The following is a 57,671-nucleotide window of genomic DNA, read 5'->3' on the forward strand; positions in this document are numbered from 1 at the left end:
TCTCGACCGCACGGATGAGGCCGAGGTTGCCCTCCTGGATGAGGTCGAGGAAGAGCATCCCGCGACCGGTGTAGCGCTTGGCGAGCGAGACGACGAGTCGCAGGTTGGCCTCGAGAAGGTGGTTCTTCGCCTTCTTGCCGTCCTGGGCGATCCACCACAGCTCGCGCTTGAGCTTCATGTCGATCTTGTCACCGGAGTTGAGCTTCTCCTCAGCGAACAGACCGGCCTCGATGCGCTTGGCGAGCTCGACCTCCTGCTCGGCGTTGAGGAGGGCGACCTTGCCGATCTGCTTGAGGTAGTCCTTGACCGGGTCGGCCGTCGCACCCGCGGTGACGACCTGCTGGGCCGGGGCGTCGTCCTCGTCGTCGTCACGGATGACGAAGCCGGACTCCTCGGTCTCCTCGGTCTCGGCCGCAGCAGCCGGAGTGGCGCCCTCCTCGGAGTCCTCAAACGCGTCGTCGACCTCCTTAAACGCGTCGTCGGCGACCTCAGAGTCCTCCGCCTCGTAGGTGTCCTCCATCGCCCCAAGTTCGCCGATGGGAAGCTTCTCAAGCACGACCGGGCCGTCGTAGGCGACCCCCCGGTCACGAGCATCCGGGGCCACGCCGCGCACAACCGTCGCGCCCTCACGGCCCTTGGACACCTCAACTCTGTTGGTCTCGGTGTCCGGCTTCGAGACATGTGCGTGCTTGATCATCAGCCGACCTGTCCTGGGGTCGCCCCAAGCCTCCTGGATGGGAGCGGAGCTAAACCACCGCCGGAGGTAGTCGACCACCGTCGGCTTGAGCACATCGAGAATCTCAGCTCGCCCAACTTCAGGCTGTTCGCTCAAGCGCTTGTACGCGTTCCGCAACTCTGGCGAGTCTCGTAGGAGCTGACCGACTTCGAGGGGCACGCTGTCGGGACCGAGGATTAACAGCAGCAAGAAGTTCCAAGCGATGGCAAAGTCCGCCATGAACGACTCTGGCACGCTCGCCATCCACAGGCCCAGTTCCGGGGAGCGCCGAGTCGTAGTCGTACCCCTTTGACCATCCGCGCCAAACATGGCGACGCGGACTCCGGGTGTGGGCACCACTAGGTCGCGGGTCAATTTCACCGTTACGCCAACGACGCGCCCATCTACACGGTTCCCCAGCCAAAAGTCAGCCTTCTCGGCGCCCTGAAGTCGGCTGTGAAGCGTTCTCTCTTGTGACAAGTAGAAGGCGCTTCTAAACCCTGCTAGTTGGCGATACAAGTCGAGCGGGCGACCCACTTTGTTGTCCAGGTACTGAAGCTTCGTGGGACACCAACCATCGCGACGCAACGCTTCACTCAGCCCGTCAGCATCGACACGTTCGAAAGCCGTGTGAACAGCATTTAACGGTTCACGAATGCGCGCGTCCCGGGCGACTGCCCTGAGGGACGAGATGACGCGCTCGTCTTGGCGGTTGATCGCTCCAACGAGGACCTCTTCGAACACCTTTCCCCGGACGCCGATGTTTCGCAGGTTGATAATCCGCCTCAGCGCGCCGATAGTCGGGCTGGCCTCCTTTTCGCGCCGAGATACCGCCTGGTTGCTGTACAGACTGACGAACACGTCACCGACCATGTCACGCCATAAGGCATCCGCCAGCCTGCGCGGCTCTCTCACAAAGACGGCATTTGCCACACCGCGAGTCAAGCACTCTTCAGAACCCTCGGCGGTGCCTTCTGACTTTTTCGTCGCGCCCGACCTCGGGACTCCGGTCCCGCGCCAGGAACTCAAAGAAGGCGTCCACAAACGAGCGTTTCTGAACACCCAGACGCCCCCGCCTCCAACGAGGCGGGGGCGTCCGTCCATTTCTCATGTCCACAAACAACGTCTCAGAAGGAGGCACACCCATGAGTAGTGAGACACCTACCGCCGGCTACCTCGTCGGGTACGCCCGCGTGTCCACCCTTGAGCAAGACTCGGCACTGCAGCGCGATGCCCTCCAGGCCGTCGGGTGCCAACGCATCTTCACCGACAAAGCCTCCGGCAAGCTCGAGCACCGGCCGGCGCTGGACGCGATGCTCGACCAACTCCGACCGGGCGACACGGTCGTGGTGTGGAGGCTCGACAGGCTTGGCCGCACGCTGCACCACCTCATCGACACGGTGCAGGCACTCGATAGCCGGGGCGTCGCATTCCGGAGCCTCACCGAGAGCATCGACACCTGCACCCCGGGCGGGAAGCTCATCTTCCACGTCTTCGGCGCCTTGGCCGAGTTCGAGCGTGACCTGATCCGCGAACGGACCGTGGCCGGCCTGGCAGCGGCCCGCGCTCGTGGCCGGAGTGGTGGGCGACCGACCGTCTGGACGCCGGAGAAGCTGAAGGTAGCCCGGAGCATGTACGACAGCCGTGAGCACGACGTCGCCTCCATCGCTCGGGTGGTGGGCGTCAGTCGCGCGTCGGTGTACCGGGCCCTGACAAGGATGAGCGCAGAAGAACCCACCCTGTAACAGACCTTGGCCGGCTCCTCTCGTCCTCGGGCGGATGGGGCCGGCCAAGCGGCCCTTTCGCGCTTTCAGGTCGGTTGTAGAAGACTGGGGAGCTTTCACCAGCTCAAGCCCGGAGTCCGTATGAAGCCAAGGGCCGCTTCTGTGCCCGATGACCGCTGTTAGAGACGTTCGTGAACCGCACGGCTCATCCTGAGTGGGGTGCCATCGCTGGAAGCCCGCTGCCCAGGCCCTCAGAGACAACGCTGTTATCGATGCCCGGAAGCAGGCCTTCCCTGGGCCGAGGACGGGCTACAGCGGCGGCGGCGAGTGGATCATTCGCAGACGGGCGATACCGCCTTGATTGACGGCGTCGAGAGCCAGATTGTGAACGGCGTGATGGTATAGCTCGGAACTCGCCTGCGTTGATACGGTCGCGGGCACCTTCGAATAGCGCGCGAGGGGCACCGACGTTCCACTGAACGTGTAGTTCATGCTGTCGACGGTCTCCAAGAGCAACTGTTTCCCGCTCGCCCACTCGATCCCCAGCTGCACATCGAACTCGTCGAGTTGATGGTGCTGGCCCGAGGCCTTCACCAGAGCCATGAATTCCGCCACGAAGGCTTCGACGTTGACCGCCCGCACACGTTCGTATGCGATGTCCACCCCGTCGTCGCCCTGGACCGGACGATCGGTCACGACGCCGGCGAGTGTTACCGCTCCGCTGTCATGCAGCGCCAGCCACGCTTCCGTCCATGGTTGCTGAGGCGCGTTCGGTCGGAAGATCAGCCGGCGCAACCCCGCTCGGGGGTTGAACGTGTCAATCCCAGCCGTCGGCGTCGGAAAACGCGGATCCGCGTAAGCGAGCACAGAGTTGGCCACTGACCACATGCCCTCGACCTGCTCACCGATGAGCCGACGACGCAATTGCGCAGCCATGCGGGGACGTGCAACACAGACCATCCATGGGAAGCTCGCAGCAGCGACCCCCCGACTATCCAAGACCTCTTGATACAGCTCATCGAGTTGCCCACCTGCCCGGCCACGTTCCTCGAGCCGAGCGCTGTATGCCGCCTCAAGTTCGCGTTCGCGCATCCAGTGGGTGTCAGCGTCAACGCGTATCGGCGCGCCGAAGTAGTCATTCCGGTAGATCAGGTGCGGGCCGTCGACGCCGGCAGGGACGATGACGGCAACAGCGCGCGGATCTATCCCGAGCCTCACGATGTCGAGACCGAAGACGGGAGGCGAGATGGCCGAGACCGCCACGGCCCGAAGCGTCTTCTCGTGGCGCTCGCTGAGCTCGCCCACATCGTGGCGGCCCTCTGCCTTCTTGCTCGATTCCGTGACGCCGAAGACGATCACCCCGCCGCCCGAGTTGGCCATGGCCGCCACATCCTTCGGGAAGTCCGTCTGATGCAGATTCTGTTCCGGGGGCAGCTGTTTCTTCCAGTCGAGGTCTTGCGTCTCGGCGACGCCTGCTGCGACGGCGGCCTCGACGATCTCGTCAGTCAACGGACTGGGCGCCAGACCCAGTGCCCGATGGATCGGGGTAAAGAGCACGAGTGAACGGTATGGCCTGTGGCGCGGCAGCGCGACGTCGCGCCCATTGGAGCTGGACGGCGTCGAACCGTTAGGGCCACATTCGTCTCGACATATCAGAGAGCCTTTGTCCGACTATGCCGTTGGTAAGCCAAGGCGTCGGCCCGCAAGATCGGCATGATGAGTTCAGCCGCGCAGGCGCCGCTACGCGGTCTACTCCCAGCACCGCTCAACGACCCTTCGGCTGCGGCGGCCGACACTACGCGCACGTATGGTCGCGCCTCATGGATCCGTCCATCGGGGAGCCGTATCCCACCTGATGGACTTCTGCCGGGTCGATGTCTGGCCTGGTGCGGTGCAGGCCCACAGCGTGACGGAGCACACCTGCGGCGGCCGAGGCGTCGGCCTCGACCTCCACGATGAACGCCGCCACGACGGTCACCTGGGTGGGGGCGGCCGAGCCCCAGGCGAAGGTGCGCTCGAACGTCTCGCCGGTGGGGTGTAACAACCGAGACAGCGACCGACTGACAGCATTCGAGAGCGAGGTCGTCGAGCCGGCCGTGACTGGGTGGCCGTCCTCATCGAACTCGCCGGGGAAAGCCAGCACGAGCGAGCTGGGCGCGGCCCGGTCGCCGGTGAACCCGATCGCGAGCATGTCCAGCGTCCGCTTTGCCTTGACCTTCCACCACACCCGTTGGCCCGGCAGGGTCGGGTAGGTGCCGCCGGCGTACTTGATCACCAGACCCTCGATGCCACCGGCCGTGAGGGTGTCGAACCACTCGCGAGCGAGGGCCGCGTCGTCGGTCTGCTGGCACAGCACGATGGGCGACGCCATCCCCGCCAAGGCCTGCTCGAGGACGGCCCGACGTTCTCGCAGCGGGAGTCCACGCAGGTCCTCGTTGCCCGAAGCGAGCACGTCGAAGACCACGAGCTGGGCGGGCCGTCGTGCGGCGACGGAGCGGATGCGCCGGCCGGCGGTCACCCGTGCCTGCAGGCCCTCGAAGTCGAGCCGTCCGGCAGTCGGGTCCCACGCGATGACCTCGCCGTCCAGCACGAGGTCGTTCGGCAGCCGCGAGCTCAGGGCGGGCGTGAGGTCCGGGAACAGAGGCGTGAGGTTGGTGCCGTTGCGGGAGAAGATCTTCCCGCCACCGACGAGCGCTCGGTACCCGTCCCACTTCGGCTCCCAGACCAGGTCCTTGACGCCGGAGGGCGTGAGGTCATCGACGGACCGCGCCAGGGCGACCGGCGCCTGAAGCGACACGACAGCCATGCCGCCCACCCTGCCCTACTCGCCCCCGCCGGCATGTCGCCGAGGCAGGACGAATGTGAACCGGCGGGGGCGACCGCGCTCGTGCATTAAGACGTTGTGGCTTGGTCTCGGCAAGGCGACAACGATCAGGTCCACCGGCGAGGCTCGGGCACAGTCCCTCAGGACGGCTTCGACGGCACGCCACTCCAGGCCGCCGATGCCAGCACCGAGCCTCGGCACCCCGAGCTCGCCGATGCCCCGCTGAGCCACGTCGTACAGGGCCGCTGCCACCGCCGACCTGATCGCCTCGAGACTCGCATCGGGGCCCGGGTTGCGTTGTGTGGCGAGGTTGTAGACCAGGATGTCTCCCACGTCGACAACCTGGAATGAACCGAGGCGAAACTGCCCGGTCCGGCACAGTTGCGCGTACTCGGCGTACAGGTCCGGCCAACGGTCCCTGACCTGGCGTGCGATGCCGCCGGACATTGATCCTGCCGTGTTGCAGCCGTGCCCGATCGCGGGCAAACCGGCGGTGAACAGATTCCCACTCATCTCTCGATAGGTCATCTGCTACCTGCCGTGTGTCTGATCACGCAGGGTCGTACGCCTGGTCTCGGACGTCCCGCTCGTGAAGACCCTTCACCCGGAAGGAGCCCTTGGCAACGTCGAGGTGGGCGAATGCCACGTGTACCCCGCGCAGCGAGACGATCCGCTGCTCCACGTCCTGCGTCTGTCGTGAGGGCTTGCGGGAGAAGTGCACGAGGTAGCCGCGTTCGACGGAGTTAACCCGCAGTTTCTCGATGTCTCCGTCCAGGTGCTTGAGGCTGTAGTCCAGGCCGAGCTCGACGGCCACATGCGCGGGGATCCGTCCAGCCGAGAAGTCGTTCAAGGTGGAGTTCTCGACCGACTTGGGGTCAAGGACGGCGATGTCGTAGCTCTGACGCCGCGGCCTAGAGTCGCGCAGACTCACGGCCTCGACACTGGGCCACTCCTTATGGACCAGACGGGTCACGTGCGGCGAGTTCCCTATCCGCACCATTTGATCGAATGCCGGCATCTGCAGGAGCGAATGGTAGAGGTCGACGTGCAGGGAGTGCTCCACCCGGTGCGCGAAAGGATGCCTGATGAACTCCTCGAGGAGTTTGGTGATGCACCGCTCGACGGCATCAACCGATTGATCGCTTGCCGCTGCTTCGACAGGGTGCGCCCGATTCATGTCCGCAAACTACTGCGGGCTGCCGCACCGAGGGCGTTTTCGGCTGTGCGACTTGATACGTCGTCAGAGCCTCGCGCGTTCGGTGGCCTTGCGAACGCACTCTTCCGGGACGGCGCACTCGGCCCGTTCCCTGGAGAGACCCGAGTTCTGAGCCTTGGAGGAAGCTCGAAGCCGGTCCGTCTACGCTTGCGGCGTGAAGCAGACCATCACCACGCTCGTTGATGACATCGACGGAAATGACGCCGACGAAACGATCACATTCGCCCTCGACGGGACGACCTACGAGATTGACTTGTCGCACCAGAACGCTGCGGCGCTTCGTGAAGCGATCAGACCCTACACTCGAGTCGCTCGCAAGGCCGGTGATGGAAGGCAGGCAAGCCGAAGCCGCATCACCCTTCCCTCCACGGGGCAATCCCGGAACGCCGAGATCAGAGCGTGGGCGCACAGCAACGGGCACGACGTGCCGGCGCGAGGTCGGATCCCGCAGCGCGTTGTGGCGGCGTACCAAGCAGCGAAGAACTAGTCGCCCGGTTGAGCCCGGGGACGTCGCTATGGCTGGGCGCTCGCAGGCGAGCCAGCCGCGCGAGGGCCCGACCTGGACCTGTTGCTGAACAGTCCATGAAACCCTCTCCGGATCCGAGCACCCCCGGTAGGCGGACTAGCCCGCCGAGGTGCTCCACTCCCTCGCCGTCACTCATCCGTGGCATCAGCATCAATGCCGAGATCCTCGGTTGGCACGATGTCTAGCACCTCCTCCGTTCGGGAGTCCACGAGCGCCGTCATCTCACCAATTAGGCGGCGCTTCACCACTGAGCCCTCCTTCCCCGACAGCTGCGTAAGAAAGGCGCGGCGTTCGCGGCTGTGCTTGGCCGCCGTGGGCCCGGAAGTGTCCGGGATCTGGTCCCGGTCTGCGATCTGGTCGGGGTCGAAGCGCAATCGCCACCAACGCCTCTTTCCGTCGGAGGTGCGCTGCTCGAACACCAAGCCCCGGTCCTTCAGCTGCTTGAGGTGACGGGAGATCGTGGAGCGGTTCTTGCCGGTTATTTCGGCCAATTCCTGCACTGTGCGGCCGCCTCCTCGTGCCGGCCGAGGAATTTGACGTGGCCCTTGCCATGGGTCCATGAGCAGCTCGCTTGGCTGGCTGCCAGGAGTCACCTGCAGCAACCGGAGCCGCAGCCCGTCTGATCGCCTTCGGAGTTTGGGCCCTGTTCGCTCGGCCAGCGCGGCGAGCGTCTCGGCAGAACCGGCGCTCAGACCTTGGGGCCCGAATAGGTGGTGGACGCGTCCGTGCATTGAGATGCCATCCGCAAGGCTCGCCGGTGTAGCAACGCCAGCGATCTTCTCGGTTGGCATCTCCGCGCGCACCTCGGGTACCAGGAGACGGATCCGGTCCGGGGCCAAGAAGTTGCGGTTTGGGGTCCGCCGTATCCAATTTAGGTCTTCGAGTCGGATCAGCGCTCGCGCTACGACCGGGCGGCTAGTGAAGGCACCCTCCGCGATCTGTCGTTGCGACTCGCAGATCACCCGGGACCGAGTCTTGCGGGCAGCCAGGTGAAGGTAGGAGAGCACCTTGCGCTCCGTGACGCCCCGACTCCCCCGGTTGAAGAGACGCGGGTCTCCGGCTGCTGTCGCGACCGACTCAAGGAAGCAGTCGCAGGCGACGTCACGCCGGAACCCCTGCCTCTCACCCAAGACCCGAGACAATGCACCCATCAGTGAACGTTGGAACTCCGACCGCGCCTCTGCCTGCCCACCTGCCCGGTCGTCGGCCACGCGGGACACGTAGTCGTGCTCCACCAGCGCGCACGCCCGACGTAACCCTTGGTGCCCGATCTCGGCCAGCCCGACCAGCCGAAGGAGGGGGCCCGTGATGGCGTCGTGTCGGCCACCGTTGGCCAAGCCCTTTGCGATGACATCAACTTGCTTCAGCATGGCCGAACACGGAGGCTCATCTTCCGAGAGGGCTGCGAACGCAGCGGATCCGGCCGCGTCCCCTTTCCCGCCTGATCGATGGCTCCGACCCCTTGTGCGCGTCGGATTGCCGACGAGCTGGACAATCTGTGCCCCGCTCCCGTCGTTGGCTGGCATGGCATCGGCCGGAGGCCGCAGCCACCGGTAGGGCTGGATCCGCCCAGTTACCTTCGATGCCCTCAGCGTCGGCGCTATGAACGCGAACCCGTGTCCGGCTCCGTCGTTGCCGGCTTTGACATCCAGACCGGGCCGCACGTCGTTCTTGGAGTGGATGCCGAGCGCGCTCACGAACTCGTGCGTTCCACCGGAGGGTGTCGAGGCCGTGAACCACACCGTCGGCCAGACTCCTTCGGCGACTAGCTCTGCTCGGCTGGAGTCCCCATCATTGCGCGGGTCCACGTCGAGGACGTCGATGCCGTGCCCCATGACAGCGCACAGCGCCATGCCGGGACGCCACCTTTCCAGGACCGCCGAGTCCGGACGCGTGTTCTGCCATCCCCGCGGCATCCAGTAGCCCGTTTCGCGGTGGCCCCCATGTGGGTCCCACTGACCCCGCGAGTCTCTCGCGGGCTTGGCCAAGAAGACGGGGATACCCCATGCGATGAGGCTGCGCGCCGCAGCCATGGCGCCCTCGACTTCAGATTCGCTGGGAGCCGGCGCACTGTCTGGCCCGGGGCGCGGATGTGGGCGTAGCGGTTTCACGACAGGGTCCCGCGCCAACACCTTGGGCACCTGCCGCCGGACCGGTCTCTTAGCCGTCCCTTTAGACGAGAGAGGGCCAGCCCTTCGATCTGACGAATGCGCTCGGCCGTGACTCCGAACCTTCGCCCTACATCGCTGCCGCTCAACGGGCCGTCCTCGTCGAACCCATACCGGAGCCGAACGACGTCTGCCTGCCGGGGTGACAGGGTCGAGATCGCCTCGCGAATACACTTCCCGGCAGGAGCGATTGCCTGATCCGCGACCGTTGGGGGGCCAACGAGCACGTCGTATCGCGGCGCGAACCACTCGGCGTTCCACTCGTCGTCGTTGATCCATCGCCGTCCCGGCTGCCAATGAACCGGCCGTAGCGCGTCCAGGGACACCACGACGGTGGGCAGCGCGAGCAAGTTGTCGAGCTCGGCACGGGACATGCCAGCCCGCTGGGCGAGGGCGAGGCGTGAGCGCGTCCGGGGGATCTCGGCTTTCAGCGACTCGCGCGCCAGCTGTATCGCGCGAAGTTTGGCCCCCACGCGGTGCGGCAGCTGGATAGGTCGCCCCTGGTGGGCACCCCGCTGCAGCGCCTGACGAATCCAATGCGTCGCGTAGGTCGAGAACCTGACCCCTTTGGTGAAGTCGAACTTCTCGACAGCATGGATGAGGCCCACATTGCCCTCTTGGATGAGGTCCAGGAGGTCGAGGCCGCCGCGCGGGTACCGCTTGGCTACGTAAACGACCAACCGCAGGTTCGCTTGTATGAGGGTGGACTTGGCAGTGCGGCCCTCCTCGGCGATCCGCGCGAGGTCTCGCCTGCGCTGGGGATCCATCCGGCCGCCCTCACCGATCTTGTGCTCAGCGAACAGCCCTGCCTCGATCCGCTTCGCAAGCTCAAGCTCCCGCTCGGCATCGAGCAGTTCGACCTTCCCGATCTGCCTCAGATAGATGTCGACCGGATCCAGGCCCGGACCGCCAAGGAAGGCGGTGTTAGCGGTTCGCACGGACGACGCAAGCGTGGGGCCAGCAGGCGAACTGCCTTGCGCCGGGTGCCCGCCCATGCCAGACGGTCGCTCTACGCTCCAAGAACGCATGAGGTCTGCAGCCGGATCGCTCTGCGCCACCTGCCGATTCGGCTCGGTGCCGCCTGTCTTACTCATGAGTTGAATCCACATCCGACGAGATGAGGCCCCGAAACATCAGCCGTTCGACGCGGGATGAGACAGCGCCCCGCGATCTACCGAAGTGCGCGGCGAGGTCCGCGGTGGTCCAGCCCTCGGCCACCTTGTCTGCAAGCTCCTGATCCTTTTCATCAGTCCACGGCGTGTACGCCTTCGAGGGCCGGGGCCGGGTCGGCGCTGGCGCGGCCGGCGGCCTGCCTGTGAGGAGCGACATAGTGTCCCGGAGCTGGTTCAGTCCAAGCATGAGACGGTGTGGGGGCTCTCGCTCCTCGTCACGGGCCTGCCGTGTCAGGTCGAACGTGATGACCTCGCCGTCGACGTGAACGGCCAAGTTCCAGATGAGGGGCTCAGGCCTTGCTGCTGTCGTGGCCGGATCGTTGGGCGATCGTCCATCCTTGGGCCCGTGGTTGGTGCTCATCTCGCACCCCCACTGAGCAGAGAGGCGATCCGAGCCCGTTGGTCATCACTGAGGGGTGGAGCTGCGGCGACGACGCGCTCGACGTGGGTGAGGCGCTGGTCTACGCCCGAAGGCTGATTGGTGCGGGCTACGAGCGGCGAATCGGCGGACTCACTCAGGGGAGACTGACTGTTCGCTTGGCGCGCAGAGCGCGACGGCGATTTGTTCGATGACATCTTTCCTCCGGCATGACAACCACAGCGATGGCTGCCGTCGGGCCAGATGTCGTCGGCGTACTGCGAGGGCTCTTCCCGTACCGCGCTTAGGCGGTCTCCGAGCCCGTCCTCTCCTCAGATGAACTTCAGCGCTCGCGCGGCGGGCGGGACACCTTCTCGATGTCCAGTTTCAAGACACCACGGTGCGGCTTCGCGAGTTCAGCACGGATTTTCCGTACGTCGAGCACTTGGCGCCCCGTCGAAGGCGCGCACCGGTGGCATCGCACCGAGATGTCGTACGAGCAGTTCAGGTCGTGGGCACTGCCGTCAGCCACCACAACGTCGTCCCGCACCTCGGCCAGAGTCCCCCACGGTGCCTCGTGCCTGCACTGGATGACGGCGCGTCGAGGCCCCAAGCCCCGCAGCACCTTCTTGGGGTCCCTCGCGGCCTCGATCAACTGCTTGAGCCCTGGCTTCCTCATGGGTCCCACGACCTCCTTCTACCAACGCCATGGCGTTCGGCGAACACGTGAACAGTTCGGGTATCGGGTGCTGCACCGCGAAGTTGCGGGTCACCCAACCGCCCGTGGCGCGTCATCAATGCGGTGGGGCGGAGCCAGCAAACCCTCGAAGCGGCGAATCGTCAACTGTCACAAATGAATCCGTGACATTGCCATCCGCCCTGCACCGAAGGCAAACGCGGGCCCCCGAAGGCAGCGCGACGAAATTTCGGGGCGCCTGTGGCTGCTGTTGCGAAAGTGACCCGTCACGAAGCGCAAGGGCGGGTGGCGTGCTGCGCGCGGCGGAGAGGCACGAACGCCGATGGCGACCTACGACAGCGCCCCTATGGCCGCCGCTCGTCGTGGTTTTGAGCTGTCTTCCAAGCCGACTGGGCTCGCGAAACCTGCCTCCTGGTGAGTGCGCGTCTGGGAGACTCCAGCGCAGCGGACCGGACCTCGTTCAGCTGGGATGGTCAGCTCAAAGCTGCCGAGGTGTGGCACCGGGGCCTCGTGTCATCAGGGACTGTGCCCGGGGCTCGCCGTGCTGGCGAAACCTGACGCAGACACTGCCGCTTGGTTCGGGCGATGGGTCGGGAAGGCGGCGCCGCCACCCGTCCGCACGAGTCCGGGGATCTCGCCGTCAGTCGATTCCCAGCCGGTGGGCGACCTGAGTGCCGCCGATCTCGCGGATGAAGTCGGGGTCGCCGACGACGACGAGCTCGTCGGTGGCGCGGGACATCCCGACGTGGAGCATCTCGCGGGCCCGGTCCGGGTTCGTCGTGTTGACGCAGAGCACCACGGCGCGGCGTTCGAGGCCCTTGCAGCCCAGGACGTGCCCGTAGAAGACGTCCTCGTCGTCCCAGAAGGAGCGCCAGTAGCCGACGTGCCCGTCGGCCTGCTGCCGTTCCACCTGGGCCGGATGGCGCGAGCCCAGGGTCAGCAGGGCGACGTGCTGCGGCTGCCAGCCCTCGTTCAGGAGCTGGTCGACGTGGTCGTCGGCGGTGCTGATCGCCTCATCGGTGCGGCACGGGACGAAGCGGACCTCGGTGCCGGGGCCGCCGCGCAGCTGCATCCGCATCGGGGCCAGCGGCCCGAAGGCGCGTGCGATCTGCTGGGTGTTGCGCAGGTTGTGGTCGAGCACGAGCGGGACCAACGGCACCGGGGGCTGGCCGAACCGGGCGAAGATGCGCTGGTTCTCGTCGGAGTAGACGAACAGGCCGCCCTCGTCCTCGTCGCGCAGCGCCTTCATGAGCGGGTGCCACCAGTGGTCGGCGAAGTCCTGGGCCTCGTCGACGATCACGGCGTCGAACTTCTTCCCGTCCGGCAGGCCCGCGGCGACCTCGGTCATCCGGGCGGCGAGGTCGCGCTCCCAGAAGTCGGCGTCGTTGCGGTCGTGCGAGGCGGTGTCGATGCCCCACTCGTTGGCCAGGTCCTCGAAGGAGCCGGCGAACGCGGGCCGGTGGTTGCGCGGCACCCCGGCGAGCTGGCGCTTGAAGTACTGGGAGAGCCCGATCGAGTAGCACACCAGCGCGACGCGTTGCGCCTTCCTGTCGCCCTGTCCGCGGGTGAGGTCCTTGGCTTGGGTCAGGGCCAGGATCGTCTTGCCGCTGCCGGCGCCGCCGCGGATCTCCATCCGCCTGATCAGCCGCGTGACGGACAGCAGGGCCGCCTGCTCCTGGGTGAGCCGGTCGGCGGCCGCCTCCCGCTCGTCGGCCTCACCGGTGCGGTCGAAGACGGGGAACCTGCGGCCGGTGAGGATCTCGAGGATGAGCTCGACGTCGTCGGCGTTCGGCACGCGCTGGGTGTTCTCCTGTAGCGCGCACACCTCCCGGAGCCGGCCGGCGAGGTCGTCCAGGTCGCCGCGTCCGCTCACCATCCACCGGGGGCACTCCCGTGTGGCGAAGTCGTCCGGCACGTCGGTGTAGGGCAGCACGATGGCGTGACCCCACCGGACCCGGCTGTGTCGGGCCTTCCAGCGCGGGTCCTCCTCGACGAACTCGCGCAGGACGTACTTGCCGACCCGGCACTGCTCTACCGGGCGGATCCGGTCGCGGCGGGTGCCGCCCCCGGTCCACCACTGGCCCTGTGCGTCGACCGTGACGCTGCCGCCCTTGACCTCGACGACGACGATGCCGACGCCGGGCATGAGGACGACGACGTCGAGCTCGTGGTCCTTCAGCGCGGACGTCAGTCGCAGGTTGGGGATGAGCACGGTGTCGTCCGCCGCCGTCCGGCACAGCTGCTCCCAGACGACCCGCTCCGACTCGTGCGCGAACCGCGGCGTTCCGCCTACCACCCTGACCATGCGCGAGACGCTAGTGCCACAAAGAGCTCGCGCCGAGCGCCACGCGGAAGGGCGCTGACCTATGGGTCGGCACGGGCGCTTAGAAGGTATCTGGACTCGGCATACGAAGCGGCCATCGGCGGCGAGTAGCTGCGGACTTGCTGTGGCGAGTGCCGCCCGGAAGCACAGCTTCGCGAGCGCACTGACTCGCGGCCAGCGAAAAGTCTCTCGTGGCACTGACGTATTAGGCACCCTCGCCATGGATGAGCGCCACAGCAGGGAGGGGCAATCGGGCATAGCCGTTCACGCTCGCAGGCGCATGGCCCCGGATATCTTGGCCCGGTGAACGCGATGGCTGTTTGCCAACCTGAGGAGTGCCCGCGGGATTGGGTCTTGGAGCATGGGCGCGCAGTTGTAAGGGGCGTCATGTTGGCGGGCACGGACAGCCAACACGCTCGCATGGTGAAATCCCTGACGGAAAAAACGACTCAGGAGTACCACGGGAGATTCCTCTTCGAGCTCGTGCAGAACGCATATGATGCACACCCCGCAGACGCCCGCGACGGCCAGATTGCCATCCGACTCGTCGACACTGAGGGGCTGTTCGGCACCCTGTACGTGGCAAACGGGGGCAGGCCCCTGACCCCGAGCAACGCCCGCGCCATCTCCGGGCTTGGCATCAGTGACAAACCCGTCGGTGAAGGCATCGGCAACAAAGGGCTCGGCTTCAAGAGCGTGTTGGAGATCAGTGACGAGCCGGAGGTCTACAGCTGCTCGGGCCCGGACGACCCTGGCTTCAATGGGTACACGTTCCGGTTCGCTCGACCTGGCGAACTTGAGCAGGTCGCCGAGGCCCTCCACCTCCCGTCACACCTCGAGGGGGTCGGCGCCGTACCGCTGCAACCGGGCGATGTCGAGGAGAACCTCTCCAGGTTCGACGTCATCGTGCCTTGCGAAGCGTCCGGGAAGCCGCTTGATTCGCTTCGGGAGGCCGGCTACGTAACCGTCATCCGCCTCCCGCTACGCTCCCCCGAGGCCCTCACGAGCGTCCGCGCTCGCATTGAAGAACTCGTCAATCAGGCAGCACCCCCGCTCCTCTTCCTCGACCGAATCGCACGACTAACCATCCAAACCGAGGACCGTCCCGAGCCTTACACGCTGAGCCGTGAAGAGCGCGAGCTCGGCGGGGGCCAGAGTGTTGTCACGTTGGACCAAACCAAGCAATTCCTGCGCCTTCGCAGGCGTGTCCCCGCGCGCCAGGCACGAGCCGTCATTGCAGAGGCGGTGGGGGCAGGCGTCATGGACCGCGCATGGTCACGGTGGGAGGGCGTCGCCTACGTGGACATCGCACTCCCCGACGAGCCCGAGGCCAAGCCCCAGCTCTACACCTTCCTGCCCTTGCAGGAGACAGCCGCGTCGGTGATGGGCGGCCATGTCAATGCCCCCTTCCTCACCGACTACTCCCGGCGTGGCGTGGATGCGTCGCACGCCTGGAACGCCTGCCTGCTCGACGAAGTCGGCAACCTCGCCCGTGAAGGCATGACGACAGTTGCGGGGGGCCAGAAGGACCCGGGGTGGGAGGGGCGGCTGGCCGACCTCCTAGCCTGGCGCCCCGAGTACCTGAGGCACCTCCTTGCCGACATGACTCGAGAGGAAGCGGCATCCAAGTTCCAAGTGGCCGTGATGCGCGGGACCAACCGAAGCCCAGAGACCGCCCCGCTAGCCAGCGCTAGGTTGTGGTACGACGACCACTCACTCGAGGTCTTCACGGCCAGCAACGTTGCCCGCAGCTCCGACGCGATGCTATTGGATGCGCATGCCATCGGCCCGATCCGGTGCGCCAGGCTGGACTTGACCGCCACGGCACTCGGGCACGCCCTCAAGCCCGGCCCGGAGCAACTCGCAGCGTGGGCGGAAAGCGTGGCCAAAGCACAGAGGTCCGCACCGACTAACGACTGGGACTTGTTCTACGCCGACCTGGTACGCGTCTTCGGCAACCAACCGGACGCCCTCAGGGGGCGGAAAGTGCTGCTGGGCCAGGGCCGGGAGCTGCTCCCGTGTGACGCCGGCGCCACCAACCGCGAGGAGGCAAACGCCCCCGCCGTCGTCTTCCCGCCGACGAGGACCCAGAACGAGGACGAGGACGAGGTCGACTTCGACACCAGCGCAACACCGTCCCGCATCAGGCGCCACCTCCGCTACCTTCACCCTGACCTCACGTGGCACGAGGGACAGCCCCGACGCCGCTCGGCCAGCCGCCGCTTCCTGGGCGACAACAATCTCGTGCGGCGGTTCGACAGGCGCAGCCTGCTCGAGGTCGTCCGGCGCGTCCTGCAGACGGACCCCAGCGCCGACGCTTCCCGCGACTGCCTCTACTTCGCCTTCGATATCTGGAACGCCAGCAGCACCACCCAAATCAAGCTCCCACCCAACTTGAGCCTGCGCGTCCCCTCAAAGGGCGGTGCCTGGGTAGACGCGGCCGACGCACTCTTCACCGGAGCATGGGGTTCAGCCCGGGGGCGCGACCTGGAACTGCTCGCTGGCGTAGGCGAAGACGAAGCTCCCGAGCTCGCCGGCCTTGCCACGCGACTGCTGGCACCACCCAAGCAGGTCCTGAGGACTGGCGACTCCAAGGACGCGTGGTCGCGCTTCTTAGGTGAAGCTGGCGCCGGGGACACTCTGCCGGCGCTGTCTGTCCCGGACAACCGCACGCTCTACGGCAGCCATCTCCGAGCCGGCCACCTCGAGGCCGCCGATGGCATCCCGGAGAAGGTAAGGGCTCAATGGCTGCCCTCGCTCCCCGAAACAGGTCACACCCCGCACCCCGATACCCTTATGCGAGCGGACTCGCATATCTGGTGGCTACCCGGCCAGGGCGAGATCGAGGACATGCCCGACCGGGTGCGGGAGGCCTACGCCCGTCTGCTCGTCCACCTCCTCGGGGCCAGCGACGAGGACCTGTTGGCGACGACCTGGCGCCGGGTGACGAACCCGCGGACGCGCGTGGAAGCGCACCGCGCCACCCCGGCGGCCGCCTTCCTCAGCAGTCGGGCGTGGCTCCCGACGCAGATGCCCGATGGGACGGTCTCGTACCAGCCGTGCGAGGGCGCCTGGATGCCCGACCCGGCCGGCACAGACCACGCCCCCGCCTATGCCCGCCTCGCCGGCCAATCGCTCAAGTCGTTGGTCGCCCCTGAAGCTGGCAAGAGGCTCGCTGAGCTGGGGGTCGGGTACTGGGGCACAGAGCCCCACGCGGCACGGCAGCTGCAACACATGCCACGTCTGCTTACCTCCGTCGAGTCCCTAACGGAGGCCCGGCAGCTGCGCAACGACTACCAAACCGCTTGGAAGCACCAAGGCCGCCGCGGTGCTACACCGCGGCTCACGTCGTTCGTCGTTGACCGCGGAAGCCGCTCCGAAGCGTGGCCTGCAGCGCACGGCGCGCCGCTCTTCGTCCGGTCCGACGACGACGACAGCGTCACCACGCGCATCCTCATCGGCCTCGCGTTACCCATGCTTACCGTTCCTGAGGCGGCCAAGCCACTGGCCATCAGCGCCGCGGAGGCGCTCGATCGCGGTGAGGTCAAGGACGTAGCGGACGCCCACATCACGATCTACGCGGACGGCGAACCGTGGTCCCCCAGCGCGGACGCGCCCCTGCTGATCAAATCCTTGGACTGGCTCCTCCCGGCACTGGCGGCTGTGATGACGCACACCGGGACCGCACTGATCAACCTGGGCAACCACCGGATCACCCAGCTACTCGAACTCGTTCGGCTCATCCAACTGCACCCAGTCGGCCGCCTTGAAGTGGCCATCGGCGACCGCCGCGAAGACCTGCCGGCCGCCTTCCACGGAGTCCTGGCCATCCCGTCTGACATCGCACCGACCCTCGCCAAGGAAATCGGGAGCCAACTGATCTCCAGTGCCCCGGGATACACCTGGGATGACATCTCGCACATCGCCGCCGCGGTGCTCGACCTGGTCGGCGAGCCGAGACTGTGGCAGAGGCTGGAAAACCTCCTACTCAAGCTGCGCCTGCAGCACCCGGCAGTGCCGAACAGCCTCGATGCCAGTGAGCTCGCGGCCGCCGTCGGGATGGGCATCGACGAGATGGAGGCGGTCCGTGGACTCACGGACATCCACCACACCCGAACCAGACGGCTGCTCTACGCCGCCGTCGCCTACGCAACCTCCCTGGAAGACGCCGCCCCGCTCGAACCGCGGAACCAAGCCGCCGGGTTCGACCTGTCCGCAGACTCGCTCGATGTAGTGGGGGTCGCCGCCCGCTTGCTCGGGCTCGATGACGGCGCCGCCCTGACAGAGCTTTGTTCCGAGTCGCCCGACCTCGACCATCTCCGCAAGGCCCTCGGCATCACACTCACCGACTTCAACCAGAGCCTGCGCGAACTCGGGGACAGCTACCCACTGATCAACTACGGCGCGGAACACGAACACGCGTTCGCGCACTACCTCCAACGCAACCGGCCCGGCATCCTCGAGGACCTACGCATGCGGCGTGTGCGCGCGTTCGACCTGGGACGGACCCAAGCCGACTGGAAGCAGTGGACCTCGCTCACGGCTCTCACCCCCGACCCCAACTGGGGCCTGACCGTCGACACCTTGACCGATGAGCTGATCGCCGACCAGGTGGAGCAGCTGCTGGCCGCGGCCGGGGACAAGGCCGCAACACCAAGTGACCTGCCCCCGCGGGACGCCACGAGGACCGCGAACCTCCAAGTGGTAGAGGCGGTTGTCACCCAGGCGACCCCATTTGTCGTCGCGTGGTGCCACAAGCACTACACGGCGCCCCCGCCCATCTGGGCAGCTCCTAACCCCGCCGAGGTGGCCCAGACGCAGCTCAGCGACCTAGGCGCCGTCGACTTCCGCCTGCTCGCCGACCGCGACGACTGCATCCGGTGGCTTGGCCGCGCAGGACTATGGCCCAACGCAATGCCGGCCAGCCTCGACGAAGAACCCCTAGGCCTGGTCGCCGCGGACCTCGACGCCGTCGGCGACCCCACGGAACAGGCGCGCCTCGACGCCGAACGAGAACGACGCAGCGTGCGGATCGGCAACGAGCGGATCGACGTCGGCACCTCACTCGACCCCCTCATCGACCAACTCAACAAGCGCATCCCTGCCCTGCGGGCCCCAAGCCGCGGGGAGCCAGCCCCGCTCGCCCCAATAGAGCCGCCGGCGCACGACAAGGACCGAGTCTCCACTGCCGGCCGGCCCAGCCGGCCGATCGAAAGGCTCACGGACGAGCAGCGCAGGGCCATCGGGTTCGCCGGTGAATTTTTCGTGTACTCGTGGCTCCGCCACCGCTACCCAGACACATGCAACGAAGAGGCCTGGGTCTCACGCAACCGCGAAGCATACTTCCCCGGCACAACGGGAGACGATGGCGCTGGTTTCGACTTCCGCATCCAACTTAAGACTGTGAGGCGGCTCTTTGAAGTCAAGGCCAGCGTGGGCGACGCCACCCAGATCCAACTGGGCGAGAGCGAAGTTCGGGCAGCGCAGGCAGCCAGCTCGCGGGCCGGGGAGTGGCGAATTGCGTTCGTCGAGCACGCCCTGTCCGAGAGCCCACGACTCCTACTCCTAGCAAATCCGTTCGAGGAGCGAAGCCTCGGTCTATACCGGTTCGACGGGAAAGGCCTTCGCCTCAGCTTCAGGGTGGGCGAGTAGTGGGCCAACCGTTGCGCGTCGCACCTTAGGGGGAACTCATGGAAAAGCGCCGTCGCAGCCGCGCTGTACCTCGAACGTCTCTGGCGGGAAACTCGGAACGTCCGAACTTGCCAGGAAAGCTCACCGCCGGTCGCAAGGCTACGCTCCAGCCAGACTCTCGGCCCATGAACTCGGCCGGGAACCATCGAATAGAGGGGCAGGGCATGCCGGATCCGACGCAACCCGGGGTGGGGCTGAACGCAACCACCAATCCTGCGACACAACCGCCTGGGCTTAACCGTCAGCTCGCAGACGAGCTACGCGCTGAAATAGCACGGCTGGACGAGGATGTGCGGTCCGCCTCTGAGGCCGTCGACCGCGTGATCTCCATGGCTGGACTAATCGCTGCTGGAGTGGTGACCCTTGGCTTCGCGCGGAATGCGAGCCAGCCTCTCGTAACACTAGTGGCTCCGTACGGCCTGACGATTGTCGTCACATACCTCTTGCAGCTGTACACGGACATTGAAAGAAGAATCGCATTGCGCCAGCACTTGGAAGACGCGATGGGATCACAAGGCGCACCCATGCATCAGCCTCTCATTCTGAATCGCAGCTACCGAAATAGAACAAGTGTGCGCTTGATCGCGCTGGTGTACGCCTGCGTCATGCTGGTCATCTTCGCCGTGAGCTGGACCAATCCCGAGAATGTCCTCTCGCAACCATGGTTGTGGGCGCATCGCGGCGGCCTGATATTGGCCCTTATCGTCATGTTCGTCGCCGGGAAAGAACTCAACGACACGTCCGATAAGGTCAATAGCGACCTGGAACAATCCGCTTAGCTTCAACAGCATGCGCATAGATTTCGAGTGAGCGAGTCGCGACCGCTGCCGAGCCGTAGCTCAGGCTTGCTTCACGGGCTGCTGCACCACGCGCGTGCCGCGCTTCGGGACTCTTTTTCAAGGCTCTGATCTCACGTACGAGCCCAGCCGTATCTCGCGCCGTGGCGCACGCTCCATGCACGTGCCCGAAGACGTCGCTGGCGGCAGGGATATCCCACAGCACGAGCGGCAAGCCAGCGATCCCCGCCTCTACCGCGGCTAAGCCGAAGGTTTCGTGCCGAGAGGGCAGAAGGAATACATCCGCGGCGTGGTAGTAGCGAGCAATTTCCTCTCGCGGAACTTGCCCCACAAATGTGACGTTGGGCGGGCTGTCGCGAACCGCTCGGCTGATTGTCCCTCTGCTGGCCGACATCGCCCCGAACAGCGCGCTGCCCACCCACAAAAAGCGGTCCTCCCTCATGTGGCGGGCACAGGAGAGGAACTCTGCGATCCCCTTCCGTGGTTGCAGTTGCCCCACCCCCAGAACCACGAACTGGTCGGCACCAATTCGCAAGGCGGCTCTTGCTCTCGCTTTCCGTGCCATCGTTGGCTCGAACGGCGTAGGGTCGATACCGTTAGGCAAGAGCTCGATAGGCGCCGTGACCCCAAGGCTCTCCAACTCAGCCCGCACGTTGCGTGAAACCGCAAGGACAAGGTCGGCACTGGAGTACACGTTGCGCATGTATCGCCGCAGGGCTGCCCGGGCACGGCGCTCACCACGAACGCTGCCATCTAATGACTCGAGAGTAATGTGGGCCGACGCAACGGCAAGACCCTGATGGCGCACCAAACGGAGGGCAGACATAGGCCCGATTGTGTGAACATGCAGCACGCCGTCATGCCCAGTTGCGTTCGTCTGCACCTGCCGGCCAAGGCGTCTCTGGGCCGAGACTAGCTCTCGGAACGCCGTTTCCACCCCATGCCCTTTGGGTCCGTAAGCGCTCTCGGAGAAGTGATTGATTCGGCAGTTCGGGTCGAGCGCCAACCGACAGCCCTCCACTCATCGCCGCGTGTCCCGCGCCAAACCTTAGCGAAGCCGGACGGACCTTGGGCCGCACGGGCCACCTCAGCGGCGTCGTGGCATTAGTCCCTGCGCGCCGCGAACCGCGTCATCATCTCGGGAGCGAGCGCACGACTTGACCCCGCTGGTACCAAACCCGGAGTTGGCCTCGGGGTGGCGGTCGTTGACCGCGGTAACGGCCTTGACCGTGCCGCGCTTGAGGGCGGCGGGGTCGGCACCAGACGCGAAGTTGCGCAGGCCCTCCTTGATCATGGCCGGGACGAGCACGCTCGCGGTCGTCGTGCCGTCACCCGCGACGTCGTTGGTCTAGGTCGAGACTTGCTTGGCCGGGCTGCGCCCCAAAGATCCTTGGGGGTCCTCGAGCTCGATATCCCGGGGAGCGTTGACACGTCGTTGGTGATCATGGGGGCACCCCACTTCTAGATGTTCCGTAACCCAGTCCATCTGTTCAGCACGACCTGGCGTTGTCGATGCTGTCAGTCCGTGCGATCCTGGGCGCTCGGTGCGGCGAATGAAGGCCGAGAGCCCCTGATCGGGACGGCGGTACCCCTAGGCGAACTTATCTGGGACCATCATGTAGATCTCCTTCTTGCCGCCCTCCTCCATGAGGGTTCGTCGCCCGTCCTCGCGCACGTCCTGGGCCTGGGCGCGTAGCACCTCGGCGAGAGGCGTGCCGCGCTCGACGGCGACGACGATCCCGTCGACGAAGCGCGTCAGGCTCATCAGGCCGGTGCGGTCAGCCAGCCCCTGCAGGGCGGTGGGCAGGTTGGCGCCGGCGCGAGCGTCTGCGAGGCACCGCCGCAGCTCGTCGGACAGCTCGCCGTGCGACAGTCGACAGACGCGCTCCAAGGCTCCGACGGCGCCCTCGCCCGCACTCACAGCGAGCGCCAACAGCTCGGCCACCGTGGGGAACTCGGTCAGCATGCGGGCCTCGCGGCGGTTGGCCGCGCGGCTGAGGAGGTAGTCGCGACCCGCGATGCCACCGAGGACGCCGACGACCACCATCGAGACGAGGACCGGCAACGGGAATCGGCGTTGAGCCGCGGCGACGGCTGCCGTGAACAGCAGCCCCAGTAGGGCACCGACGGCGCCGGACATGACCTGCTCGGCCCGGAACCGTTCGACGTCCGCCGGCTGGCCTGCCCTCAGCTGCCGCCGCACGACGGAGGGCGCGCCACCGAGGGCGGACCCCACGCCGGCCCCGAGCCGGGCGACGTAGGGCGCGATGAGCTCCCCGAAGCCGAACGGTCCGCGAGGGGGCGCCGGCCGCGAGAGCAGCGTGGACGGGCGGGGCGTGTCACGCAGGTAGGGCTCGAGACGGTCGTCGAGCGTGGGTCGGCGGTTGGCCGGCAGACCTGCGACGGAGAGCGCCAGGCCGGCGAGGAGGAGCACACCGGCGCTCGCCCCAACCCACGACCATCCCTCTCCGAGAAGGCCGCCCAGACGCGTGGTCAACTCGCTCATCGCAGGACCCGCTCTTCCTCGGGGAGACGACCGACCCAGATCATCGCGCGGTACGCGACGACGCACAGGCCGGCGCCGACAGCCAGGACCACCCACCCCGTCGGCGAGGAGTACGCCGTGAGGGAGCTGCCGTTCAGGGCGAGCAGACCGAGGATGACCCACGGAGCTCCTGCTGCCAGCCGGGCCGCGTTGACCGTCCAGCTCTGGCGCGTCTCGAGCTCGGACCGTGTGCGGGCGTCTTCCCGCAGGAACGACGAGAGCGTGCGGAGCAGCTTGCCGAGGTCGCTCCCGCCGACCTCACGGGCGATCCGGAGGGACTCGACGATCCTGTCCCCCACGGGGTCGCTCAGCCGGTCCTTGAGCCGGTCGAGGCAGTCGTGGAAGCGGCCGGTCGTCCGGTAGTCCTCTGAGAAGGCGACGAAGGCCGGTCGCAGCTCTGTCGGACCACGCACGGCGAGCTGCGAAAGCGCCTCTGGCAGAGCCAGACCGGCACGCACCCCGGAGGTGATGTTGTCGACGACGTCCGGCCACAGGTCACGAAGCTTGTTGCGCCGCTTGCGTGCTCGCATCCGTACCAAGGACAGCGGGAGCGCACCGGCCATGAGACTGAAGCACAGCGCGATGGGCACGACCCGGGTCACGGCGAGGACCGTCATGAAGGCGACGACGAACAGGACGACGGAGCCGAGGACGACGTTGGCCGGAGTCACCGAGGAGTAGCCGGCCTGGGTCAGGTGGTCGCGCAGCTCCATCATGAAGCCGCCCTGTCGAGGCTGCCGCGGCCGGGCTTCCTGAGGCCAGAAGGACCAGTAGATGAAGAAGACACCCGCAGCGAGGAGGAGCCCGACAAAGAGCGGCGAGATCACGGGTCCACCTGCGCGAGAAGGGCGGCCATGTCATAGCCAGCCCGTTCGAAGGCCTCGCGGTGAGGCGGGAAGCCATCGGCGCGGCGCAGCACTCCCCCGCGCGTGACGAAGAGGTCAGCGATCTCGATGACGTCGCCCTCGGCCCGGCCGGGGACCGCGACCACCTCCCGGACCCGACGGACTCCGTCACGTTCGAGGGCGACGTGCACGACGATGTCGACCGCGGCAGCGACCGTGGGCACCACGAACCGGCTCGACACGTTCTCGCCGGCCAGCAGCGGAAGGGTGCACATCTTCGTGACGGCTTCACGGGCGCTGTTGGCGTGCACCGTGCACATGCCAGGAACTCCGCTGTTGAGGGCTATGAGCAGGTCCAGGCTCTCCTCCTGTCGCACCTCTCCCACGATGATCCGCGACGGGCGCATGCGCAGCGCCTCCTTGACGAGCCGTCGGAGCGGGACCTCCCCCGTGCCCTCGAGGCTGGGTTGCCGGCACTGCATCGCCGCCACGTCCCGTTGGGGGATCTTGAGCTCGAACACCTCTTCGCACGTGACGATGCGCTCACGTGGCGGGATGGCTGCGGCTAGACAGTTGAGGAGAGTGGTCTTGCCGGCCTGGGTGCCGCCGGCGACGAGGACGTTGAGGCCGCTCGCGACCGCTGCCTCCAGGAACGTCGCCGCCTGTCGGGGCATGGTCCCGAGTCGGACCAGGTCGTCGAGGTGGTCAGCCTTGACGACGAACTTGCGGACGTTGACCTGCCAGTGGGTGCGACTGATGTCGGGGATGACGACGTGCAGTCTCGAGCCGTCCGCGAGGGTGGCGTCGACGAAGGGGCTGCTGAGGTCGACGCGGCGGCCGCTGCTCTTGAGCATGCGCTCGACGAGGTCTCGCACCTCGTCGGTCGTGAGGATCGTCGGGGTCAGCTCGGCGATCCCGCCACGAGCGACGAAGACCCTGGAGGGCTCGTTGATCCAGATCTCTTCGACCGTGGGGTCGTCGAAGTACTGCTGGAGCGGGCCGTACCCGGCCACGACGGCCAAGATCGAGTGGATCGCGAGTCTTTGGTCGCCCAGCGAGGGCAGGCCGCCGTGAAGCGAGCGCTCGTCGTAGTCCTGGACGGCGTCCTGCACCAGCCGGCGGACAGCCTTGGTGTCGCTCGCCGGGTCAAGACCCGAACGGCGGATCAGCTCACGCACCTCGCCCTCGACGTGGCGAACCGCTTCCTGTGTCGACATGCCTGTCCCCTGAACCCTGTGAGTGCTTCGCCCGACATCCTGCCCGGACTGCGGTGATCTGGCGCGTTCAAGCTAGGCCACCTGCGCCTCACCGCGAGGTCGTCATCCACAGGCCTCTGCTCAGCCACAAGCACGCGGGGAATCCCGCGGCCCCTCGACGGCAGGGACCGTGCACCGTAGACGGCGCCCGTCGCCTGTCGTGCCCGCTGTCCACACCTGTGGATGCAGTCCGCCGTCCCGGTACCGCAAGGCGTCTCATGGGCACACCACCACAAGGAGGCTCCGGTGCACCTGACCATGACCGTCATCGACACGCGGCACGCAGGGACCGCCCCGCGTCAGGTGGTCATCGAAGCCGCGTCGGGAACGCGCTTCGGCGACGTCCGCTCGCTGCTGTCGAACTGCGTGGGTGTCCCCGACTGCGGGTTCCGCATCGAGGGCCGGACCGTGGTCGACGCCGATGTACTCGGGGCCGCCCCGCTGCTGCAGGGCGCCCTCCTGACGGTCGCGTGCCCGGACGACCCCGTCCCGTCCCGACCGGGTCGTGGCGCGGTCGAGCTGCGCGTCGCCGGTGGCGTCGGGGCCGGTCGGGTGTGCCGACTCGGCCGCGGGCAGCACGTCCTCGGCCGGGCTGCGTCAGCCGATGTGCGCCTGGACGACGCTGGCGTCTCGCGGTCCCACGCGGTCATGGACGTGACCGCGGAGGGGGTCACGGTCCGCGATCTCGAGCCGACGAACCGGTCTCGGCTCGACGGCTCGGAGCTGCCGCACGAGGGCGCGAGGGTGTCGCCCGGTCAGCGCCTCACGGTGGGGTCCACGACGCTGGTCCTGGGGCAGCCGGACGTCCAAGGCGGATTCCACGAGGTCGTCGACGGCGAGGTCCACATCCATCGCCCGCCGCGCTTCCGCGACGGGAACGGGCCCGAGTTCGTGACGTTCCCCGGTCACCCGAGTCGCCCGGACCACCAACGGTTGCCCCTGCTCGCGTCGCTCGCGCCCGTGCTCGTGTCGGCCGGGTTGGCTATCGCCCTGTCGTCGCCCACGCTCCTTCTCTTCGCCCTGCTCTCACCTGTGATGCTCCTCGGACAGTGGTGGAGTGACCGGCGTGCGGGGCGGAAGTCCTACCGGCGCCTGGTGCGCGACCACACTGCGGTGATCGCCCAGGCCCGCACCGACCTCGACCGTGCCGCCGTGGCGGACGCCGCCCGCCGGCACCAGCGACACCCGGACCTCGGCGTCCTGGAGGCGGTCGTGCGGCGTCGGGGCACCCGCCTGTGGGAGCGCCGTCCGCGGGACGACGACCACCTCGTCGTCCGGGTCGGCACGGCGACACAGCCGGCCGAGGTCCAGGTGGACGGCCCGGTGCCCGAGGGGCCTCCGTGGACCGAGGGGCTCCCCGCCCTCGTAGATCTCGCCCGGTGTGGCATCGCCGGGATCGCCGGGCGGCGCGAGCACACGCTCTCGGTCGCGGGTGCCATCGTGGCCCAGGCCGCGACCTGGCACACGCCTCGCCATCTGGCTCTCTACGTCCTGGTGGACACCGAGCACCACGGCGCGGACTGGAGGTGGGCCACTCATCTGCCGCATCTGAGCGACGACATCCTGTCGGGCGCTCGGGTGGTCGCCGGTCCCGGGGACGTCGCACGGCTGGTCGCCGGCCTTCGAGTCCTGGTCGGCGGGCGCCTCAGCGCAGCCGAGGCACCGGCGCGACCCGACGGGCGCCCCTCCCCCGACCTCCTCGTCGTCCTCGACGGAGCCAGCGCCATGAGGGCCCTGCCGGGCATCGCCGAGCTGCTCAGGGACGGACCCCGGGCAGGGGTCGTCTTCGTCTGCATCGACCGCGACATCACGTCCCTGCCGGCCGAGACGAAGGTCTCACTCGACGTCTGCGCCACCGGGGAGGAGGCGATCCTCCGCGAGGACGGTCGAACGATCCCCGAGGTCGTGCCCGACCTGCCGTCGCCAGGCTGGCTCGAAGGGGTGTGTCGGGCCATGGCGCCCTTCGTCGACGCCACCCCGGAGACCGGGCAGGCCGCCCTTCCTCGCGTGGTGTCCTTCGTCGACCTGCACCGAGCGGCAGGCCTCGACCCGACAACCGCCGAGGGTGTGGTTCGGTCGTGGGCACGAAGCACCGGCCGTCCAGTAACGCTCCTGGGACGCACGTCCGACGGGCCGCTCACCGTCGACCTGAGCGTCGACGGGCCGCACGTGCTCATCGGCGGCACCACGGGATCCGGCAAGTCCGAGCTGCTCCAGGCGCTCGTGACCGGCCTCGCTGTGACCAACCGGCCCGACGAGCTCACCTTCGTCCTCGTCGACTACAAGGGCGGCTCGGCCTTCAGCCACTGCGCTCGGCTGCCCCACACGGTCGGTCTCGTCACCGACCTCGACGCACACCTCACCGGCCGTGCCCTCACGTCGCTCGACGCCGAGATGAAGCGCCGCGAACGACTCTTCGCGCAGGCCTCGGTCCGGGACCTCGACGACTACCGCCGGGCGGCTTCCGTATGCCCTGAGCTGCCTCCGCTGGCGCGGCTCGTCATCGTCGTGGACGAGTTCAAGGCTCTCGCCGACGAGTTCCCCGACTTCATCACCGGACTCGTCCGGGTCGCGGCTCTGGGCCGGTCCCTGGGGCTGCACCTCGTCCTGGCGACGCAGCGGCCGGCCGGCATCGTCTCGGCGGACATGCGCGCCAACGTGGCCTGCCGTATCGCGTTGAGAGTGCGCGACCGCGCCGACAGCGAGGACGTCGTCGATGCCGCAGATGCTGCGTCCATCGATCCCAGGGCTCCCGGACGCGCCTGCCTGCGCGTGGGTGACCGTGGTCTGAGCACGGTGCAGACGGCATACCTCGGACGGCCGATGTCACAGGCAGTGGGCCCGACGGACCGGGGCCGAGTCGTCGTCCGCGACCTGTCCGTCCCAGCGCTCGCACCGCACGATGAGCCGGGTCGGGACGCCCCGGACCAGCCCACCGAGCTGCAGACGGTCGTCGCTGCCGCGATCGCCGCCGCTCACCTTCTCGACCTCGACCCGTCGACGCCACCCTGGCTCCCGCCGCTCCCGACGGCCGTGAGCGTCGCCGACCTTCGTGCTGCGATCGGTTCCAGTGGTCCCGCCGACGCCGACGGGGCACCCCTGGCCCTGGTCGACGATCCGGTCCACCAGCGCCGCGAGCTGTTCTACTGGCGCCACGAGGAGCTGGGGCATCTCGGGATCGCCGGTGGACCACGATCCGGCCGATCCACGGCCCTGGTGACCCTGGCCCTCGGGATCGCCGACACCGCGGCGGCGCGCGACGTGCACGTCCACGTGCTCCAGGGCGCCACGGGACCGTGTGCCGAGCTCGCGCGGCTCCACTGTGTGGGCACGGTCACCGACGCGGGCGACCCCGGGCTGAGCACGCGGCTCATCTCGCGGCTGCTCCGCCTGGTCGACCGGGAGGAGACCGGACCGGTCCGGACGGTGGTGCTCGTCGACGGTTGGGAGTCACTCGAGGAGTCGCTGTCGGGCATCGACCACGGTGCGCCCGTCGACGACCTCCACCGTCTCCTTCGCGACGGTCCAGCGGCCGGGGTGAGGTTCGCCGTCACCGGCGGCCGCGCGATCCTGTCCGGGAGGCTGCCGGGCCTGCTCGAGCACCGCCTCGTGCTGCCCATGCCGGATCCGCTCGACCTCACCCTCGCGGGGGTCTCACCGTCCCTCGCCACGACTCCACGGCCCCCGGGGCGCGCGGTCGACCTCCAGACCGGTCGCGAGCTGCAGCTCGCCCTCCCGGGCGCCGGAGACCCCGACGGAGCGGTCGCCGACGCCGTCGCTCGTGCGACGGTGCGAGACGGCTCGTCCGCGACCGGAGAGTCCTGCTCGTCCCCGGCGCAGCGGACGAGCCCGTGGCGGATCACTGCACTGCCGGAACGTGTCGCGGTGGATGCGATGCCTGCGAGCACGGCGGACCTGTGGCTCGGCCTTGGTGGTGACGACGCGGCTCCGGTGAGTCTGCCCCTCGGAAGGGGCCGCGGCCGCGTGCTCGTGGCTGGGCCACACCGATCCGGACGCTCGTCGGCTCTCGCCACCATCGGTGAGGGACTGGTGGGACAAGGACGGCACGTCGCGACGGTCTGCCCGCGCCGGTCGCCGCTGTCGTCGTGGACGGTCGCGCACGGATGCCTGCTGCTGACGCAGCTCGATGCCGACGAGCTCGTCGCTGCCCGCCGAGCCGATCCGGACCTCTGCGTGCTCATCGACGACGGCGAGCTCGTGGACGGCAGCCCGGTCGAGCGGGCGCTCCTCGAGATGGCGCGTCTCGTCGACACCACCGACGGCGTCATCGTGCTCGCTGCCGAGCTCACGCGTGCCAACGGCTCCTTCCGTGGTCTCGTGCCCGAGGTGTCCCGGGACGGTGTCGGAGTCCTGCTCGGGGCCGGGTCGCCCGCCGACGGCGACGTGCTCGGCGTGCGGCTCCAACCGGACACCGTCCGTCGGGCCGGCCGCGGCCACCTCGTGGTCGACGGCCGCGCGACGGCCCTCCAGGTGGCGCTGCTCGATCTGCAACCCCAGCTGCCGGCGCCGTCGCGCGACGCCGCACGCGCCCGCGCCCGCGCCTGCTGACCGGCCGGCGCGACCACGACTGGGGAACCGCAGGGCGGACTCCGAGCTCACGGCCGCCCGAGGTCTGCCACTCTCGTGGCCAGCATCCCTGCACGAGGAGGAACCGATGGCCCGCGGCGCGCGCGAGATCACCCTGCGTTTCCTCGCCGCGCCCACGGACGCCGGCTACTCCGGCACGGTCGGCGGCGGACGGGTCCTGGAGTGGATCGACAAGGCGGGCTACGCGGCCGCCGCCGGATGGAGCGGGACGTACAGCGTCACGGCATACGTCGGCAACGTGCGCTTCACCCGTCCGGTCGAGGTCGGCGACCTCGTCGAGGCCACCGCGCGCGTCATCCACACCGGCACGACGAGCATGCACATCCTCGTCACCGTCTCCGCCGGCAACCCCAAGGACGGCGACCTCCGCCCGACGACCGACTGCATCATGGTCTTCGTCGCCGTGGACGAGCACGGTCGGCCGACGCCGGTCCCCCAGCTCGTCCCCGAGGACGAGCGCGATCGCGAGTGGCAGGAGAGTGCGGTCACGCGGATCGGCCTGCGCAACGAGATCGCAGCCGCCATGGCCGCCCAGACCTACAGCGACGCCGGCACCGCCCCACGCGTCGTGCTGCGCTTCCTCGCCGCCCCGACCGACGTCAACTGGGGCGGCAAGGTGCACGGCGGCATCGTCATGCGCTGGATCGACGAGGCCGCGCACGTGCTGGCGACGCAGTGGACCGGCTCGGCATCCAACGTCGCCGTCTACGCCGGCGGCGTCCGCTTCTACCGTCCCCTCCGCATCGGCCACCTCGTCGAGGTGGAGGCGAGGTTGCTCCTCACGGGGACGTCGAGCATGCACATCAGCGTGCACGTCCGCTCGGGCGACCCCTCCACCGGCGACCTCGACCTGACGACCCACTCCCTCATCGTCTTCGTGCCGCTCGACGTCGACGGCAACGCCGTCGCTGCGCGCCCGTGGGTGCCCGCGACTAACGAGGACATCGCCCTGCGCGACCACGCGCAGGCCCTTGTCGAGATGCGCAACGAGGTCGATGCCGAGCGCCACATCCCGTGACCCGCAACGCCGCTCGTTGAGCGGGCGAAGGCTCGGCCGGGCCGGGTCAGCATTCGGCTGAGATGTCCTTGGCCCAAGGGGACACGTGGAGTTCACCCGATGGCCACCGGAGGAGCACCCGGGCGCTCCCGCTGCGCTCCTAACGTCACAGGTGGTTCCCAGCCGCGCCGACCAGAGGGGCGCGGCGGACTCACCTCGCCGAAGGAGCACCCGCGTGACCCCCAAGCTTCTCCCCCTGATCTCGACGCCGCGGCACGGCTCGCGCAGCCGCATGACGTGCCACTACCGCTGCAACAACGCCTGCGACGCCCCCGTCCCCAACGAGTCGGCGGGCCCCGCGATGCGCGACCTCGTCGAGGGCGCCCTCGCCCGTCGCTCGCTGCTCAAGGGCGGCGCCCTCGGCGCCGGAGCCCTCGTCGTCGGCGGACTCGCCACCGCCGCACCGGCCGCCGCCACCGGCACACCCGCTTCCGCCGCCCGGGGCCGCGCCACCGGCGACGTCAGCCGAGCCACCTTCACCCCCGTCGCACCCAACCGGGTCGACGCGGTGACGAACGCCCCGGAGTTCACCCACAACGTCGTCATCCGCTGGGGCGACCCCGTCGAGGCCGGCGCCCCGCGCTTCGATGCGCACGCCCAGACGCCCGAGGCCCAGGCCAGGCAGTTCGGCTACAACAACGACTACGTCGGAGTGCTGCCCCTCACGGGCCGCAGCGCCCTGCTGGTCACCAACCACGAGTACACCGATGAGAACCTCATGTTCCCGACCGGCGAGTACGACGACGCCACGATCAAGAAGATCGCGATGGCCGCCCACGGCATGGCCGTCGTCACCATCGAGCGGGGCCGGGCGAAGGGGTCCTGGATCCGCTCCGACCACCGCAAGGCACGCCACAACCGCCGCATCACCGTGCACACCGAGTTCGCCGTCCACGGCCCCGCCGCCGGGCACGAGCTGCTGCGCACGGCCGCCGACCCGAGCGGCACCAGGGTCTTCGGCACCTTCGGCAACTGCGCCGGAGGCACGACCCCGTGGGGCACCGTGCTCTCCGGTGAGGAGAACTTCAACGGCTACTTCGACGCCTCGGGCGCGGTCGACCCCGCCGTCGCCACCTCGTTCAAGCGCTACGGCCTCGCGACCTCCGCCGCGACCAACCGCGGCTGGTCGACCGTCGACGAGCGCTTCGACCTCAGCAAGCACCCGCACGAGGCCTACCGCTTCGGCTGGGTCGTCGAGGTCGACCTCTACGAGCCCGACTCGGCGCCGGTCAAGCAGACGATGCTCGGCCGCTTCAAGCACGAGGGCGCCAACGTCACGATCTCGCGTTCGGGTCATGCGGTCGCCTACATGGGCGACGACGAGCGCGGCGACTACCTCTACAAGTTCGTCTCCGCAGACCGCTTCCGCAAGGGCGACTCCCGCGCGGCCCGGGCCCACAACAAGACGCTCCTGACCAAGGGCACGCTCTACGTCGCGAAGTTCGCCGGCGACGGCACCGGCGACGGCGAGTTCGACGGAACCGGCACGTGGGTCGCCCTGACCTCCGACACGACGTCCCACGTCCCCGGCATGAGCGTCGCCGAGGTGCTCATCAACACGCGCCTCGCTGCCGACACCGTCAGCCCGACGAAGATGGACCGCCCCGAGGACGTCGAGCCCAACCCCGTCAACGGCAAGATCTACGCCGCGCTGACCAACAACTCCGACCGCGGCGTGAAGTACCCGACGGACGAGACCAACCCGCTCGCCTCGAGCATGGTCAGGTCCAGCCTCGGCGCGCCCCTGACGAGCAAGTCGGGCAACCGCAACGGCTACGTGCTCGAGCTGACGGAGCTCGGGAATGACCACACCGCAACGACGTTCACGTGGGACCTCTTCCTCGTCTGCGGTGACCCCGCAGCCCCGGAGACCTACTTCGCCGGCTACGACAAGTCCAAGGTCAGCCCGATCAGCTGCCCGGACAACGTCGCCTTCGACGCCGCCGGCAACCTGTGGCTCTCCACCGACGGCAACGTCCTGGGCTCCAACGATGGCCTCTTCCGGGTGCCCGTCGCCGGTCCCGAGCGCGGCCGGGTCGAGCAGTTCCTCACCGTGCCCTACGGCGCCGAGACGTGCGGTCCGCTCGTCACCGAGGACCAGCTCTCGGTCTTCGTCGCCGTGCAGCACCCCGGCGAGACGGACGGCGCGACCTTCGAGACTCCCTCGAGCACGTGGCCGCACACCGACGGCTTCCCGCGACCGAGCGTCGTCGTGTCCTACCGGAGGTGACGAGCGCAGCCCGCCACGAGCACTGAGCCCGTCGGCAGCAGCGCGAGCGAGGACGGCCCGGCACCAGCAGGGGGTGCCGGGCCGTCGTGCGTCACGAGGACGTATGCCGTTCAGCGGGTCCGCGTCGGCAGGTGGGTCCGCGGCGCCATCCGCGGACCGCGACGCGGCCGGTGGTGGCCTGCAAGCCCGAGCAGGTGCTGCACGCGGTAGCGGTGCCCCCGATAGGGCTCGAGCAGCTCCGCGAGCCCCGCGTCGTCCACCGGGGTCCCCGTGAGGGCCCATCCGATGTCCTTGGCCACGTGGTAGTCACCGAACGAGACGGAGTCCGGGTCGCCGAGCGCTCGCTGCGCGACCTCCGCCGCGGTCCACACGCCCACTCCGGGCAGTGCCCGCAGGCGACGGTGCGCCTCCGCGACCGACACGGACGCGCCCTCCTCGAGGCGGCCGGCATACCCCACCGCTCGCACCACCGTGCGCGACCGCGCGCTGTCGACCGAGGCCTGCAGCCACGCCCACGAGGGGATCGCGGCCCACCCGGCGGCCGTCGGGGGCGCCATGAGCCCGGGAAACGGCCCCGGCGCGGGGCTGCCGAACCGGCGGACGAGGACCCGGTAGCCGGCGAACGCCTCCTGACCGGTCACCTTCTGCTCGATGACCGCCGGCACGAGGGCGTCGACCACGAGGCCCGAGCGCGGAACCCGCCAGTGCGAGAAGCGGCGCCACGCCTGTGCCACGACATCGTGGTGCGTCTCGAACCCGGACGGGTCGTCCTCGTCACCGAGGAGCGCCGGCACCGCCTCGAGCAACCACGCAGCCCCCGGTCCCCAGGCCTGGGCATGGACCTCGGAGTCGCCCGGACGGCACACGAGGTGCAGCGTGCCGACGCCCTCCGGCGTCTGGACCGCCCGGGTCACCGTGCCCTCGCGTCCGAACCGCGACGTCAGGTCGCCGGCCCCCCTCCGGAAGACCCCGAGCTGGGCGCGCAGGGCGATCTCACGGTCGCTTCGCCAGCGACGGGTGGACGGTTCGGGCACCACAACATCCTCGCCTACACTCGGCACCGTGTTGACCGGGACCGCATCGGCCCGGCCGACGAGCGACTCACACCCGCACGCGTGAACCCCGCACCACCTGCCCAGCTGCCACCGGTGCCCAGCTGCCGACCGGCGACGCCGACAGACCGACAGGAATCGAGGAACGATGGCCCGCGAGACGAGCCGAGACCGCCGCGAGCGCGTCGCCCAGATGCAGGCTGCACAGAAGAGGTCCGAGCGCCGTCGCCTCCTCGTCGTCATCGGCGCCTGCGTCGCGGTCATCGCCATCATCGGCGCAGCCGTGGCCTGGGCCGTCATCGGTGAGCAGAACAAGAAGAACGAGGCGCTGGCCAACATCAGCGGCGACGTCGCCGCGGCCTCGTGCGACCCCGTCACCAACGACCCCGCGAGCGGCTCGAGCGACCACGTCGGCCCCGGCACCAACCAGCCGGACGTCACGAAGATCCAGTACTCCACGGTCCCGCCGTCGAGCGGCAAGCACTTCGCCGTCCCGGCCGTCGACTCCCGCCGGGTCTACACCGTCGCCGACGCCCCCAAGATCGAGACACTGGTGCACAACCTCGAGCACGGCTACACGATCCTCTGGTACGACCGTTCCGTCGAGAAGGAGCAGGCGGCCGCGTTCCAGGCGCTCGCGACGAAGGTCAACGCCATGAAGGAGTCGGCCAACAAGTTCCTCGTCAGCCCGTGGGACCCCGCCTATGGCGCGCTCCCTGCCGGCAAGAAGTACGCCCTGTCGCACTGGTCTGCCGACGTCGACCAGGCGACCGGCAAGGTCGGCAAGCAGATGGGCCACCGCCAGCTCTGCGGCGGCCTCAACACGACGGTCGTCGAGGACTTCGTCAAGAGCCACCCGTGGAGCTCCGCCCCGGAGCCCGGCGCCGCCTGAGCGGTCCCGCCTCCGACGCGGCTCGCGTCCACGCCTCCCGGCCCCCGGTGACCCACCGGGGGCCGGTCGCGTGCTCCGGGCTAACCTGCCGGCATGGCTATCACCGGCGAGTACGTCCCCAGCCCCAGCGCCTGGGTCCGCAAGCAGGTCGACACGATCGAGGACACCGGCACGACCGACTCCGTCGACATCATGGGACTGCCCGTGGTCATGCTGACCATGCGCGGCGCGCGCACCGGGGCGATCCGCAAGGTGCCGCTGATGCGGGTCGAGCACGACGGATCCTTCGCGGCGGTCGCCAGCCAGGGCGGGGCGCCCACTCACCCGCAGTGGTATCGCAACCTGCTCGCCCACCCCGACATCGAGCTCCAGGTCGGCACCGAGACCTTCCCCGTCCACGCGCGCGAGCTCGAGGGCGAGGAGCGCAGCCAGTGGTGGGAGCGGTGCGTCGCGGCCTTCCCCTCCTACGCCGAGTACCAGACGAAGACCGACCGGCTCATCCCGGTCTTCGTCCTCGAACGGCGGTAGCCCGCGGCCGCCAGGGAGCGGAGGCAGGGCCCGCGAACGACGCGACGGACGGTCAGACCGTGAGGTCGCTCTGCTCGGCCTGCCGCTCGGTGATCAGGTGGTGCGAGCGGGCGTAGAGCCACCCGCCCAGCGCCGCCAGGACGTCGACGATGGTGACGATGAAGCGCGACATGATCGCGACCGCGGCCGCCGCAGGCGTGGGCATGGCTGTCGAGAGGATGATCGTCAGCAGCCCCTCACGGGCTCCGAGACCGGCCGGCAGGACGACCGTGAGCATGCCCAGGGAGACCGACAGGGCGTACCCCGTCATCGCGGCGGTCGTGAGGTCCGGGTGGGGGGCGTCGCCCGCGACCGCGCGGGCCAGCAGCAGGGTGTGCACCCCGAAGGAGAGCCACACCAGGACGAAGGTCGCGACCGCGCGCAGGACGGCCGGGGCGGACAGTCCGTGCTCCAGCGGCTCACGCTTCAGGGTGCGCAGCATCCGGTCGATGATGGCGTTGAGCAGCCTCGGGACGCACAGGACGACGAGGATCGGGATGCCGAGCAGCAGCCACCAGTCGAAGCCCGAGGAGTCACGGGTGATGAGGAAGGAGGCCGCCGGCAGCCCGACGAGCAGGCCGGTCAGCAGCGACAGTCCCAGCGCCAGCAGCCCCGTGACGGCGGTGCGCCGGCGGGGCACCTTGAGGTGGCTCGCGATGTCGGCCTGGACGAGCACCGACCACAGCGAGCCGGGCAGGTACTTGCCGAGCTGGCCGACGAAGTAGACGCCGGACGCCGGGGCGAGATGCAGGTCGGAGCCGAGGTCGCGCAGCAGCGTCTTCCAGCCGATCATCGTCAGCCAGGTCCCCACGGCGGCGGCCAGCATCGACCACAGGAACGTCGACCAGGAGATCTGGTCGAGGTGCACCGACACGTCGGCCCAGTTGCGCGCGACGGCGTAGACGACGGCAGCGAGGGTGATGAGCGCGATGGCCACGCGGAGGACGGTGAGGATCTTCTTGCGGGTCATGTCCGCCCCATCATCCCAGCCCCACAGGGGTGCTCAGCGCCGTCTCAGGGTCAGACGCACGAGTCCGTATGCCGCGTCGTCGGCTCGGGCGCGCGACGCGGCCTCTCGCATCCGCGCGTTGACGTCACCGTCGAGGTCGCCGATGAGCACGAACCCGAGGTCGTGGGCACGGGCGAGGATGCCGCGCACGTCGGCCGGACCGACCGCGCCCTCGGCCGCCCGCGGACCGATCGGGATCGTGATGACGAGCAGACCGCCCGAGCGGAGCGCCCACGACGCCTGCTCCAGGACGTGGTCGACGTCGTCGCTGTCGCAGCCGCTCGGGTGGATGCGGACGATGACGTCGAGGGAGCCCGTGTCGACGTCGAGCGCGGCCACGCTCGGATGGGACCCGGTGAAGTCGATCTCGACGGGCGCGAAACCGACGGCCCGTGCCCAGCGTGACAACAGGGACCGCGTGCCCCCCTCGTCGACGATGACGGCACTGCGGCGACCGTCGTCGCGCACCCGCAGGATCGCGGCCAGCGCCCCGAGAGCCGCCCAGGCCGACACGCTGTCGAGCGACCGCGGCAGGCCGAGGATCCGTGAGAGCCGCCGCGCGTCGTCGGCCTCGTCGGGCTCGCCGAGCACGTCGGTGGCGAGGACCCACTCGGGCAGGTCGTCGGGTCGCAACGACACGAGCGGGCGCCGCGCGGCGCGGTGCCGCAGGGCCTGGGCCGCGCTGCGACGGACCCGTCCCGAGACACGGCGAACGGCCCCGAGCACGACCCGACCCCGCCGGGCCAGCGCGTCGTCGTCGCCAGCGTCGTCGTCGTCGTCCCCCGGGTCATCGTCCCCGAGCGAGGGGTCGTCGCCATCGAGATCGTCGCCCGGCCCGTCGTCGAAGGCGTCGTCCGGACCGTCACCGCGACGCGGGCCGGACGACGCGGCATACGACCCCGTGTCACCGAGCAGCACGCTCTCGTCGACCGACAGCGCCTCGAGCGTGCCGAGGTAGTGCGCCCACGGGCCCGAGAGGTCGGGCGTGTGGACTCCCTCGGCAAGGCGACGGCGCACGTCGGGGTCGCCGAGCCGGCGCAGCGCCCCCGCGAGCGCGCGCTCGTCCTCGGGCGGCACGAGCAGCCCGTTCACCCCGTCCTCGACCTGCTGCGAGAAGGGCGCGATGTCCGAGGCCAGCACGGGCAGCCCGTGCGCGTGGCCGAGGACGACGTTCTGCGACGCCGTGGCCGACCGGTACGGCAGCGCGAGCACATCGTGGTCGGCCAGGAGGGCGGCGAGCGCGTCGGCGGGCACGTAGCCGTCACGGATCTCGACCCGGCCGGCCAGGGCGGGGTCCGAGGCCAGGCGGCCGATGACGCTGCGGTTGGGCCCCCAGAGCTCCCCCGCGATCGTCAGCGTCACCTCGGGCACCGAGCGCATCGCGCGCAGCAGCACGTCGATCCCCTTGTACTCGCGGACGAGACCGAGGGCGAGCAGGCGGGTGGGACCGGGCCGCGGGCCACGGGCGATCGGGTCGCCGCCGGGAACGTGCGGCGGCAGGTCGGCCACGGAGACCCGACGGGCTCCCAGGTCGTGCGCCACCCGGGCCTGGTCGGCGCCGTGCACGAGGACCGAGTCGACCCGCGAGAGCAGCGCCGCCATGAGGCGTCGGTCACCGACGTGGTGCTCGTGCGGAAGGACGTTGAGACAGATGACCACCGACTGGGGGCGGGGGCCGGTCGAACCACCCGACCCCGGCGGTCCCGCCGTTCCGGTGGGCTCGGACGGCTCGGACGGCTCGGACGGCTCGGTCGAACCGGACGCGGCACCGGGCAGTGCGCCTGCAGCACGGAGCAGGGCGAGGTGGGCCGGGGCGACCGCGGGCATGACGTGGACGACGACGATGGCGTCGACGTCGCGCAGGCGCCTGCCGGCGCGCACCCAGGTGTCGGGGCGGGCCCAGCTGAGCGCACGGATCGTCCGCGGGAACGGTGGCACCTCGGGCTGGCCGTCGGGCACCGACACGTCCGCGTGGTGCAGCTTCGACGGGTAGAGGTGCGCCCACGAGACGAGCGTGACGTCGTGCCCGGCGTCCGCCAGGTGGTGCGCGAGCATGGTCGTGTGCGCCGCGACCCCGCCCTTGTGCGGGTGGGTCGGGCCGACGATCGCGATGCGCAGCGCCGCCGACCCGGTGGAGACGTCGGCCGTCGCCGAGGCCCCGAGGTGTGGCGCGGCTCCGGCAGCCTCGAAACCCTCGTGGCCCCGCGACGGGGAGCCCTGTGACAACGCGTCCGTCATGGTGGTCCGACTCTAGTTGCCGGCGTATGCCGTCGTGCGTGCTGCCGTCGCAACCTCGCGTGTCGGGAGGACCACGTGGGCGGCCCTACGCTGGAGTCCATGCAGAACGAGGACGTGTGGCTGGTCGTGCCGCTCTACAACGAGGCCGCCGTCATCGCCGACGTCGTGCGCGAGGCCCGCGCCGTCTTCCCCAACATCGTGTGCGTCGACGACGGCTCTCGCGACGCCTCGGCAGACCTGGCCGAGCAGGCCGGGGCGGCCGTGGTGCGCCACCCGGTCAACCTCGGTCAGGGCGCCGCCCTGCAGACCGGCTTCGAGTACGCCCTCGGCGACCCGACGATGCGTTACGTCGTCACCTACGACGCCGACGGCCAGCACCAGATCCGCGACGTCGAGGTCATGCTCGATCGCATCCGTGAGGGTGACGTGCGCGTCGTCTTCGGATCCCGCTTCCTCGACGAGCGCACCGAGGCCTCGGCCGGCAAGCGGCTCGTGCTGCGGGCGGCCGTCGCCTACACGAACGCCACGACCGGCACGCGCCTGACCGACGCGCACAACGGCCTGCGCGTCCTGCACCGCGACGTCGTGGAGCAGCTCGACATCACCCAGAACCGGATGGCCCACGCCTCCGAGATCGTCGCCCAGATCGGCTCGATGCGCTTCGACGGCGCGAAGGTCGCCTACGCGGAGGAACCCGTGCACATTCTCTACACCGACTACAGCAAGGCCAAGGGCCAGTCGCTGTGGAACGCCGTCAACATCCTCGCGGAGCTGATCTGGCGATGAGCCGGCAGAGCGTCATCCAGATCCTGCTCATCCTGGCGACCGTCGTCATCGCGTGGCGGCTGCTCGCCGGCAGCGGCCAGCGCACCCAGGCGGTGCGCCGTCTCGGGCTGCTGCTGCTACTCGCCCTCGTCGTCTACTCGATCATCGACCCGAGCAAGACGTGGACCAACCTCGCGAAGACGCTGGGGGTGGGCCGCGGCGCGGACCTCATCCTCTACGGTCTCGCCGTCGCCTTCCTCGGCTTCGTCGTCACGACGTACAAGCGTTTCCGCGAGATGGAGACCCGCTACACGCGTCTGGCCCGACGGATCGCCCTCGACGAGGCGCCACCGGTGTCCGAGCACGTGAAGTCGACAGGTTCGGCTGACACACTGTCCGGCGAAGTTCCTCCGTCCCCGAGCGTGAAGGCAGCCGATGCCGACTGATCCGAGCACTCCTCGCCGCCCCGGCCGCGACGACGCCTACACCGTCGACACCCGGCGCCGCCCCAAGCGAAGCGGCGGAGCCATCGCTCCCTCGCACGCCGAGGAGCGGGACCCCGACGTCGTCGACACCCGCGGGCCCCGGCAGCGCGGTGGGGCGCCCACGGGCCCGACCGGGCCCGGCGAGCCGCGACACCGCCGGCGCAAGGGACGGGTCGTCCTCGTCGCACTGCTCGTGCTGCTCCTCGCGTGGGTCGGCTTCATGGTCTGGGTGCCCATGCAGGCGTGGGGCTCGGTCAACAAGGTCGACAACATCCCGGACGGCGAACGGCCCACGGACACGTCGGGCTACAACTACCTGCTCGTCGGCTCCGACAGCCGCGAAGGGCTCACCAAGGAGCAGCGCAAGAAGTACGCGACGGGCAACGCGGCCGGCAACCGCACCGACACGATCATGCTCGTTCACGTCTCCGAGAGCGGCGGCAAGCCGGTCATGGTCTCACTCCCCCGAGACTCCTACGTGCCCATCCCGGGCCATGGTCGGGACAAGATCAACGCCGCCTACTCGATCGGCGGACCCAAGCTCCTCACCACCACCGTCGAGCAGGCCACCGGCATCCACGTCGACGGCTACGTCGAGATCGGCCTCGGTGGCTTCGCCGCCGTCGTCGACAGCGTGGACGGGGTCGACCTCTGCGTGGCGCGCAACATGAAGGACAAGAAGGCCGGCATCGACCTCAAGAAGGGCTGCCAGACCCTCGACGGCGGCAACGCCCTCGGCTACGTCCGCTCGCGCTACGAGGACCCGCTGGGCGACATCGGCCGCGCCGCCCGGCAGCGCCAGTTCCTCGGCGCCCTCATGAAGAAGGCCGCGACACCTGCGACGGTGCTCATCCCCTGGCGCTACAAGAGCTTCGCCGACGCCTCGGCCGCCGGACTCGCCGTCGGCACGGAGACCGGCATCATGGATGCGGTCCGCGTGCTCCAGGCGATGCGTTCCGTGAGCAACGACCAGGGTCTCTCGCTCTCGGTGCCGACGTCCGACCTCGCCTACCGCACGAGCTCGGGTGCCCTCGCGGTCAAGTGGGACACCCAGCGGGCCAAGGCCCTGTTCACGGCCCTCAAGAACGACGACCCGCTCACCGAACCGCCGCCCGGCACCACGGTCGAGGGAGCGAAGAACAGCTGATGGTGCGTGCGCTGGAAGGCCCCGCCCGATGACGACCACTCTCCTGCCCGCCGAGGTGCTCGGCCGTATGGTCGCGTCCGACCCCGGCCGGCCCCGGCTCACCTGGTACGACGACGGGCCCGGGCCCACCGCCGGTGAGCGCATCGAGCTGAGCGCCCGCGTCCTCGTCAACTGGGTGTCCAAGGCCGCGAACCTCCTCCAGGACGACGCGGCCGCCGGGCCGGGCACGACGGTCGGCCTCGACCTGCCCGCCCACTGGCGCTCGCTCTACTGGGCGCTCGCCACGTGGTCCGTCGGCGCGACGGTCGTCGTCGGCGACGCATCGCTCGGGGCCGACGTGCTCGGGGCCGACGTGCTCGTCACGGACTCCCCCGCTGCCGCTGCCGGACACGGCGGGGACGCCGTGCTCGTCTCGCTCCCCGCGCTCGCCCGAAGCCACCCGGAGGCGGCCGAGGCGCCCGGCGCCGTCGACGAGGCCCGTGAGCTCGCCACGCACGGCGACCTCTTCTCCCCGATGTCCGATGCCGAGCCCGGGGACGTCGCCCTGGCTGCGGCCGGCGTCGACACGGCATACGGCGACCTCGTCGTGGTCGAGCAGGCGTGGGGCCCCTCGCCCCGTGTCGCCCTCGCGGGCGGGCTCGAGCAGGTGCTCCACCTGGCCCTGGCCGCGTGGGCCGTCGACGGGTCGGTCGTGCTCGTGCGCGGTGACCGCACCGACCTCGCCGACCGCTTCGCGTCCGAGGCCGTCACCGTCGATGCGCGCGAGAGCGCCTGAGCCGCAGTCAGCTACGCGGACAGTCGGTCGAAGAGCGACCAGGTCCGGGAAGCCACGACACCCGTGCTCGCCAGCCCCGCCCGTGCCTGCGCCGTCTTGACGGCCTCACGGGTCGCCAGATCGAAGACACCCGTCTGACCGACCCCGAGGAGCCGCTGCACGGCCACCACCTGCGGGCCGGTGTCGCCAGCACGCAGCACCGTCGAGCGGTCGGCCACGAACGGGAAGTCGCGCGCCTCGAGCACGTCCCAGACCTCGGGCGTCACCACACCCGTCTGCGGCAGAGCCAGCGAGCGCTGGAGCGAGGCGACCTTGTCGCGCGTCACCGCCCCGAAGACGCCGTCGACGGCGAGGCCGCCGAGAGCGCGCTGGAGGACCCGAACCGCGGCGCCGCGCGAGCCGGTCGCCAGGGTCAGGCTCTTGTAGGCGGTGTAGCTCGTGCCGATGTCCACGCTCGCCACCCCGGCGCTGGTGCGAGACGACGTGCTGGCGTAGGTGGTCATGAGGGGGCCCCTCCCGCTGGTGGTGGTGCGAAGGTCGGCGGTCGTGACCGCCGGAAGCGTCGTGGTGTCAAGGGAATCCGTGTGTGACGGGCTCGTGAGGGCGACCGTCCGGGACGTGCTGGCCACGCCGGACCAGCCGCGCGCGAAGAGAGTCTGCTGCGTCCTCGAGTCCGCGACACCGGTCTGGGACAGGCCCGCGAACTTCTGGTAGGCCGTAACGCGCGCGCGGGTCATGGTGCCGTAGTAGCCCGTCGTCGGCAGCGACCCGAGCTTTGCCTGCAGGGTCCTGACGGCGGCGGAGGTCATGCCGAGTCGCAGGGTCGGATAGGTCGTCGCGGGGGTCGCCGGGGTCGCTGGCGCAGCGGCGGTGCCGGTCCACCCGCGCACCCACAGCCGGGCCTGGGTCACCGGGTCGGCGACACCGGTCTGCGGCAGCCCGACGAACTTCTGGTAGGCCGTGACCCGTGCCTGCGTCAGGCTCCCGTAGTAGCCCGTCGTCGGCAGCGAGCCGAGCTTGGCCTGCAACGTCTTGACCGCGCCCGAGGTGGTGCCGGGCTTCAGGGTGGGATAGGCGACGGTGACGCTCCTCCAGCCACGCGCCGTGAGGATCTCCTGCGTGCGCAGGTCGGCGGTCCCGGTCCGCGGCAGCCCGACGAACGCCTGGTAGGCGATGACGCGCGCCTTGGTCTGGTCACCGAAGTACCCGGTGGTCGGCAGGTTGCCGAGCCGGACCTGCAGCTGGCGCACCGCCTCGGACCGCATGCCCGGGGACAGCACGACGGGCGTCGCCGGCACGGGGGTCGTGGGAGTGGTCGGCGTCACAGGCGGTGTCGTCGGGAGGGTCGAGCCGGCACGCGGGAGCGACGTGAGGTAGCTGCGGGTGGGGACGCCGGTCCACCAGGAGGTGCGGCCTGCAGCGCCGTCGTAGTTGAAGCTGAAGTGGATGTGGTCGGTGTGCGGCGAGCTGCCGTAGTAGGGCGCCCACCCGCGCTCCGTGGCGTAGGAGCGCCACATCTTCCTGTTGTGGATGATGTACATGATCCCGAAGCGGCGAGCCATGGCGCCCTTGACGCCGTTCTTGTCCGGCGCCGTGAGCCACGCCAGGACCGACTGCGCGACGGCCTCCTGCGACGGGTTGTCGACGTTCAGCATCCAGTCCCACGCCCGGCCGTCGTAGTGCTCGGAGGGACCGCTGGAGCACGTCCGGCCGATGAGACCCGTCGACCCCATGCCGTAGTGGGACGTCATGAGCCGCGCGAACGCCAGCACCCCAGGCCTTGCGACCGGGTCGCAGATCGTCTGGGCCTGGTAGGGCACGTAGACGTCGAGACCGCTGGGCAACGTCCGCGTCGGGGGCGCCTGCACCGCCGCAGCCGGCTCCGCCACCATCGGCACCGTGAGCGCGGGAAGAGCGAGGACGAGGCCCAGCGGGCGTCGGCGCAGGGCCATGGTGAACCTCTTCGACAGACGTGGACGAGCGGTGATCCGGGTTTACTCCCGCACCATTTATGCACTCCAGTCACACCAACCACAAGCCGGTCCGACGAATTACAGAGGTGTTCTTCTGTCCTCCGTGGAATGACACGACTGTCATTCGGGTCGGCCACGGCAGGCGCACCCGAGGCAAGGTCACGACGTGTGCCTGCCGGCCGGCATACGTGCTCGGCGACCACAGGTCGGGGCGGGCGTGTGGGGCGACCCCACGCCGTCCGGCTCCGTCCGCGCGGATAGAGTCCGGCCATGGACAAAGTCGTCTCCACCCCCCAGGAGGCCATCGCCGGGATCAGCGACGGAATGTCGCTCTCGGTCGGCGGTTTCGGCCTCTGCGGCATCCCATCCGTGCTCATCGCAGCCATCCACGAGACCGGCCTGAAGGACCTCGAGGCCGTCTCGAACAACTGCGGCGTCGACGACTGGGGTCTCGGGATCCTGCTGCGCGACAAGCGCATCCGCCGCATGGTCAGCTCCTACGTCGGTGAGAACAAGGAGTTCGAGCGGCAGTACCTCTCCGGCGAGCTCGAGGTCGAGCTGACGCCGCAGGGCACGCTCGCCGAGCGGCTGCGGGCCGGCGGCTCCGGAATCGGCGCCTTCTTCACGATGACCGGTGTCGGCACGCAGATCGCCGAGGGCGGACTCCCCTGGCGCTACGACGACGCCGGCAACATCGCCGTCGCCTCCCCGCCGAAGCAGACCCAGGACTTCGACTGGATGGGCGAGACGCGGACGTTCGTGCTCGAGGAGGCCATCACGACCGACTTCGGCCTCGTCCGCGCGGCGAAGGGCGACCGTCACGGCAACCTCGTCTTCAACCAGTCCGCCCGCAACTTCAACCCTCTCTGCGCCATGGCCGGTCGCGTCACGGTCGCCGAGGTCGAGGAGCTCGTCGAGCCCGGACAGCTCGACCCCGACGAGATCCACCTGCCCGGCATCTACGTGCAGCGGGTGCTCCCCCTGACCGCCGAGCAGGCCGCCGACAAGCGCATCGAGCGCCGCACCGTCCGCCCGCGCACGACCACCGAGCAGGAGGCCTGACATGGCTCTGACCCGTGAGCAGATGGCCGCCCGCGCCGCCGCCGAGCTGGCCGACGGCGCCTACGTCAACCTCGGCATCGGCCTGCCGACCCTCGTGCCCAACTACGTGCCCGACGACGTCGAGATCGTGCTGCAGTCCGAGAACGGCATCCTCGGCGTCGGCGCCTACCCGTTCGACGGCGACGAGGACCCCGACCTCATCAACGCCGGCAAGGAGACCGTCACCCTGCGCAAGGGTGCCGCGTTCTTCGACTCGGCGACGAGCTTCGGGATGATCCGCGGCGGCAAGGTCGACGCAGCCATCCTCGGTGCCATGCAGGTCAGCGAGGGCGGCGACATCGCCAACTGGATGATCCCCGGCAAGATGGTCAAGGGCATGGGTGGCGCGATGGACCTCGTCCACGGCGCCAAGAAGGTCATCGTCCTCATGGAGCACAACGCGAGGGACGGCTCCTACAAGATCGTCAAGGAGTGCTCGCTGCCCTACACCGGCCGTGGCGTCGTCCAGCGCATCATCACCGACCTGTGCGTCCTCGACGTCACGCCCGAGGGACTCGTGCTGCGTGAGCTCGCGCCCGGCGTGACCGAGGCCGAGGTGCGCGAGCGCACCGAGCCCGAGCTCATCAGCGACCTCTAGCCCGGCGCAGTGCGGATCGGGCCCCTCCGCATGGAGGGGCCCGATCCCCGCCCTCACCCTCCGTAGTAGCCCATGAGGTCGCCGATGACGGCGACCGAGCCCGAGGTGCTGCTCACGGACACGCTCGAGGACCGGATGCCCGACACCGCGAGTCCCGAGATCGCCTGTCCCGGAGTGACATTGACGTTCGAGGTGACAGGTCGCGGCGATCCGGTCGCATAGACCGTGAGGGCCGTCGGCAGCGTGGCGCCCGTCGCGGAGAGCGACATCGCGACCCCGCTCGCCGACCCGGGGACGCCGGCCACCGACACCGCCAGGCTTCGTCCGCCGCCGAGCGAGCCGTACCGCGTTCCCCATCCGTACCGGGTGTCGAGCACCCGCCGCGGGCTGACCGGCGTGAACCGCGAGCCGCTGCCGGCCACGAAGACACCCGCCACGTCGGCGACGACGTCGGTCGGCGCGGTCGTGTGGATCGTCACGGTGCCGCCCGGGCCGACCGGCACCGTCGCGAGGTTGGCGACGTTCTGGCCCTTCACGAAGTTGAGGTTGGACGTCGACGGCCGGGCCGACCCGCCGGCATACGCGGTGAGGTAACCCGACCCCTGCGTGCGCGTCACGGTCAGGTTGAGGTTGACCGCACGAGTGCCCGCGGGCAGGTTCGGCACGGTCACCGTGAGTGGACGCGAGGGCTCCACGCGCTGTGCCGGAGCCCCGAGGCCGGAACGGGTGTCGAGCACCCGACGGAAGCTGCCCACGAGGCCCGAGGACGAGCCCGTCGAGTAGTAGCCCGCGAGGTCGGCGATGACGTGCACGTTGCCCCCGCCGTTGCGCAGCGTGATCGCTCCGCCGGCGCCGACACCGACCGTCACCGCGGCGGCCGTGGTCCGCCCGGGGCCGGTGTTGAGCACCGACGAGCTGCGGGGCGCCAGACCGGCCGGGAAGACCGCGACCGAGGTGGTTCGCGTGGCGGCCGTCGTCGTGAGGTTGAGCGTCACCGCCGTGACGTCCGACGGCAGCCCCGACGGACGGATGGTGATGGTGCCCCCTGCGGCGAGCGGTGCCCGCGGCGCGCCGAGCCCGCTCCGGGTGTCGACGAAGCGACGCGCGGCCACAGGCGTGTAGCGGCCGGGCCGGCCGGCATACTGCCCGGCGCGCCACTGCGTCGCGGCAGCCGAACGGATCCCGGGGACCTGGGGGTATGCCGCGTCGCCGGGGCAGCTCGTGAGGCTGAGGTCGCGGTGACCCATGACCCGGGGCTTGGTCACGCGCACTCCGGCTTCGTAGCGGGTGCTGCCGGCCGAGGTGAGGGTGACCGAGGACGCGGGGTCGAAGGCGCTCCGGTCGGCCTGCCACGCGACGACCCTGGCCACCGCGGTCCGGACCGCGCTGGGGAACGGCACCGAGGTGAAGTCCCCGATCACCGAGACGCCGAGCGTCTCCTGATTGAAGCCGCCGGCCTGGGCCCCCTGCGTGAAGCCGGACAGGCCGCCCTTGCGTCCTTCGTAGATGCGCCCGAAGCGGTCGACGAGGAAGTTGTAGCCGATGTCGCACCAGCCGCGACTCTGGGTGTGGAAGGCGAAGATGCTGCGCATCAGCGCCGGGGCCTCGGCCGACGTGTAGGTGTTGACGTTGACCGTGTGGTGCACCACGGCGGCCTTGAAGCCGGCGAGAGGGTCGGGCTGGCACGGCATGAGCCGCTCGTCGGCGCCCCAGGCGCTGCGCGACACGATCGCGGGAGCGCTCACGGATGCCGTTGCGGTGGCAAGGCTCGCGGCCGCGGTCGCCGGCGCGGAGCCGTCCACCGACGGCGAGTCCGCCGGCACCTGGGGTGCCAGCGTCGCGTCGCTCGGAGCGCTGCCGCCGTCGACGACGCTCAGCGTGAGGTCGGGCGGGACGACGCCGCCTCGGGTGGAGACACGGACGTCGATGCCGTCCGAGCCGACGGCGGTCACGGCCGCGGACCCGGCGGTCTGACGACGGGCCTCGCGCGAGCCCCGGTCGGGCCCGTCCTCGGAGTCCACGTCGACCGGCAGCCATGCGCCCCAGCCGTGCGTGGTGCGGGTGCGCAGCTCGATACGCATGCCTGCGGGAGCGGCGCCGGTGAACGTGACGCCGGCCACGTCGAAGGGGATCCCGACCCGCGTCGTGGCCGCGGTGACGCGATCACCCGAGGCAGACACGGCGCCGGCCTTGTCGGCAGGGACGTGCGGGATCGGCAGTCGCGTCAGTCGGGGCGCCACCGGCGGGCCCTGTGCCGCGACTGCGGAGGCCGGGCCGCGTGGTGCGCCGAGGGAGCCCGGGCCGGCGGGCGGCTGCGACGCGCCGGCGGGCGCCGCCCAGCTCGGGTTCGGTGCGACCGGACCGAGCAGCGCGAGGAGCAGGCCCGCGAGGGCCGCTCGGCGGATGCCCCGGCGGACGACCCGTCCGGGGCGCCCGTCCTGCTCGTGGGGACGGAAGTGGTCGGATGGGTGGTCGGACGGGCGGGAGGGTGACGGCATCTCGGAACCTCTTGGATGTGGGCGTTATGTCCGTTTCGTCACAGTACGTCGTCCCGAATGGTCGGGGGGTTCCGGGCCACCGCCGGCTTGCCAGTCCCCCTGGACCCCCTCCGCGGCCCTCGACGGGCCGATGACAGGTCGGCCTCAGGTGCATGACGCACTAGGCTGTCGGGGTGGTCGGCGCCCTCGGGCGGTCGTGGCGTCCGAGACGCCCGGCGCCGTGGTGGTCCCGGCCGACTCGAGACCGCCGACAGAGGGATGGATGCCAGGTGACCCGGAAGACGACCGTCGACCACTCCGGAGGTCGCCTGTGGGCTCTTCTGACTCTCGCCACCTCCGTCGTGGCAGCCCTCGTGCCCCTCGTGCACGAGCGACGCTTCTACTTCTTCGGTGACACGCAGATCGGCGCGTTCGGCCAGTGGTACCACCTGGGCCAGCAGCTCCGGGCAGGTCACTGGCCCCTCTTCGACCCGCAGGTGTGGGCCGCCGGCAACTTCGTGGCCGAGGGCCAGTGGGGTCTGTTCAGCCCGCTCACGGCCCTCATCGGACTCCTCGCGACCCTGACCCCGAACGCCGTCGTCTTCGCGACGCTCGTCAAGATCAGCCTCCTCGTCGCAGGGTCGCTCGGCACCTACGCCCTGGCCCGGTCCTACCGTGCCAGTCCGCCTGCCGCCTACGTCGCGGGCGTCGCGTCCGGTCTGGGCGGTGCCACGCTCTACCTCGAGTCGCCGTCGTGGGTCACGGGCCAGATGACGTGGGCGTTGCTCCCGCTGTTCTGGTGGCAGCTGCGCAGGGTCGCGATCCCTCTCGCCGACAGGTCCGACGGCGTGCTGCGCTGGGCGAGCCCCGCCGCGGTGCTCGTGCTCGGCTGGCTCATCGTCTCCGTGGGCTACGTCTACGGCACGCTCTACATCGTCCTCGTGGGCGTCGCGACGATCATCGACTGCGCCCTGTCCCGTCGCTGGGGCGGCGCGCTGCGCGTCGTCATGGTCGGCGTCATCTGCGGGCTGCTGGCCGTCACCGTCTACCTCCCGGGGGTGCTCACAGCGCCCGTCACGACACGGCTCGGCTTCGAGATCATCAGCGACGGGCGGCTTCAGGGCACCCTGTCCGGGGTCATGACCTCCATGCTGCCCTTCACGGCCCGCACGCAGCCCACCGCCTACATCGCCTGGTTCCTGCCGCTGCTCGTGTGGGTCCGGCTCGACCGTCTGCGGCCCGTGGTCCGCGACCTGACCGGCCTGCTCCTCGTCCTCCTCGTCATGCTCATGTGGCTTCTCGGCCCCAACCAGGTCGGGCCCATCCGGTGGCCGATGCGCGTGCTGCCCATCGTCACGCTGCTCGTGGTGCTGACCGTGATGATCGTCCTCTCCCGGGCGGGCGCTCCCCGCCCGTCGGTGCGACGGCTGGTGGCCGCGCTCTCCGTCGCCTTCGTGGCCGGCTACCTCACGGTCTCGCGCACGTGGGAGGCCCGCTCGCTCATCGCCCTGGCGACCGGCCTCGTCCTCGTCGGTCTCACGATCACGTGGGCGATCCTGCGGGCACGTGGTGGGGCGGGGCCCGAGGGCACCCACCGACGCACGACCGCGGCGCTGGCCTTCGTCGCGGTCTGGGGCGTCGTCGTCCTCGCCGTCCAGCTCCAGGCTTTCCCCAGCCCGTCGTCGCAGGACCGGAACATGCCGGCCGCGACGAGCGCCTACGCGCGCCCCGCGTCGGCGGCGCAGGGTGACACGATCGCCATCGGCAACATCGAGAAGGTCCTCGTCGCCGACCCTGCCGCCAGCCGCGACTTCCTGATGGCCAGCTCGTGGTACCTCAGCCCACACCCGGTGCAGAGCACGTACACGACGATCGGCTACGAGACCTACACCAAACGGTTCTGCGTGCTCTACAGCGGCAACCTCTGCCCGCGCGGCCTGACCGCCCTGATGGAGACCGACCCGTCCACCGGCAGCGTCCGCGCCGACCTGCTCTCGGTGAGCACGCTCCAGCTGCTGCGCAAGGACTTCAGCGCCGCCCGCCTGGACAAGCCGCCGGCAGGATGGCACGTCGCCTACCGCAGCACGTATGCCGTCACCTGGGTCCGCGACCGCGTGCTGCCCCCGGCCGGTGGGGTCACCTGGGCCTCCGACGGAGTCAGGGTCTCGGAGACGAGCCGGGACGCCCGTTCGGTCACCTTCACGGTCGACCAGGTGCCTGCCGGGGGCGGCCGCGTCGTGCTGAGTCGCCTGCAGTGGCCCGGCTACACCGCGACCGGCGCGTCCCTCGTGGACCCGACCGACGGCTACCTCGTGACGGTCGCCGTGCCGGCCGGGGCTGCCGGGCAGCAGGTGACGGTGTCGTTCAGCCCACCGGGGTGGGGGCTCGAGCTGGTGACCCTGGGCGCAGCCGCGTTCCTGGCGCTCGGGTGGGTCGTGGTCGCAGCCGTGCGCCGACGCCGCAGCACCTCGTCCGTGACGCCTGCCGCCGAACCGACCGAACCGACCGGGCCAAGCGGGCCGACCGACCGATCTGAGGACGCGTCGGCGCGCGGAGACAGGTCCACGCAGGCAGGCCGTGACGGTGACACGCCCCAGGAGGCGGACGCGGGCGAGACCGAGCCCGGGCGCTCAGTGGGAGCGGAGCTGTAGCCGCTTCTGCAGGTCCTGCAGGGTCGCGGACACCCCGGCCGGGAACGTCGTCAGCGTCCGCCGGTCGATCTCGGGCCACACGTGCGACGTCAGGCTCAGGTCGCGCGCCTGGAGCGCCGAGACGGGCGAGGCGCCCAGGACGATGGCCGGGCGCCTGCGGAAGATCCGCCGGAGCTCGGCGATGACGGCGCCGATGGTGATGGCCCGCTGGGTGGCGAGGATCTTCGTCACGACGAGGGACTCCCCGAGGTCCTGCGCAGCCCGCTCGACGCGCGCGCGGTCGAGGCAGTCCAGCACCATCTGGGCGCAGTCGGGCGCGTAGATGTAGTCGCGCAGGGTGTCGAGCGAGACCCAGATCGACGCCGGGCGGCGCTCGAGGTGGGCAGCGCACAGCTGCGAGACCAGGCCCTGCGGCTTGGCGAGGTTCTGGCCGGGGCCGTAGAGGTTCGCGATGCGTCCGATGACGACCGCGCACCCTCCGTCGGCCCCACGAGCCCACTGTGCGACGGTCGCCTCGGCGCGCAGCTTCGCCCAGCCGTAGTCGGCCAGCGGCCTGGTCGGGGAGAACTCGTCGTAGGGCGAGGCCCCCGCCCCGGCATAGACGCCACCGGCGGAGGAAGCGAGGAAGAACACTCCTTGCGCCATGTCGGGCCGCGGTCCCGACAGCCCTCGGAGTGCGCTGACCAGGAGGTCGTGCTCCGTCTCGAACGTCGCTGCCGACGTGCCGGTGACGCCGGCGCCGGCGCACCAGACCACCTGCCAGGGCCGGCCCGCTGCCGTGGAGACCAGACGGGCTGCGGTGTCGTTCAGCAGGCGTCCGGCCCCGTCCGGGTCACCCCAGGGGATCCGGGGGGCATCGAAGAGGACGGCCCTCCCCCGCAGGGCTCGCACGACGTGCTGCCCCAGCAGCCCACCGGCACCGACGACCCAGGTGAGCGGAGCCGTGTCGTTCCTCACCGCAGGCTCATCGCGGGCGTGCTCATCGCGATCCGGGTCGCCGACCGAGCGGTCCGTTCTTCGGGTCGCTGATGATGAGGTAGGGAGGCTTGCCCATCGCCATGCCTACGGCGACCCCGACGTACTCGGCGATGATGCCGAGGGAGAACAGGATCGCACCGGTGCTCAGCAGGACGACGACCATGTTGGAGGTCCAACCCTCCGGAGTGGGTCGTCCCATCCCCGACGAGATCACGAGGTAGAGCGCGAAGAGCACGCCCGACATCCCGAAGACGACACCGAGCGCGCTCACGACCCGCAGACCCCGCGTGCCGCTCGAGAGCACGAGCCGCCAGAAGTGCGAGAGCAGCCGTCGCATGCTGTAGCCCGAGGGCCTCCCGCCCTCCTCCCGCAGCTCGATGTCGACGTGGGAGATGCGACCCACGACCCAGCCGAGGGCCACGTCGAGGTAGACGCCCGCACCGGCATACGCGGCGACGCTGCGCCCGAGCTCGCCGAGGACGAGGCGGTAGCTCTGGAAGGTCTGCACCGCGCCGCCGGCGAGGAAGCTCGCGAAGACCCACTTGGCGCCCTTGGACGCGGCGTTGCGCAGCATGCCGTGAGGCGCCTCGTTGGTGGGCTCGGCGTAGACGAGGTGGGCGTTGTCGCGCAGCGCGACGTCGAGGAACCGGCCGATGTCGGCCGGGTCGTGCTGACCGTCCTCGTCGAGGGTCACGATCCAGTCACCGCTGCTCGACGCCATGCCGGCGAGGGTGGCCGGGTGCTGACCGTAGTTGCGGCTCAGCCAGATCGGGCGCACGAACGGCTGGTCGGCGGCGAGGGCGGCGATGGTGTCGGCCGACGCGTCGGGTCCGTTGTCGTGCACGAGGAGCCACTCGGTCAGCTCCCAGCGGTGCCCGTCCTCGCTCACCTGCTCGCCGCGCAGCGCCACCATCTCCTGCGCGAGGGTCGGTAGCGTCAGCTCACCCTTGTAGACGGGTGTCACCACCGAGATCCGGTGCACGTGATCGGGCTGCGGAGCAGTCATGGGGTCTGACACGGTACGAGACTAAGGGATCGGCTGCTGCCGACCGACTCAGGCCTCGACCTGGTCGCGCACGAGGTCGGGCGGCGTCATCTTGTGGCCGAGCCAGATGTAGGCGAGACGACGGACGTAGGCCATGGCCCGCGCGAGGTTGTCCCCACGCAGGAGGTCGGTGCGCGAGAGCAGGCCGGGGTTCTCGTCGGCGAGACGGTGGTGGAACCTCACGACCTGGTCGGACTGCTGGCGGGCGAGGTCGACGCTCCACTGCGAGGCGCTGAGCCGGAAGCTCGCGAGCGACTCGGGGAGGGCGAAGAAGTCCCCCAGCATGAGGACGTTGCAGAACGTCTGCTGGTCGATGACGTACGGCTCGGTGTCGGCCCAGCCACCGGCGCGCTCGAAGTCGGCCCGACGCATGAGCACGCAGGCCGGCTCACCGAAGATGTTGGACCCGACGATGACGGCGCGCCTCGCGGCGACGCGACCGGGCTGCAGCCCTGTCAGCCCGGCGAGGCCGCGCGCCTGCGCGACGGTGTTGCCGTGCGCGTCGATGAGGGTGCGGCGGCTCGCGGACAGGACGACCTGCGGGTTGGCCTCCATGGCAGCGACCTGCAGCTCGAGGCAACGGGGGTCGATCAGGTCGTCACCACAGACGAGCTTGAGGTACTCCCCCGTCGCCTCACGGGTCACGCGCGACCAGTTGGCCGGGGCGCCCCCGCCCGCGGGCGTCTGCATGAGGCGCACCCGGTCGTCTGCGGCGTAGCGCTGGATCCGCTCCCACGTGTCGTCGGTGCTGGAGTGGTCGGCGACGAGGAGCTCGAAGTCGGTGAACGTCTGGGCCAGGATCGAGTCGAGGGTGGCCTCGATGAAGTCGGCGTTGTTGTAGGCGGGCACGACGACGGACACGGTCGGGGACACGGCTCACTTCTCCTTGGCTGGTGCGTTGACGTCGAGGGTGTGGGGGCCGTCGGACGAGGGCTTCGGGTCGGGCCGGCGGAAGGAGTAGCGGTTGTGCCCGAACCAGCTGAACAGCGTCGTGATGAACGTGATGAGGCACTGGGACAGGAAGGCCGGCCAGTGGAAGACGTGCACCATGACCCAGAGCAGCACGAGGTTGACGACGAATGCGCTGATGTAGACGGTGCTGAAGCGGCCGAGGTCACGCCACACGTTGCCGTGGACCCGGAACACGATCCGGCGGTAGAGCACGAAGGCGCACAGGATCGAGAACACGTAGGTGATGACGAGCGCGGGATAGTGCCCGTAGCCGTTCCACTTCGTGCCCAGCAGCGAGTCGAAGAGCAGGAACCACAGGGTGCCGATGACCGTGTTGAGGCCGCCGACGAAGAGGAAGGCGACGCGCCGGTCCTTGATGACCCGCAGCAGCAGGCCGTCCTCCCCGCTGACGCCGGGAGGCGCTTCCCCGCTCGAGCCTGCCCGTTCACCGGCAGCCGACCGGGTCCGGTCGTGATCGGGAACCTGGGGCACCCGACGATGGTAGTGGCAGCCCCGTGAGCGACCCAATCGGCGCAGCGGGGCGCCGGCTCAGGACAGGCTGGAGATGTGCTCGATGAGGCCGGTCGTCGACACCGACGGCGTGCGCGGGAGGTAGACGACGTCGCAGACGTCCTTGACCCAGTCGAAGCGACCTGCCCAGTCGTCGCCCATGACGAGGACGTCGGCGTGGTGCTCGACGATGTAGTCGCGCTTCTTCTCGAGGGACTCCTCCAGGAAGACCTCGTCCACGACGCGGAGGCTGCGGATGATCTCGCGCCGTTCGTCCTCGTTGAAGACGGGAGCGCGCCCCTTCTTCGACAGGTTCAGCGCGTCCGAGGACACCCCGACGACGAGCCGGTCCCCCAGCTCCGCCGCACGCTGCAGCACGCGGACGTGCCCGACGTGGAAGACGTCGAACGTGCCGAAGGTGATGACGGTCCTCTGAGACACAGGTCTCCTCCTGGAGGGCGGGGCGCTGGTGCTGGGAGCAGCGTGTGGCCGAGCCGGCTGGTCGGGGTGGTGCGATGCCGTCCGAGGCTACCGCTTGGGCCGCGCCGCCCTCGACCGCGACGTCGTGAGCGCCTGCGTGGCCGCCTCGGCCAGGGTCGTGTCCACGAGGCCGGCGCCGTCACTGACGCGGCCGCCACGGAGCACGGCCTCCGCGATCTCGGCAGGGTCCAGGCCCGCCAGCTCGACCCCTCGGGGACGCGGTGAGGCGTCGCTGGCGATGACGCGTGCCCCCATGGCCAGGGCCTCCCGGACGATGACGGAGTCGCCGTCCCAGCTCGTCGGACGCAGCAGGACACCGGAGCCGGCGAGGATGCCGTTGACCTCCTCGGACGGCAGGTCGAAGTCGAGCTCCACCCAGTCGAGGTGCGCCACGTCGGAGCGCAGACGCGCCAGCTCGGCCCCGTCGTGGCCGTAGGCGAGCAGGTGCAGGGAGGCGTCGGGCCACTCGACGCGCACGCGGCGCACCGCCTCGACCCCTGCCTGGGCGTTGTAGTGGGCGAGGCCGGCGTTCGTGGCCAGGGCGACGGCGTGCGGGTCGCGCGTCCGGGCTCCCCGGCTGGCCACGCCCCGCGGGTCGAACGGGGTGACGACGGTGGTGCGGGCGGCGAGCGTGCTCGGAAGCAGGTCGCGGATCGCGGCGTTGACGACCCAGATCTCGTCGAAGACGTGCAGCACGCGCAGCACCATCTCCCGGTGTCTCGGCCGCATGGCCGTCAGCTGGCCCTCCGTCGACCCCGAGTGCAGGACGAGCGCCTTGGTTCCGGGCAGCATCGCGAGAACGGGGGCGAGCTGGGCCGCACGGTTCAGCCGGGTGATGTGGAGGACGTGGAGCGCACGTCCTCGCAGCAGGCTGGGCACCGCCCGCACGGCACGGGCGAGCGAACCGGTGTCGACGTAGCTGACGTCGTGGCCGGCGGCCCGGAGCACCTCGGTCATCTGTCGGTGGCTCGTCATGACGCCACCGACCTCGCCGTGCTGCTGGGCCCACTGGACGATCCGCTGTGGCTCCAGAGGACGGTCGGTGTCGGGGGTGTCCGCGCGCATCAGTCAAGCCTGGAGCTGGTGAGGACGCCGACGAGGTGTCCGGCGGCGGTGACGAGGGCCAGCGGGATCATGACCACGACGAGCACCTGCGTCCCGACGAGGTCCCCGTGGACGGCGTCCACGACCGCGGCGAGGAGGGCCAGCAGACTGGCCTCGACGGCGACGAAGGCCCGGAAGAACGGCAGGTGGCCCACGAGACGGCGCACCCGTGCGATGCCGGACACCTTCGAGGCGGCCGTCTGGGCGACGTCGTCGAGCAGCGGGCGCCCGGTCTTGGCGCGTGCCACGATGACGAGGTCGGTGAAGGCCTTGTTGACGAGGACGACGACCGCCACGAGCAGCCCCGCGGCCGTGTAGGCCCCGAGCTCGAGGGGGTGCGACAGGGTCCACTGGTCGGCTCGGAGGCCGATCGCGATGGGGATCGCCGCCTCGGTCAGGTAGTGACCGATGCGGTCGAGGTAGATGCCGGCCGGGGAGAACCGCTGCCTCCACCGCGCCACCTCGCCGTCCGAGCAGTCGAGCAGGATCTGCAGCTGCATCGCGACGACGGCGACGATGGGACCCACGATGCCGCCGAAGGGGATGGCTGCCGCCCCCAGCACCCCGACGGCGATCATCAGCCACGTCACGCCGTTGGGGCTGATACGGGTCGGCAGCAGTGCCTTCGTGGCGTAGATGGACAGGTGGCGGATGTAGAGCGCCCCGGCCCAGTGCTCGGCGTTGTAGCGAGCGATGTGCTCGGGCGGCTGGGCCACGGCCTTCAGCTCGTCGATGCTCGGGCGGTCGTTCGAGGGGTCGTGGGTCACGGGCACCCATCCTGCCCTGTCCACGACACTCCTGATGAACCTGCCGGCGGTCCGCCCGGCCCGGGCGCCGTGCGTCGCCCGGACGGAGCCGGCTTCGGCAGACGGTTGCTCACGGGTTCGTGCAGTTGCGGTCGGTGCTGCGACCGATGAGCGTGTAGGTCACCCCGGTCAGGCTCCTGCGACTGACGCGGACCACCTCGCCGGGATAGGGGTCCCGGCTGGTCGGCCGGGGCGCGAACTGGCCGTTCACGCAGACGCGTGCGTCCTGGAAGAGCGTGGTCACCCACGAGGAGTAGCCGCGCTCGCGACGTGGGTCGTAGATCACCGGCGTCGGCTGGTGCAGGCCGAACCACTCGTAGCCGGCGTCGACGGTCTCGGCCTGGTAGCCGTTGCGCACCGCTGCGTCGCCGAGGCTCCACTTGGCTCCGTCGAAGGTCGCCGAGGCGTCCACCTGGGTCACTCCGACGGCCGCGAGCAGGACCATTCCTCCCGCGGCCACGATGGTCCCGGCGCGCTGTGGTCGCCGGGAGCGGGAGATGTGCAGTCCAGCCGCTGCGATGAACGGCACCGAGCCGACGACGTAGCGGTCCAGGGGTCGGGCATGCGTGATGAGGCAGACGACCATGGTGAGTGCGACTCCAGCGAGGCCGAACGTGAACGCGAGGCGTGGCGTCGGGTCGATCCCCCGCTCTGGTCGCGAACCTGCCGCCTTCGGCGGGGCCGAGGCGTTGGGCGCCGACCGCGGGCGCCGACGGAGCAGGTCGACCGTCTGGATGACGGCGAAGGTCAGCAGCAGCGCGGTCGAGACGTTGGCAACCACCTCGATGCACCACCAGACCTGCTCGCTGAAGACCCGCGGCGCCGACCCCATGAGCGTGCCGGAGTAGGAGCCCCCGAGGCGGAGGTAGTTGCCGAGGAGCAGGGGGTACTTGAGCACCCGCGCCGTGACGACGAACAGCACGATGAGCGCGACCAGCAGTGGCCACCAGCGACGCAGCCGGCGCCAGGCGCCACCCCGCCAGACGGCCAGGGCGACCGGGAAGAGCATGAAGCCCGTCGTCGTCAGCAGGCCGACGGCGACGTATGCCACCCGCTGGCCCAGCTCGATCTGCGCCGAGAGGGCGCGCGGCTCCGTGACCAGCGTGCCGCGCCACATGACCAGAGCGGCCGCAGCGGCGCACCACACGATGCCCGCCGCCACGAGACCGAGCAGCACGCGGCGCACCTGAGGGTCGTCCCGCCGACGCCACGGCGCCCCGCCGGGACCGTGTACCCGGTAGGCCGTGAAGAGGATCGCGGCCGGCGCGGCGAGCGCGTACTCGCGCACACTGAAGGCCAGCAGCGACAGGACGAG

43 protein-coding genes and 1 pseudogene (1 of these 44 running past the window's edge) are annotated in these 57,671 nt (G+C 69.7%); 16 read left to right on the forward strand and 28 right to left on the reverse strand.

The features are described 5' to 3' along the window. A partial coding sequence (locus tag ABD831_RS18665) for a sigma-70 factor domain-containing protein (RefSeq protein ID WP_344950548.1) occupies positions 1-697 on the reverse strand: 697 nt, incomplete at its 3' end. Between the two features lie 1,163 nt (positions 698-1,860). Between ABD831_RS18665 and ABD831_RS18670 the strand changes: the two genes are divergently transcribed. Continuing rightward, the gene (locus ABD831_RS18670) at positions 1,861-2,460 is read left to right on the forward strand and encodes a recombinase family protein (protein ID WP_344950551.1); all 600 of its coding nucleotides are present in this window, start codon (positions 1,861-1,863) and stop codon (positions 2,458-2,460) included. A gap of 288 nt (positions 2,461-2,748) precedes the next feature. On the opposite strand, the gene ABD831_RS18675 is transcribed toward ABD831_RS18670, so the two are convergent. The 4 genes from ABD831_RS18675 to ABD831_RS18690 all read right to left on the reverse strand — a co-directional run bounded on the left by ABD831_RS18675 (position 2,749) and on the right by ABD831_RS18690 (position 6,440). Continuing rightward, entirely contained in the window at positions 2,749-3,996 is a 1,248-nt protein-coding gene (locus ABD831_RS18675) for an AlbA family DNA-binding domain-containing protein (RefSeq protein WP_344950231.1), read from the reverse strand. Between the two features lie 238 nt (positions 3,997-4,234). Continuing rightward, positions 4,235-5,245 carry an ATP-dependent DNA ligase gene (locus ABD831_RS18680; RefSeq protein WP_344950233.1) on the reverse strand — a complete coding sequence of 337 codons (1,011 nt, stop codon included), beginning with the start codon at positions 5,243-5,245 and terminating at the stop codon, positions 4,235-4,237. A gap of 15 nt (positions 5,246-5,260) precedes the next feature. After that, positions 5,261-5,791: a macro domain-containing protein gene (locus ABD831_RS18685; protein ID WP_344950236.1), complete on the reverse strand. Its 531-nt coding sequence runs from the start codon at positions 5,789-5,791 to the stop codon at positions 5,261-5,263. A 22-nt stretch (positions 5,792-5,813) separates the two neighbouring features. Beyond that, complete coding sequence (locus ABD831_RS18690) at positions 5,814-6,440, reverse strand: hypothetical protein (RefSeq protein ID WP_344950239.1); 627 nt, start codon at positions 6,438-6,440, stop codon at positions 5,814-5,816. A gap of 193 nt (positions 6,441-6,633) precedes the next feature. Between ABD831_RS18690 and ABD831_RS18695 the strand changes: the two genes are divergently transcribed. Beyond that, a complete protein-coding gene (locus ABD831_RS18695) occupies positions 6,634-6,966 on the forward strand; it encodes a histone-like nucleoid-structuring protein Lsr2 (RefSeq protein ID WP_344950242.1) in 333 nt (110 codons plus the stop codon). 167 nt (positions 6,967-7,133) lie between these two features. Here the strand turns inward: ABD831_RS18695 and ABD831_RS18700 are convergent, their stop codons facing one another. The 5 genes from ABD831_RS18700 to ABD831_RS18720 all read right to left on the reverse strand — a co-directional run bounded on the left by ABD831_RS18700 (position 7,134) and on the right by ABD831_RS18720 (position 13,705). Next, positions 7,134-9,038, reverse strand: a complete 1,905-nt coding sequence (locus ABD831_RS18700) for a MarR family transcriptional regulator (protein ID WP_344950245.1) — start codon at positions 9,036-9,038, stop codon at positions 7,134-7,136. 74 nt (positions 9,039-9,112) lie between these two features. After that, positions 9,113-10,267 carry a sigma-70 family RNA polymerase sigma factor gene (locus ABD831_RS18705; protein WP_344950248.1) on the reverse strand — a complete coding sequence of 385 codons (1,155 nt, stop codon included), beginning with the start codon at positions 10,265-10,267 and terminating at the stop codon, positions 9,113-9,115. Then, complete coding sequence (locus tag ABD831_RS18710) at positions 10,260-10,706, reverse strand: hypothetical protein (RefSeq protein ID WP_344950251.1); 447 nt, start codon at positions 10,704-10,706, stop codon at positions 10,260-10,262. The genes ABD831_RS18705 and ABD831_RS18710 overlap by 8 nt, the downstream gene beginning before the upstream one ends. 340 nt (positions 10,707-11,046) lie before the next feature. Further along, positions 11,047-11,382 (reverse strand): hypothetical protein, encoded by a 336-nt coding sequence (locus ABD831_RS18715; RefSeq protein ID WP_344950254.1) that lies wholly within the window; start codon positions 11,380-11,382, stop codon positions 11,047-11,049. A 658-nt stretch (positions 11,383-12,040) separates the two neighbouring features. After that, positions 12,041-13,705 (reverse strand): nuclease-related domain-containing DEAD/DEAH box helicase, encoded by a 1,665-nt coding sequence (locus ABD831_RS18720; protein ID WP_344950257.1) that lies wholly within the window; start codon positions 13,703-13,705, stop codon positions 12,041-12,043. 438 nt (positions 13,706-14,143) lie between these two features. On the opposite strand from ABD831_RS18720, the gene ABD831_RS18725 reads away from it, so the two are divergent. Both ABD831_RS18725 and ABD831_RS18730 read left to right on the forward strand, forming a co-directional pair. Continuing rightward, positions 14,144-19,375 carry a sacsin N-terminal ATP-binding-like domain-containing protein gene (locus ABD831_RS18725; RefSeq protein ID WP_344950260.1) on the forward strand — a complete coding sequence of 1,744 codons (5,232 nt, stop codon included), beginning with the start codon at positions 14,144-14,146 and terminating at the stop codon, positions 19,373-19,375. Positions 19,376-19,578: 203 nt separating this feature from the next. Further along, entirely contained in the window at positions 19,579-20,193 is a 615-nt protein-coding gene (locus ABD831_RS18730; RefSeq protein ID WP_344950263.1) for a hypothetical protein, read from the forward strand. Here ABD831_RS18730 and ABD831_RS18735 read toward each other — a convergent pair. From ABD831_RS18735 to ABD831_RS18755, 5 genes and pseudogenes are all read right to left on the reverse strand, one after another. Then, positions 20,165-21,232, reverse strand: coding sequence for a glycosyltransferase family 4 protein (locus tag ABD831_RS18735; RefSeq protein ID WP_344950266.1), 1,068 nt, complete (start codon positions 21,230-21,232; stop codon positions 20,165-20,167). The genes ABD831_RS18730 and ABD831_RS18735 overlap by 29 nt on opposite strands. A gap of 180 nt (positions 21,233-21,412) precedes the next feature. Then, a pseudogene (locus ABD831_RS18740) lies at positions 21,413-21,672 on the reverse strand (TCP-1/cpn60 chaperonin family protein); the annotation flags it as partial. 130 nt (positions 21,673-21,802) lie between these two features. Next, entirely contained in the window at positions 21,803-22,717 is a 915-nt protein-coding gene (locus tag ABD831_RS18745; protein WP_344950269.1) for a type II secretion system F family protein, read from the reverse strand. Beyond that, positions 22,714-23,580, reverse strand: a complete 867-nt coding sequence (locus ABD831_RS18750) for a type II secretion system F family protein (protein WP_344950554.1) — start codon at positions 23,578-23,580, stop codon at positions 22,714-22,716. Before ABD831_RS18750 ends, ABD831_RS18745 begins: the two co-directional genes overlap by 4 nt. After that, a complete protein-coding gene (locus ABD831_RS18755; protein ID WP_344950272.1) occupies positions 23,580-24,818 on the reverse strand; it encodes a TadA family conjugal transfer-associated ATPase in 1,239 nt (412 codons plus the stop codon). The genes ABD831_RS18750 and ABD831_RS18755 overlap by 1 nt, the downstream gene beginning before the upstream one ends. Positions 24,819-25,103: 285 nt before the next feature. On the opposite strand from ABD831_RS18755, the gene ABD831_RS18760 reads away from it, so the two are divergent. The 3 genes from ABD831_RS18760 to ABD831_RS18770 all read left to right on the forward strand — a co-directional run bounded on the left by ABD831_RS18760 (position 25,104) and on the right by ABD831_RS18770 (position 32,752). After that, positions 25,104-29,426, forward strand: coding sequence for a type VII secretion EssC family protein (locus ABD831_RS18760; RefSeq protein WP_344950275.1), 4,323 nt, complete (start codon positions 25,104-25,106; stop codon positions 29,424-29,426). Between the two features lie 106 nt (positions 29,427-29,532). After that, positions 29,533-30,483, forward strand: coding sequence for an acyl-CoA thioesterase (locus tag ABD831_RS18765; protein ID WP_344950278.1), 951 nt, complete (start codon positions 29,533-29,535; stop codon positions 30,481-30,483). 214 nt (positions 30,484-30,697) lie between these two features. Beyond that, entirely contained in the window at positions 30,698-32,752 is a 2,055-nt protein-coding gene (locus tag ABD831_RS18770; RefSeq protein ID WP_344950281.1) for a PhoX family protein, read from the forward strand. Between the two features lie 110 nt (positions 32,753-32,862). Here ABD831_RS18770 and ABD831_RS18775 read toward each other — a convergent pair whose 3' ends face one another. Further along, a complete protein-coding gene (locus ABD831_RS18775) occupies positions 32,863-33,789 on the reverse strand; it encodes a DNA-3-methyladenine glycosylase family protein (RefSeq protein WP_425582853.1) in 927 nt (308 codons plus the stop codon). Positions 33,790-33,952: 163 nt separating this feature from the next. On the opposite strand from ABD831_RS18775, the gene ABD831_RS18780 reads away from it, so the two are divergent. Together ABD831_RS18780 and ABD831_RS18785 are read left to right on the forward strand one after the other, a co-directional pair. After that, complete coding sequence (locus ABD831_RS18780; protein WP_344950286.1) at positions 33,953-34,696, forward strand: DUF3105 domain-containing protein; 744 nt, start codon at positions 33,953-33,955, stop codon at positions 34,694-34,696. A gap of 93 nt (positions 34,697-34,789) precedes the next feature. Next, complete coding sequence (locus ABD831_RS18785; protein WP_142179861.1) at positions 34,790-35,224, forward strand: nitroreductase/quinone reductase family protein; 435 nt, start codon at positions 34,790-34,792, stop codon at positions 35,222-35,224. A gap of 52 nt (positions 35,225-35,276) precedes the next feature. Here the strand turns inward: ABD831_RS18785 and ABD831_RS18790 are convergent, their stop codons facing one another. Both ABD831_RS18790 and ABD831_RS18795 read right to left on the reverse strand, forming a co-directional pair. Next, positions 35,277-36,233: a lysylphosphatidylglycerol synthase domain-containing protein gene (locus ABD831_RS18790; protein WP_344950289.1), complete on the reverse strand. Its 957-nt coding sequence runs from the start codon at positions 36,231-36,233 to the stop codon at positions 35,277-35,279. Between the two features lie 33 nt (positions 36,234-36,266). Continuing rightward, on the reverse strand, positions 36,267-38,510 hold the full coding sequence (locus ABD831_RS18795; protein ID WP_344950292.1) for a glycosyltransferase family 4 protein: 2,244 nt from the start codon (positions 38,508-38,510) through the stop codon (positions 36,267-36,269). Between the two features lie 99 nt (positions 38,511-38,609). Between ABD831_RS18795 and ABD831_RS18800 the strand changes: the two genes are divergently transcribed. The 4 genes from ABD831_RS18800 to ABD831_RS18815 are packed head-to-tail and all read left to right on the forward strand — an operon-like array spanning position 38,610 to position 41,682. Further along, on the forward strand, positions 38,610-39,296 hold the full coding sequence (locus tag ABD831_RS18800) for a glycosyltransferase family 2 protein (protein WP_344950295.1): 687 nt from the start codon (positions 38,610-38,612) through the stop codon (positions 39,294-39,296). Beyond that, positions 39,293-39,721, forward strand: coding sequence for a DUF2304 domain-containing protein (locus ABD831_RS18805; RefSeq protein WP_344950298.1), 429 nt, complete (start codon positions 39,293-39,295; stop codon positions 39,719-39,721). The genes ABD831_RS18800 and ABD831_RS18805 overlap by 4 nt, the downstream gene beginning before the upstream one ends. Next, positions 39,711-40,907 (forward strand): LCP family protein, encoded by a 1,197-nt coding sequence (locus ABD831_RS18810; protein WP_344950301.1) that lies wholly within the window; start codon positions 39,711-39,713, stop codon positions 40,905-40,907. Before ABD831_RS18805 ends, ABD831_RS18810 begins: the two co-directional genes overlap by 11 nt. Positions 40,908-40,935: 28 nt before the next feature. Next, a complete protein-coding gene (locus ABD831_RS18815; protein WP_344950304.1) occupies positions 40,936-41,682 on the forward strand; it encodes a TIGR03089 family protein in 747 nt (248 codons plus the stop codon). 11 nt (positions 41,683-41,693) lie between these two features. On the opposite strand, the gene ABD831_RS18820 is transcribed toward ABD831_RS18815, so the two are convergent. Further along, positions 41,694-43,634 (reverse strand): peptidoglycan-binding domain-containing protein, encoded by a 1,941-nt coding sequence (locus tag ABD831_RS18820; RefSeq protein ID WP_344950307.1) that lies wholly within the window; start codon positions 43,632-43,634, stop codon positions 41,694-41,696. 291 nt (positions 43,635-43,925) lie between these two features. On the opposite strand from ABD831_RS18820, the gene ABD831_RS18825 reads away from it, so the two are divergent. Both ABD831_RS18825 and ABD831_RS18830 read left to right on the forward strand, forming a co-directional pair. Continuing rightward, entirely contained in the window at positions 43,926-44,717 is a 792-nt protein-coding gene (locus ABD831_RS18825; protein WP_344950310.1) for a CoA transferase subunit A, read from the forward strand. Between the two features lies 1 nt (position 44,718). Further along, positions 44,719-45,354: a 3-oxoacid CoA-transferase subunit B gene (locus ABD831_RS18830; protein WP_344950313.1), complete on the forward strand. Its 636-nt coding sequence runs from the start codon at positions 44,719-44,721 to the stop codon at positions 45,352-45,354. 53 nt (positions 45,355-45,407) lie between these two features. Here the strand turns inward: ABD831_RS18830 and ABD831_RS18835 are convergent, their stop codons facing one another. Beyond that, the gene (locus ABD831_RS18835) at positions 45,408-47,852 is read right to left on the reverse strand and encodes an N-acetylmuramoyl-L-alanine amidase (RefSeq protein ID WP_344950316.1); all 2,445 of its coding nucleotides are present in this window, start codon (positions 47,850-47,852) and stop codon (positions 45,408-45,410) included. 269 nt (positions 47,853-48,121) lie between these two features. On the opposite strand from ABD831_RS18835, the gene ABD831_RS18840 reads away from it, so the two are divergent. Continuing rightward, a complete protein-coding gene (locus ABD831_RS18840) occupies positions 48,122-50,482 on the forward strand; it encodes a hypothetical protein (protein WP_344950319.1) in 2,361 nt (786 codons plus the stop codon). Here ABD831_RS18840 and ABD831_RS18845 read toward each other — a convergent pair. The 8 genes from ABD831_RS18845 to ABD831_RS18880 form a co-directional block, all read right to left on the reverse strand. Continuing rightward, complete coding sequence (locus ABD831_RS18845; RefSeq protein WP_344950322.1) at positions 50,462-51,439, reverse strand: NAD-dependent epimerase/dehydratase family protein; 978 nt, start codon at positions 51,437-51,439, stop codon at positions 50,462-50,464. The two genes, ABD831_RS18840 and ABD831_RS18845, sit on opposite strands and share 21 nt — an antisense overlap. Positions 51,440-51,461: 22 nt before the next feature. Continuing rightward, the gene (locus ABD831_RS18850) at positions 51,462-52,466 is read right to left on the reverse strand and encodes a glycosyltransferase (protein WP_185744882.1); all 1,005 of its coding nucleotides are present in this window, start codon (positions 52,464-52,466) and stop codon (positions 51,462-51,464) included. Between the two features lie 48 nt (positions 52,467-52,514). Next, positions 52,515-53,378: a glycosyltransferase family 2 protein gene (locus tag ABD831_RS18855; RefSeq protein ID WP_344950325.1), complete on the reverse strand. Its 864-nt coding sequence runs from the start codon at positions 53,376-53,378 to the stop codon at positions 52,515-52,517. A 3-nt stretch (positions 53,379-53,381) separates the two neighbouring features. Next, positions 53,382-53,948 carry a GtrA family protein gene (locus tag ABD831_RS18860; protein ID WP_344950328.1) on the reverse strand — a complete coding sequence of 189 codons (567 nt, stop codon included), beginning with the start codon at positions 53,946-53,948 and terminating at the stop codon, positions 53,382-53,384. Positions 53,949-54,005: 57 nt separating this feature from the next. Further along, the gene (locus ABD831_RS18865; protein ID WP_344950331.1) at positions 54,006-54,407 is read right to left on the reverse strand and encodes an FAD synthase family protein; all 402 of its coding nucleotides are present in this window, start codon (positions 54,405-54,407) and stop codon (positions 54,006-54,008) included. Between the two features lie 87 nt (positions 54,408-54,494). Further along, positions 54,495-55,511, reverse strand: coding sequence for a glycosyltransferase family protein (locus ABD831_RS18870; RefSeq protein WP_344950334.1), 1,017 nt, complete (start codon positions 55,509-55,511; stop codon positions 54,495-54,497). Further along, positions 55,511-56,317 carry a CDP-alcohol phosphatidyltransferase family protein gene (locus ABD831_RS18875; protein WP_344950337.1) on the reverse strand — a complete coding sequence of 269 codons (807 nt, stop codon included), beginning with the start codon at positions 56,315-56,317 and terminating at the stop codon, positions 55,511-55,513. Before ABD831_RS18875 ends, ABD831_RS18870 begins: the two co-directional genes overlap by 1 nt. 109 nt (positions 56,318-56,426) lie before the next feature. Continuing rightward, positions 56,427-57,671, reverse strand: the 3' portion of a protein-coding gene (locus ABD831_RS18880; RefSeq protein WP_344950340.1) for a glycosyltransferase family 39 protein. Its footprint extends 555 nt past the window's final position; 1,245 of the gene's 1,800 nt are visible here — the last part of the coding sequence; its start codon lies beyond the right edge, outside the window — the gene reads right to left on this strand; its stop codon occupies positions 56,427-56,429.

Source organism: Terrabacter ginsenosidimutans, assembly GCF_039539425.1.
Lineage (GTDB): Bacteria > Actinomycetota > Actinomycetes > Actinomycetales > Dermatophilaceae > Terrabacter > Terrabacter ginsenosidimutans.

Excerpts from the sequence above, each read along its gene's own strand:
- ABD831_RS18670 (WP_344950551.1), top strand. The coding sequence starts at position 1,861 with ATGAGTAGTGAGACACCTACCGCCGGCTACCTCGTCGGGTACGCCCGC.
- ABD831_RS18680 (WP_344950233.1), bottom strand. The coding sequence starts at position 5,245 with ATGGCTGTCGTGTCGCTTCAGGCGCCGGTCGCCCTGGCGCGGTCCGTC.
- ABD831_RS18685 (WP_344950236.1), bottom strand. The coding sequence starts at position 5,791 with ATGACCTATCGAGAGATGAGTGGGAATCTGTTCACCGCCGGTTTGCCC.
- ABD831_RS18690 (WP_344950239.1), bottom strand. The coding sequence starts at position 6,440 with ATGAATCGGGCGCACCCTGTCGAAGCAGCGGCAAGCGATCAATCGGTT.
- ABD831_RS18700 (WP_344950245.1), bottom strand. The coding sequence starts at position 9,038 with ATGGCTGCGGCGCGCAGCCTCATCGCATGGGGTATCCCCGTCTTCTTG.
- ABD831_RS18705 (WP_344950248.1), bottom strand. The coding sequence starts at position 10,267 with ATGAGTAAGACAGGCGGCACCGAGCCGAATCGGCAGGTGGCGCAGAGC.
- ABD831_RS18710 (WP_344950251.1), bottom strand. The coding sequence starts at position 10,706 with ATGAGCACCAACCACGGGCCCAAGGATGGACGATCGCCCAACGATCCG.
- ABD831_RS18715 (WP_344950254.1), bottom strand. The coding sequence starts at position 11,382 with ATGAGGAAGCCAGGGCTCAAGCAGTTGATCGAGGCCGCGAGGGACCCC.
- ABD831_RS18720 (WP_344950257.1), bottom strand. The coding sequence starts at position 13,705 with ATGGTCAGGGTGGTAGGCGGAACGCCGCGGTTCGCGCACGAGTCGGAG.
- ABD831_RS18725 (WP_344950260.1), top strand. The coding sequence starts at position 14,144 with ATGGTGAAATCCCTGACGGAAAAAACGACTCAGGAGTACCACGGGAGA.
- ABD831_RS18730 (WP_344950263.1), top strand. The coding sequence starts at position 19,579 with ATGCCGGATCCGACGCAACCCGGGGTGGGGCTGAACGCAACCACCAAT.
- ABD831_RS18745 (WP_344950269.1), bottom strand. The coding sequence starts at position 22,717 with ATGAGCGAGTTGACCACGCGTCTGGGCGGCCTTCTCGGAGAGGGATGG.
- ABD831_RS18755 (WP_344950272.1), bottom strand. The coding sequence starts at position 24,818 with ATGTCGACACAGGAAGCGGTTCGCCACGTCGAGGGCGAGGTGCGTGAG.
- ABD831_RS18765 (WP_344950278.1), top strand. The coding sequence starts at position 29,533 with ATGGCCCGCGGCGCGCGCGAGATCACCCTGCGTTTCCTCGCCGCGCCC.
- ABD831_RS18780 (WP_344950286.1), top strand. The coding sequence starts at position 33,953 with ATGGCCCGCGAGACGAGCCGAGACCGCCGCGAGCGCGTCGCCCAGATG.
- ABD831_RS18785 (WP_142179861.1), top strand. The coding sequence starts at position 34,790 with ATGGCTATCACCGGCGAGTACGTCCCCAGCCCCAGCGCCTGGGTCCGC.
- ABD831_RS18790 (WP_344950289.1), bottom strand. The coding sequence starts at position 36,233 with ATGACCCGCAAGAAGATCCTCACCGTCCTCCGCGTGGCCATCGCGCTC.
- ABD831_RS18795 (WP_344950292.1), bottom strand. The coding sequence starts at position 38,510 with ATGACGGACGCGTTGTCACAGGGCTCCCCGTCGCGGGGCCACGAGGGT.
- ABD831_RS18800 (WP_344950295.1), top strand. The coding sequence starts at position 38,610 with ATGCAGAACGAGGACGTGTGGCTGGTCGTGCCGCTCTACAACGAGGCC.
- ABD831_RS18805 (WP_344950298.1), top strand. The coding sequence starts at position 39,293 with ATGAGCCGGCAGAGCGTCATCCAGATCCTGCTCATCCTGGCGACCGTC.
- ABD831_RS18810 (WP_344950301.1), top strand. The coding sequence starts at position 39,711 with ATGCCGACTGATCCGAGCACTCCTCGCCGCCCCGGCCGCGACGACGCC.
- ABD831_RS18815 (WP_344950304.1), top strand. The coding sequence starts at position 40,936 with ATGACGACCACTCTCCTGCCCGCCGAGGTGCTCGGCCGTATGGTCGCG.
- ABD831_RS18820 (WP_344950307.1), bottom strand. The coding sequence starts at position 43,634 with ATGGCCCTGCGCCGACGCCCGCTGGGCCTCGTCCTCGCTCTTCCCGCG.
- ABD831_RS18825 (WP_344950310.1), top strand. The coding sequence starts at position 43,926 with ATGGACAAAGTCGTCTCCACCCCCCAGGAGGCCATCGCCGGGATCAGC.
- ABD831_RS18830 (WP_344950313.1), top strand. The coding sequence starts at position 44,719 with ATGGCTCTGACCCGTGAGCAGATGGCCGCCCGCGCCGCCGCCGAGCTG.
- ABD831_RS18835 (WP_344950316.1), bottom strand. The coding sequence starts at position 47,852 with ATGCCGTCACCCTCCCGCCCGTCCGACCACCCATCCGACCACTTCCGT.
- ABD831_RS18850 (WP_185744882.1), bottom strand. The coding sequence starts at position 52,466 with ATGACTGCTCCGCAGCCCGATCACGTGCACCGGATCTCGGTGGTGACA.
- ABD831_RS18870 (WP_344950334.1), bottom strand. The coding sequence starts at position 55,511 with ATGCGCGCGGACACCCCCGACACCGACCGTCCTCTGGAGCCACAGCGG.